This is a genomic window from Paraplanobispora takensis (assembly GCF_016863195.1).
Classification (GTDB): Bacteria; Actinomycetota; Actinomycetes; order Streptosporangiales; family Streptosporangiaceae; genus Planobispora; species Planobispora takensis.
The window spans coordinates 1-57484 of record NZ_BOOK01000032.1; the positions used below are offsets into that span (position 1 = coordinate 1).

A 57484-nucleotide genomic window follows, 5' to 3' on the forward strand; every position below is an offset into this window, starting at 1 on the left:
CCGCGGTGGCCAACGGCGACCTGAGCAAGAAGATCACCGTGGACGCGCGCGGCGAGATCCTCCAGCTCAAGTCGACGATCAACACGATGGTGGACCAGCTGTCGGCCTTCGCCGACGAGGTCACCCGGGTCTCGCGCGAGGTGGGCACCGAGGGGCGGCTGGGCGGCCAGGCCCAGGTGCGCGGGGTCAGCGGCGTCTGGAAGGACCTCACCGACAACGTCAACTTCATGGCCTCCAATCTGACCAGCCAGGTGCGCAACATCGCCCAGGTGGCCACCGCGGTGGCCAACGGCGACCTGAGCACGAAGATCGACGTCGACGCCCGCGGCGAGATCCTGGAGCTGAAGACCACGATCAACACCATGGTCGACACGCTCTCCTCCTTCTCCTCGGAGGTGACCCGCGTGGCCCGCGAGGTCGGCAGCGAGGGACGGCTGGGCGGCCAGGCCGAGGTCGAGGGCGTGTACGGCACGTGGGAGCGGCTGACCAAGAACGTCAACGAGCTGGCGGGCAACCTGACCACCCAGGTCCGCGCGATCGCCGAGGTGGCCAGCGCGGTGGCCCAGGGCGACATGAGCCGGTCGATCTCGCTGGAGGCCAAGGGGGAGGTCGCCGAGCTCAAGAACAACGTCAACCTGATGGTGGCCAACCTGCGCGAGACCACCCGGGCCAAGGACTGGCTGGAGAGCAACCTCGCCCGCATCGCGGGCCTCATGCAGGGGCACCGCGACCTGATGGAGGTCGCCGACCTGCTGCTCAACGAGATCACCCCGCTGGTGTCGGCGCAGTACGGCACCTTCTTCCTGGCCGAGCAGGGAGGCCGGGGCGAGGCGGTGCTCCGCATGATCGCCGGGTACGGCTCCACCCACGCGGCGATGGCGACCGAGCCGCTGGTCTTCGGCGACGGGCTCGTCGGCCAGGCCGCGGTGGAGAAGAAGCGCATCCTGATCCACGAGGTCCCGCCCGACTACATCAAGATCGCCTCAGGGCTCGGCGAGGCCAGCCCGGCCAGCGTGGTGATCCTGCCGATCCTGTTCGAGGACCAGGTCCTCGGGGTCATCGAGCTGGCCTCCTTCAACCGGTTCAGCGACGTCCACCTGGCCTTCTTCGACCAGTTCGTGGTCACCATCGGGGTGGCGATCAACACGATCATCGCCAACTCCCGCACCGAGGCCCTGCTGTCGGAGTCGCAGCGACTGACCCAGCAGCTCCAGGAGCGCTCGAACGAGTTGCAGCGCCAGCAGGCGGAGCTGCGGCGCTCCAACGCCTCCCTGGAGGAGAAGGCGCACCTGCTGGCCACCTCCTCGCGCTACAAGTCCGAGTTCCTGGCCAACATGTCCCACGAGCTGCGCACCCCGCTCAACAGCCTGCTCATCCTGGCGCGGCTGCTGGCCGACAACCCCGAGGGCAGGCTCGGCTCGCAGGAGGTCGAGTTCGCCACCACCATCTACCAGTCCGGCAGCGACCTGCTCCAGCTGATCAACGACATCCTCGACCTGTCCAAGATCGAGGCGGGCCGGATGGACGTGCGCCCGCAGACGCTGCCGCTGACCAAGCTGCTGGAGTACGTCGAGGCGACGTTCCGGCCGCTGACGGTCGACCGGGGGCTGATCTTCCAGGTCCACGTGGGCCCGGGCGTCCCCACGACCCTGTACGCCGACGAGCGCAGGATCCAGCAGATCCTGCGCAACCTGCTGTCCAACGCGGTCAAGTTCACCTCGGCCGGCGAGGTGCGCCTGTGCGTCGAGCGGGCCGAGGGCGTGGAGTTCGAGGAGGAGTCGCTGCGGGGGGCCGACGACGTGATCGCCTTCTCGGTGAGCGACACCGGCATCGGGATCGCGGCGGACAAGCTCCCGCTGATCTTCGGCGCCTTCCAGCAGGCCGACGGGACCACCAGCCGCAAGTACGGCGGGACCGGCCTGGGCCTGTCGATCAGCAGGGAGATCGCCCGGATCCTCGGCGGGGAGATCCACGCGCAGAGCACGCTCGGCATCGGCAGCACGTTCACGTTCTACGTCGCCCCCCGGTACGCCGGTCCGCTCTCCGGCGGGGACGAGCAGGAACAGGGGGCCGGCGGGGCGGAGGTTCTCCCGGCCAAGAACGGCGAGCAGCCCCAGGGGCCGGTGGCGCGCCTCGGCCCGGCCGAGACGGAGGCCGCCTGGGTGACGGGGCACGTCGAGAACGGCGACGACCCGTGGCGCTCGCTGACCCGGCTGAGCGACCTGCAGCGGGGGAGCGCGGGAACGGTCCTCAAGGGCAGGCGGGTGCTCATCGTCGACGACGACGTGCGCAACGTCTACGCCCTGGCCCACATGCTCGGGCGGCTCGGCATGGACGTGATCTACGCCGAGAACGGCCGGGAGGGCGTCGACAGGCTGGAGAGTGAGGGTGAGGTCGATCTGGTGCTCATGGACGTGATGATGCCGGAGATGGACGGCTACGAGACGATCGAGGCGATCCGCGCGATGCCCCGCTTCGACCGGCTGCCCATCGTCGCCCTGACCGCCAAGGCGATGCCCGGCGACCGGGAGAAGACGATCGCCTGCGGGGCCTCGGCCTACGTGCCCAAACCCGTCGACGTGGACCACCTGCTCGGCGTGATGTGCGAGTGCCTGGACGAGGCGGCCGAGGGGGTCCGGTGATGATGGGCAGGGAGCGGATCCTCCTGGTCGACGACCACGAGGCCAACCTGGTTGCCCTGGAGGCGATCCTGAACCCGTTGCGCAAGACGCTCGTGCGCGCCCGGTCCGGCGCGGAGGCGATGAAGGCCCTGCTGCGCGACGACTTCGCGCTGGTGCTGCTCGATGTGGTGATGCCGGGAATGGACGGCTTCGAGACGGCCTCCCACATCAAGCGCCTCGACCAGACCAAGGATGTGGCCATCATCTTCCTGACCGGGGCCGACGGCGATCCCAGCCACACCTTCCGCGGATACGTCGCCGGGGCGGTCGACTTCCTCACCAAGCCGTTCGACCCGTGGGTGCTGCGCGCCAAGGTCCAGGTGTTCCTCGACCTGCACCGCAAGAGCCGGCAGCTGAAGGAGCAGGCGAACCTGCTGCAGCGCATGGCGGGGCGGGGCGAGGACGAGGTCAGGGGAGCGGAACTGGCCGCCGAGCTGGCGCAGCGGCTCGTGACGATGGAGGAGCGCCTGTGCGCACCGGAGCCGGGGGAGAGCGGTCTGGGCGTCGAGGCGGTCAAGGAGCTGTCGGGACAGATGGCGACGGCCCGCCAGACCTGTGACAGGCTCGTCGAGCATCTCAGGGTCGCCGAGTGAGGCGCCCCCGTCCGGAGGTGACGGGGCGGGGCGACGGGGCGGAATGACAGGGCGGAATGACAGGGCGGAATGACAGGGCGGAATGACAGGGCGGGAATGAGACGCGGTCGCCCGGTGCTGGGATGAGGCAGGTCGGTCCGGGCGGGAGTGAGCTCCGTCCGGCATGTCCGCACTTTGGAAGTAACGGCCGCCCACCTGGCGTGTTCGCATTCTGGGAGTGGCACTTACCCGCCCGAGGTGTTGACCAAGCGCTCGCTTGGTCCATATGCTAAGACCGGTTCCGTCCGGTTTGCCGGGCGTGGCACACTGATATACGGGAGCGAGCCCTGTGCGGCGCGCGACCGACGAAACAGAGCTGCGTGCTCCGGGGTCGGTGAAATTCCGAACCGGCGGTTAAAGTCCGCGACCCGGTCGAAGCCATCGACCGGTTGACCCGGTGAAATTCCGGGACCGACGGTTAAAGTCCGGATGGGAGGAAGCGCGCGAGCGGAGAGTGCCGTCCAGGCACCCTCCGCTGACGGGATCTGTGCACCCGTCATCCCCGGGGCCCGCCGTGGCAGAAAGCTACTGGCGAGTAGGAGACCCGGGTTGAGCCAGCCGATCCCCCGCGACGACGAGCCGCCGCCCGCCGGGCGCGCGGCCGACCCGGCCCACATGCGCAGGGCCGTCGAGCTGGCCGCGCGCGGACGCGGCACCACCAGCCCGAACCCCGTCGTCGGCTGCGTCGTCCTGGACGCCTCCGGACGCGTCGCCGGAGAGGGATTCCACGCCTACGCCGGAGGACCGCACGCCGAGGTGGTCGCGCTGCGCGCCGCCGGGGAGCGGGCCCGCGGCGGCACCGCCTACGTCACCCTCGAACCGTGCGACCACACCGGCCGGACCGGGCCCTGCTCGGCCGCCCTGCTGGAGGCCGGCGTCGCCCGCGTCGTCGTGGCGGTCGGCGACCCCAACCCGGTGGCCGCCGGCGGGGCCGGCCGGCTGCGCGCGCACGGCGTCGTCGTCGAGTCCGGCGTGCTCACCGAGGAGGCCGAGCGGGGCAACGCCGAGTGGCTGACCTCGGTGCGGCTGGGCCGCCCCCACGTCACCTGGAAGTACGCCGCCACGCTGGACGGCCGCTCCGCCGCCGCCGACGGCACCAGCCAGTGGATCACCTCGCCCGAGTCCCGCGCCGACGTGCACCGCCTCCGGGCCGGAACGGACGCGATCATCGCGGGCGTGGGCACCGTCCTGGCCGACGACCCCCGGCTCACCGCCCGCCCGTCCGGCGAAGCCGATCCCGGCGCGGGGCGGCGCCTGCTGCGCGTGATCGTCGACAGCGACGGCCGGACCCCCGTCTCGGCCCGGGTCCTGGACGGCGGCGCCCCCACGCTGGTGGCGGTCGCCCACGACGCCTCCGCGACGGAGCTGGAGGCCAGGGCCAAGGAGCTGGGCCGGCTCGGAGCCGGCGGGGCGGCCGAGGTGGTACGGCTGCCGCGGCGGGAGCCGTACGGGATCGACCTGCACGCGCTCCTGGCCGAGCTGCACCGCCGCCAGGTCGTCGGCGTGCTGCTGGAGGGAGGGCCCACCCTGGCCGGTTCCTTCGTGCGCGAGGGCCTGGTCGACAGGGTCGTCGGCTATCTCGCCCCGGCGCTCCTGGGCGAGGGCGCCGCCGCGCTCGGCCCGGCGGGCGTCACGACGATCGCCGGGACCCACCGCCTGGAACTCGAGGATGTCACCCCCATCGGGCCGGACCTGCGTCTGACCGCCCGGCCGGTACCACTGAAGGAGAAGTGAGCATGTTCACCGGAATCATCGAAGAGCTGGGGGAGATATCCTCCGTCGAGCCGTTGCGGGACGCCGCCAGGCTGGCCGTGCGCGGCAAGGTGGTCACCGCCGACGCCGGGCACGGCGACTCGATCGCCGTCAACGGCGTCTGCCTGACCGTGGTGGACGTCGACGGCGAGGTGTTCACCGCCGACGTGATGAAGGAGACCCTGGACCGCAGCAGCCTGGGGGCGCTGCGACCCGGCTCGCGGGTCAACCTCGAACGCGCCGTCCGCGCCGACCAGCGCCTCGGCGGGCACATCGTGCAGGGCCACGTGGACGGCACCGGTGAGCTGCTGTCTCGGGAGCCGGCCGAGCACTGGGAGGTCGTGCGGATCTCGCTGCCGGCCGGGCTGAACCGCTACGTGGTCGAGAAGGGCTCCATCGCGGTGGACGGCGTCAGCCTCACCGTGGCCGGGGTGGACGACGAATCGTTCTCGGTCAGCCTGATCCCGACCACCCTGGAGCTGACCACCCTCGGCGCCAAGAAGCCCGGCGACCCGGTCAACCTCGAGGTCGACGTGATCGCCAAGCACGTGGAGAGGCTGATCGGCGCCTACGCTCCGGGAGGCCGGGCATGAACTGGGCAGAGGCGGGATTCGAGGTGTTCGGGGTCCACGTCCTGTGGACCGACCTGGTCGGCAACATCGCCGCGCTGGCCACCGTGCTGCTGGCCATCCGCAAGTCGATCTGGACCTGGCCGGTGCAGCTGACCGGTTCGGTGCTGCTGCTGATCGCCTCGATCAGCGCGCACATCACCGGCAACGCGCTCAAGCAGGTCATGTTCGGCGTGCTGGCCGTCTACGGCTGGTGGAAGTGGGCGCGCGGCACCCAGGGCGGCCAGGAGCTGGCCGTACGGCCCGCCACCGGGCGCGAGCGCCTCGGGCTGATCGCGGTCATGCTGGCGGGCACCGCCGTGGTGGGCGTGCTGTTCTTCGTGTTCAAGCTGTCGTGGGGCGTCTACAAGCCGCTGCCCGAGGGCTACTTCCTCGTCGCCGCCGACGCCTACATCTTCGTCGGCAGCGCCGTGGCCACCTGGGCGCAGGGCCGGGCCCTGGTCGACTTCTGGATCATCTGGGTCGCGGTCGACCTGGTCGGCGTGCCGCTGGCGTTCAGCTCCGGGCTGGTGGTCTCCGGGGCCGTCTACGGCATCTTCTTCGTGCTCGTTCTCATCGGATTCGCCAACTGGCTCAAGGAGTATCGCTCCCGGGCCGTGCTCGCCCCCAAGGAGGCAGTGTGACGACCATGCTGGACCCGATCGAGCGGGCCATCGCCGACATCCGCGACGGCAGGCCCGTGGTGGTCGTCGACGACGAGAACCGCGAGAACGAGGGCGACATCATCTTCGCCGCGGCCAAGGCCACGCCGGAGCTGCTGGCCTTCACCATCCGGCACACCAGCGGCGTCATCTGCGTCTCGATGCCCGGGGAGAGCCTGGACCGGCTCGGCCTGCCGCTGATGGTGCACGACAACCGCGAGCGCATGCGCACCGCCTACACCATCAGCGTGGACGCCCGCGACGGCGTGACCACCGGCATCTCGGCCTCCGACCGGGCCAGGACCATCCGCACCCTGTGCGACTCGGCGACCGAGCCCTACGAGCTGGTCCGTCCCGGCCACGTCTTCCCGCTGCGCTACCGCGAGGGCGGCGTGCTGGCCCGGCGCGGCCACACCGAGGCGGCCGTGGACCTGGCCCGGCTGGCCGGGCTGAGCCCGGCGGGCGCGCTGGCCGAGGTCGTCAACGACGACGGCACCATGAAGCGCCTGCCGGAGCTGCGCGTGTTCTGCGACGAGCACGACCTGGCGCTGGTCTCCATCGAGCAGCTGGTGGAGTTCCGGCGCAGGACCGAGCGGATGGTGACCCGGGTCGCCGAGACCACGATCCCCAACCGCCACGGGATGTGGCGCGCGTACGGCTACTCCAGCTCCCTGGACGGCGGCGAGCACATGGCCCTGGTCTACGGCGAGCTCGGTGACGGGGAGGACGTCCTGGTCCGGGCCCACTCCGAGTGCCTGACCGGGGACGTGCTCGGCTCGCTGCGGTGCGACTGCGGGGTGCAGCTGGAGCACGCGATGGCGCGGATCTCCGAGGAGGGCCGCGGGGTGGTGGTCTACCTGCGCGGGCACGAGGGACGCGGGATCGGGCTGCTGGCCAAGCTGCGGGCCTACGGCCTGCAGGACGGCGGCAGCGACACCGTCGACGCGAACCTGGAGCTGGGCCTGCCGGTGGACGCCCGCGAGTTCTCCAACGCCGGGCAGATGCTCGCCGACCTGGGCGTGAAGTCGGTCCGGCTGCTGACCAACAACCCGGCCAAGACGCGCGGCATGGACGGCTACGGGGTCAAGGTGCTGGGCCGCGAGCCGATGCCGGTGGCGATGAACCCGTACAACGAGAAGTACCTGCTGGCCAAGCGCGACCGCCTCGGCCACGACATCGACGAGAGGGCAGGGGCATGAGCGGGCAGGGACGTCCGGGGGCGGAGGCCGTCGAGGCCGGGGGGCTGACGGTCGGGATCGTCGCCGCCCGCTGGCACGAGAAGATCACCGACCAGCTCGTGGCGCGGGCCGTACAGGCCAGTCAGGACAGCGGCGCGAGCGCGACCGTGATCCGGGTGGCCGGATCGCTGGAGATCCCGGTCGTGGCCCAGGCCCTGGCCCGCCGGTGCGACGCGGTGGTGGCCCTGGGGGCCGTGATCCGCGGGGAGACCGCCCACTTCGACTACGTCTGCGACTCGGTGACCTCGGGGCTGACCCGCATCTCCCTGGACGAGGAGACCCCGGTCGGCAACGGCGTGCTCACCTGCGACACCATGGACCAGGCCCTCGACCGGTCGGGGCTGCCCGGCAGCCACGAGGACAAGGGGTACGAGGCCACCGTCGCCGCGCTGGAGACGGCCCTGCTCCTGCGCGACCTGCGCCGGGGCCTCACCCCCGCGTGACCCGTGCCGGCGGCCCGGCTCCCGTGTGACCTGCGGAGCCGGGCGCCGCGGGGGGAGCGGTGGCGGCGCGGAGGGCGGCCAGGGGGTGCGGTAGGTTTTTCGTCCGGTGGCCGACCGGCCGCAGTCCCGGAGGAAAGTGATCACCGTGAGTTCCGACAGGGTCCCCGCGCCCGCCCTGCCCGTCGTGTGGCGGCCGAAGGTGGGCCCGATCGTGGCGTACGGCCTGGCCGTGCTGCTCATGCTGGGGGCCGTGGCGATGGCGGTCTTCCTTCCGCCGCCGTTCACGATCGTCGACAAGATCGCGGTGGTGGCGCTGGCCGGGCTGGTCTGCTGGGTGCTGCACCTGCTGGGCCGCTGCCGGGTGGAGGCCGACGAGCGCGGCATCACCCTGTTCAACGTTCTGAAGGTGCACCGCTACGAGTGGCCCGAGGTGATCGCGGTCACCCTGACCGAGAGCGAGCCCTGGGCGAAGATCGACTTCTCCGACGGGATGACCATCGGTGCCATGGGCCTGCAGGGCTCGGAGAAGGAGCGGACCGCGCGCCAGGTGCGGGAGCTGGCCGCGCTCATCCGCGAGCGCGGCGAGGCCCAGGGCTCCCGCTGACCCCGCCGCGCTCCCGGTGAGCGCAGGCCGGGCGGGGTGGCGTGAGCGCGCGCCGGTGCGGCGGGCCGGGTCCCCGGCGTTTTCCGGCCCGGGAGCTCCCGGCTCAGGTCTCCTCGGAGAAGCGTTCGGTCTTCTCGGTGTCGCCCGCCACGAGCAGGGTGTCGCCGCTCTGGACGAGGGTGTCGGAGGTGGCGTAGGTGAACCCGGAGCCGGACTTCTTGATCCCGACGATGGTCACGCCGTACGTCGAGCGGATGCCGAGCTCGCCGAGCGTCCTGCCGTCGGCCCAGGCCGGGGCCTTGGTCTTGACCAGGGCGTAGTCCTCGTCGATCTCGACGAAGTCGAGCATCCGGCCGGTGACCAGGTGGGCGACCCGCTCGCCCATGTCCGCCTCGGGCTGCACCACGTGGTGGGCGCCGACCCGCCGCAGGATCTGGCCGTGCTGGCGGCTGATCGCCTTGGCCCAGATGTCGGTCACGCCGAGATCGACCAGGATCGAGGTGGTCAGGACACTGGACTCGATGTTGGTGCCGATGCCCACCACGGCCCGGCCGAACTCGGCGATGCCCAGCTGCTCCATCGCGTCGGGGTCGGTGGAGTCGGCCTGGACGACGTGGGTGAGCTGCCCGGAGAACTCCTGCACGTTGCGGGAGTCGCTGTCCACGCCGAGCACCTCGACGTCCCGCGCGGCCAGCTCGGCGGCGAGTGCCCCGCCGAACCGTCCCAGACCGATGACCACCACCGCATCGCCGCGGTTGTTCTTGTCAGCCAACGAGGGGTCGCTCCTCCGGATAGCGGAACCTGCGGGTCTGGACGTGCAGCGCGAGCGCGGCACCGAGGGTCACCGGGCCCAGGCGCCCGACGAACATCAGGGCGGTCAGGACCAGGTGCCCGGCGGGGCCGAGTTGGGCGGTGATGCCCGTGGACAGGCCCACCGTGCCGAACGCCGACACCACCTCGAACAGTACGCGGTCGAGGGTGAAGGGTGTGAGCATCATCAGGACCAGCGTGCCCGAGACCACGGCGGCGACACTCGCCAGGGCGATGGTCAGCGCCTGCCGCTGCAGCTGCTCGGCGATGCGCCGCCGGCCCGCCGTGACGTCGGGCTCGCCGCGCAGCTCGGCCAGGATGACGTAGCCCAGCAGGGCGAACGTGGTCACCTTGATGCCGCCGCCGGTGCTGGCGCTGCCCGCGCCGATGAACATCAGCACGTCGCTGACCAGCCAGGTGTTCTCGTTCATCTGGGAGGTGTCGACGGAGTTCAGGCCGCCGCTGCGGGTCATCGCGCTGTGGAAGAACCCGGCCAGGATGCGCAGGCCCGGGGTGAGCGGGCCGAACGTCTTGGGGTTGTTCCACTCCAGGATCGTGATGACCAGGGCGCCGCCGAACAGCAGGATCGCCGACATCCCCAGCGTGATCTTGGCGTGCAGCGACCACCGGGAGGGCCGCCGCCAGCTCTTGCGCAGCACCGCGTAGACGGGGAAGCCGAGGCCCCCGGCGACCACGGCCAGCGCCAGCGGCAGGCAGATCCACACGTCCCCGACGAAGCGCATGATGCTGTCGGGCCACAGGGCGAACCCGGCGTTGGTGAACGCCGAGACCGCGTGGAAGACGCCCAGGTACACGGCCCTGCCGAACGGCTCGCCGTACCCGGTCATGAAGCGGACGGTGAGGATCGCCGCCGTCAGCGCCTCCACCACCAGGGTGACCTTGGCGACGCCCGCGATCACCTGGCGGACGTCGCCCGGACCCAGCGTCCTGGTCTCGGCCTGGGTGTTGAGCCGCGCGCGCAGCCCCAGCTTCCCCGAGACGATCAGCGCCAGGATCGAGGCGAGCGACATGATCCCGAATCCGCCGATCTGGATCAGCACCAGGATCACGACCTCGCCGAAGGTCGACCAGTGCCCGGCGGTGTCGAGCACGGCCAGGCCGGTGACGCAGACCGCGGAGGCCGAGGTGAACAGGGCGGAGGTCCACGAGGTCCGCTCGCCGCCCTCCACGGCGATGGGCAGCGAGAGCAGCGCCGTGCCCAGGAGGATCACCGCGCTGAACGCGAAGACGACGACCCGCGACGGGGTGTTGATCTGTAGTGACCGGTACTTCACCGGGAGAGGATACGCCCTGCTCTGACCCGATCTCGATCATTCCGATGATGGCCGCGCCGACCGGCCGTCAGATCCCGGCGGACGCGCCCTGGCTCTGCGGGATCGCCGGGACGTAGCCTGAGGTCGTGCTGAGGCGGACAATCACGGCATCGGACCTCGAGTCGCCCGGACAGCTCGCGGAGCTGCTCGACCGGGAGGCCTACCTGGCCGGTGAGGGGCTCGCCACGGCGGCCTTCCTCGCCCTGCGGATGGGCAGGCCCCTGTTCCTGGAGGGGGAGGCCGGGGTCGGCAAGACCGAGCTGGCCCGCACGCTGGCCGTCGTGCTGGACGCGCCGCTGATCCGGCTGCAGTGCTACGAGGGGCTCGACGGCCCGCAGGTCCTCTACGACTGGGACTTCGCCCGCCAGCTCCTGCACCTCAAGGCCGCCGAGGCCGGCGGCGTCACCGACGCCGCCCGGCTGGAGGGCGAGGTCTACGACCGGCGCTTCCTGATCGCCCGGCCGTTGCTGAGGGCGCTGGAGACCCGTCCCTGCGTGCTGCTGATCGACGAGATCGACCGGGCCGACGTGGAGTTCGAGGCGATCCTGCTGGAGGTCCTGTCCGACTTCGCGATCTCCATCCCCGAGCTCGGCACGATCCGCGCGCAGGAACCGCCGGTGGTCGTGCTCACCTCCAACCGCACCCGCGAGGTCCACGACGCGCTGAAACGGCGCTGCCTCTACCACTGGCTGGAGCACCCGTCCTTCGAGCAGGAGGTGGCGATCCTGCTCAGGAGACTCCCCGGATGCTCGGAGACCCTGGCCGAGCAGGTCGCCAAGGCGGCCGGACGGCTCCGCGAGGCGGGCCTGGTCAAGCCGCCCGGGATCGCCGAGAGCCTGGACTGGACCGAGGCCCTGCTGACGCTCGGCGCGCGGGAGCTGGACCCCGGCCTGGCCGCGGCCACGCTGGGCGCGCTGCTCAAGCACCGCGAGGACCACGAGACCGTGCTGGCGAACGGGTTCCTCGGTGAGCCGCGCGGCTGACGGCCGGAAGGCGGGTCCCGCGGGCGGCGGCGGGGAGGCCGGTCCGGCGGGGGGCGGCCGGGAGGCCGGTTCCGTGAAGGACGGCCGGGACGCCGGTTCCGCGGGGGGCGGCCGGGAGGCCGGTTCCGCGGGGATGACGGCCGGGGAACTGGTCACGGTCATGACGGGCTTCGCCAGGACGCTCCGGGCCGCGGGGGTGCCCGCCGACCACGAGCGCACCCAGAACATGATGCGCGCGCTGTCGCACCTGGACGCCGCCCGGCCCGGCGACGTCTACTGGGCCGGCCGGCTCACCCTGTGCGCCTCGGCCGACGACCTGCCCCGCTACGACCGGGTCTTCCACGCCTACTTCGGCGGCCTGCGGGCCGGCCGGGCCCGGCCGGCCGCGGTGGTCGTCACCCGGCACACCGCCCTGCTCTCGCGCGAGAGCGGGGGAGTGCGGCAGGAGCGGCCGGCCCTGAGCGCCGGGGCGAGCGCCACGGAGGTGCTGCGCCACCGTGACGTGGCCCGGATGACCGCGGCGGAGCTGGCCGAGGCGCACCGATTGCTCGCCCTGCTGCGCGCCCCGCGGGAGCGGCGCGAGTCACGTCTGTTCCGGTCCTCGCGCCGGGGACGCCTCGACGCCCGCCGGACGATCCGCGAGGCCCTGCGGCGCGGCGGGGAGACCGCCAGGCTCCGCTACCGCACGCACCGCACCCGGCCGCGCCGCGTCGTGCTGCTGGTGGACGTGAGCGGGTCCATGACGCCCTACGCCGACACCCTGCTGCGCCTGGCCCACGCGCTGGTCAGGTCCGAGCCCCGGGCCACCGAGGCGTTCAGCGCGGGCACCCGCCTGACCCGGCTGACCGCCGAGCTGCGCCACCGCGACCCCGGCACGGCGATGGACGCCGTCTCGCGCGCCGTGCCGGACTGGAGCGGCGGGACCCGGCTGGGCGAGGAGCTGCGCAGGCTCCTGGCCCTGGGCGACGCCCGGGGCGCGACGGTGGTGATCGCCTCCGACGGCTGGGAACGCGGTGACGTCTCGCTGCTCGCGGCGGAGATGGCCCGGCTGTCCCGTACGGCGCACCGGGTGGTCTGGGTGAATCCGCACAAGGGGCAGCCCGGCTACCAGCCGCTCACCGCGGGCATGCGCGCCGCGCTGCCGTACGTCGACGACTTCGTGGCCGGGCACAGCCTGGCCGCCTTCGAGGAGCTGGCCGGGCTGCTGGCGGGGCCGTACGCCCGGCGGCCACGGGACGGGAGGCCCGGATGAGGCAGGGGATCGCGGGACTGCTGCTGGCGGCCGGGTCGGGGTCGCGGCTCGGCACCCCCAAGGCGCTGGTGGAGTTCCGGGGGGAGCGGCTGGTGGACCGGGGGGTCCGGCTGCTGCACGACGGCGGCTGCCACCCGGTGGTGGTGGTGCTCGGCGCCGCGACCGTGCAGGTGCGCGGGGCGGTGGCCGTGCGCAATCCGGACTGGGAGTCCGGGATGGGCTCCTCGCTGCGGGTCGGGCTGGCCGCGCTGCCGCCGGACGCCGGGCACGTGGTGATCGCGCTGGTGGACCAGCCGCTCATCGGGGTGCCCGTGGTCGAACGGCTCGTGCGGGCGGCGCGGGAGGGCGCCGAGGTCGCCGTCGCCACCTACGGCGGGGCGCCGCGCAACCCCGTGCTGATCGCCCGGGAGCGTTTCGCGGAGGTGGCCGAGCTGGCGGTGGGCGACGTCGGGGCCCGGCCGTTCCTGCGCGCCCACCCCGAGCTGGTGGTCAAGGTCCCCTGCGACGACGTCGGCGACCCCGCCGACATCGACACCCCCGCGGACCTGGCGGGCCTGTGAAGGGCCCCGTGGGGGGCGGGGTCGTCACAGGCGCAGCGAGGCGACCGCGGCGCGGTGGTCGCTGCCGACGGCCGGCTCGACGCCCGCGCTGGTCGCCGTCAGCCCGCGGTAGAGGATGTGATCGGGCCGGGTGACCGGGAAGGAGGACGGCCAGGTGAAGCCGAACCCGGATCCGGCCTCCTGGTGGGCGTCGGTGAGCGGCGGCACCAGCCTGGAGCGCTCGCGGTCGGTGGTGGCGGTGTTCAGGTCGCCCAGGAGCAGCAGGTTCTCGCTGTCGTCCTTCTCGATGAGCTGCCGGGCGCGGGCCAGGGTCAGGTCCCGCTGGGCCGTCATGCCGGGGCGCGCCGAGGCGAGGTGCATGACGTAGACGGTCACCTTCCCCTTGGGCGTCCCGACGACGGCGCGCAGCGCCCGGGTCCAGTCCAGGCCGACGTCGACGGCGCGGTGGTCGAGGATGGGGAAGCGGCTCCACAGCCCGATCGTGCTGATCTGCACCTTGTGCGAGAAGTGGCGGTCGAGCTCCTTGGCGGCCGGGCCGCCGGGGGTCAGCTCCTGGGCGGCGAACAGGTCCCGTCCCTGCGCCACGGCCCGTACGGCCTGGCCGGAGTCGCCGTTGGTCACGCCCACGTTGAGCGTGGCGACCGACACGTCGCTCGGCCCGCCGGGCACCGTGCGCAGTACGGCGGGGCCGAACATGACGCCCCACACCGCCGCCGGGACCAGCGCCGCGGCGACGGTCTTCCACGACCTGGTGAACAGCGCGCCGACCAGCAGCAGGGGTACGGCGGCGCCCAGCCAGGGCAGCAGACTCTCCAGTACCGGGGTGAATCCCCCCAGCTCGGGCAGGAGGTGATGCCCACCGAGAATCAGGGCCAGCGCTCCCGCCACCACCATGATCACCGGTTTCAGAGGTGCCTCCTTCTCGCCTTTCGTCCAGGGCTCGGGGATATATCCCCTTCCCCAAAATTCGTAGGCTATCGGCCCCCGGCGCGCCCCGCGGGCACGGTGACGAACATGGGGAGGAGACCGCGGGCTTGGTGCTCGGCCGCCGACTCGATAGCCTCTCTGTTGCGGAGACAACGGAACATCATTCGGTTCTGTGGGCGCGAGCGGAAGGACGAACCACGATGCGCATCGGCATGGCACTGAACTACTCGGGGGGCTTCAAGGAGACGGTGGCCGAGCTGGCCGACTACGAGAGGGCCGGCCTCGACATCGTCTTCGTGGCCGAGGCCTACAGCTTCGACGCCGTCAGCCAGATGGGTTACATCGCGGCCAAGACCGAGCGGCTGCAGATCGCCTCGGGCATCCTGCCGGTCTACTCCCGCACCCCGACGCTGCTGGCCATGACCGCCGCGGGCATGGACTACGTCTCCGACGGCCGCTTCACCCTGGGCCTGGGCGCCTCCGGCCCGCAGGTCATCGAGGGCTTCCACGGCGTGCCGTACACCGCGCCGCTGGGCCGTACCCGCGAGGTCATCGAGATCTGCCGCCAGGTCTGGAAGCGCGAGCGCGTCAACTACGAGGGCAAGCACTACACGATCCCGCTCCCCGCCGACCGGGGCACCGGCCTGGGCAAGCCCCTCAAGCTCATCAACCACCCGGTCCGCGACCGCATCCCCGTCGTGATCGCCGCCATCGGCCCCAAGAACGTCGAACTCGCCGCCGAGATCGCCGAGGGCTGGGAGCCGATCTTCTACATGCCGGAGAAGGCCGCCGACGTCTGGGGCCCCTCCATCGCCGCCGGCAAGGCCAAGCGCGACCCCTCCCTCGGCGAACTGGACGTCATCGCCCAGGCCAGCCTGGCCATCGGCGAGGACGTCTCCGGCTGGCTGGAGCTGGGCCGTCCGATGGCCGCCCTCTACATCGGGGGCATGGGCGCCAAGGGCAAGAACTTCTACAACGACCTGGCCCGGCGCTACGGCTACGAGAAGGAGGCCGAGCAGATCCAGGAGCTGTACCTGTCCGGCAAGAAGGACGAGGCCGCCGCGCTCGTCCCGCAGGAGCTGCTGGAGTCGATGTCGCTGATCGGCTCGGAGGGCTTCGTCCGCGACCGCATCCAGGCGATGCGGGAGTCGGGCGTGACGACCATCAACGTCGCCCCGCTGGCCCGCACGCACGAGGAGCGCATCCGGCTCATCGAGAAGATCAAGGAAATCGCCTCCTGATCCCCGCCGGGTCCTGAGGGGCCCGAGAAGAGGGCCTCCGTGAAGCGGGGTCCCGGCCACCCGGCCGGGACCCCGCTTCCGTCATTTTCCGTGTGCCTGCGAGCACGCAGTGCTACCGTCCCCTTGAACCTGCTAACTAGTTCAAATATCGTGGTGGACATGAGCGAACACGTCACAGTCCCGTGGTCCAAGCTTCTGCAGCAGCCCAACCAGGTGGTCTCCCTCCTGGAAGAGGCGGTTTCCGTACGGCTCGCGCGCCGTGACGCCGAGGACCTCGTCATCACGAAGACGTCCCGGATGGACGTCATGTTCCACGGGATCGAAGGAGTGGGCCGCTTCGTGGCGGCCCTGACGAGAACGGAGGAAGGACGGAAGATGCTGGAGACCTCGATCTCCGAGGCGTTCGCCTGGGCGAGAGTGATGCCCGACGACGCCGTGGCGGCGTTCGGCAAGGAGTTCGTGGAGATGCTCCACGGCTGCGCCGAACTCGGCCAGTTCGCCCCCCTGGGTGCCCTGATCGGAGGCTGGAAGGCCACCGCGGAGGTCTACGCCGACCCCGAGGCGTACGCGGTCCTCGGCCGCGCCCACCCCGAGGGCTTCCCTGAGGATGCCGCCGAGGCCCTCCCTCCGGAGGCTCCGTGAGTCCGAAGCGAAGCGACGATGTGGCTCCACCGCCGATCGACGATGAATGGCGCATCAGGTTCTTCAACAACCAGGCGGCCGAAGGATGGCAAGAGCTCTGCCGTCACGTACCGGCCAACACGAGAGTCTGCTACGAGCGGCTGCGAAACGACCCCCTCCCCGTGGTCGCCACATCGCGGCACCAGTTGCTCCAGCACGACCTGCGGAAAATACAGATCAAGGGCGGGATCTACGACCAGTGGCAGTACGAGGTGACCGAATGACGAGTGCCCCGGGTGATGAGTGACTCGGGGGGCAGGCGAATCAGTCGATGAGTGAACCGCACGCCTCTCGCGTGCCGACGGTCTGCAGGGCGCGCAGACCGTCCCGGGGGCGGAGAAGCTCCCCGGCGTCTCGTCTTGAGACGTCTCATATGAAGGTCTTTCACGCCGGGATCTCCCGTCTCAGGGGTTATCCCGTGCCAATGTGAAAACGAGTGTGACACAGGCCATAGGGCCGTGTGGAATCCCGTGCTCAGGTGGGATGTTCCAACTCTCCGTGAGGTTCTCCCTGGTGCTCGTGCGGCTGGTCGGGCGACTGCATGTCGACCTGTGCCGGCTCAATGGCGATCTCTGTCGCTGACCGCGCTTTCGACCTCCCTTTCTCATCCGCATGACCGTGTGCGATCCGGCATGCCCTTTTTCGAAAGTCACGCTCGTGAAGAGATTCTCCTTTTCCCTGCAGTTGCTGCTGGGCCTCGTCGTCGGCGTCGCCCTCGGGTTCGTCGCCCGTGCCGGTGAGGTCGCCTGGCTCGCCGACACGCTGACCGAGGTCGGCAAGATCTTCGTCCAGCTCCTCAAGCTCGCCGTCCCGCCGCTGGTCTTCACCGCCGTCGTGGTGAGCGTGGCCAACCTGCGCAACGTCAGCGGGGCCGCCAGGCTCGCCGGCAAGACGCTGATGTGGTTCATGATCACGTCGCTGGCCTCGGTGGCCGCGGCCATCGGCCTGGGTCTGCTGATCAACCCGGGCCAGGGCGTCACGATCTCCACCGAGGGCGCCAAGGCCGTGGACCTGGAGGGCGCCGGGACCTGGATCGACTTCCTGACCGGCATCGTCCCGACCAACATCGTCACCGCTTTCACCGAGCTCAACGTCCTCCAGATCGTCTTCCTGGGAGTCGTCCTCGGTGCCGCCGCGATGGCGGTCGGGGAGAAGGCCGAGCCGTTCCTCGACCTGAGCCGCTCGGTGCTGGAGCTGGTCCAGAAGGCCCTGTGGTGGGTCATCCGCCTGGCCCCGATCGGCACCGCGGGCCTGATCGGCAAGTCCGTGGCCACCTACGGCTGGGACCTGCTCGCCCCGCTGGCCAAGCTCAGCGCCGGGGTCTACATCGGCTGCGCCGTCGTGCTGCTGGTGATCTACCCGGTGGTGCTGTCCCTCGTCGGCAAGGTCAGTCCGCTCACCTTCTACCGCAACGCCTGGCCCGCCATCGAGCTGGCCTTCGTCTCGCGCTCCTCGGTCGGCACCATGCCGCTGACCCAGCGGGTCACCACCGAGCGTCTCGGCGTCGACCGCGACTACGCCTCCTTCGCGGTGCCGTTCGGCGCGACCACCAAGATGGACGGCTGCGCCGCGGTCTACCCCGCCCTCGCCGCCATCTTCGTGGCCCAGGTCTTCGGTCTCTCGCTCAACCTCGGCGACTACCTGCTGATCGCGTTCGTCTCCGTGGTGGGCTCCGCCGCCACCGCGGGCCTGACCGGCGCGATCGTGATGCTGACCCTCACCCTCAGCACGCTCGGCCTGCCGCTGGAGGGCGTCGGCCTGCTGCTGGCCATCGACCCGATCCTCGACATGATCCGTACCGCCACCAACGTCACGGGCCAGATGGTGGTCCCGGTCCTGGTCGGCCGGTCGGAGGGCCGCCTGGACGAGGCGGTCTTCAACGCCCCGCCGCAGTCCCTCGACGAGACCCCCGCGGAGCGTGCGGAGACCGCCGAGCCCGGCACCGGTGAGACCGGCAGGGAGCGCGAGCTCGTCTCCGCCTGAGCCGCCCCGATCCGCCTGAACCGTCCCTGAAACGAGCGGGCGGGAGCCTCTCCGGCTCCCGCCCGCTGCCGTTTTCCACGGAGGGAGCCCGCGCCGGACTGCGCTTCAAGGAGCGAGCGGGAGATCGTAAGGTGTCCCGTGCCGGAGCGTATCCCGGGAAAGAGGCGCTGGATGCGGGTTGTGACGGTGGTGCCGATCGTGGTGCTGGCGGCGGCGTGCAGTTCGGCCGAGGTGCCCCGAACCCCGTCGCCGGTGGCGGATCCGCCCTCGGCGACATCCTCGCCCTGGATCGCGGGGGTGAACGATCCGACGCCCGCTCCGTCCCCGGGCGTTTGGACGCAGGAGAACATCTCCGGCGGGGGAGGTTCGATGCGGATCCGGCTGGAGGACATCGCGGTGGTCTCCGCCGACGACGCGTGGGCGGTGGGCGAGATCACCGGGAAGGAGACCAGTGCGGCGATCACGGCCCGCTGGGACGGTCGGCGATGGGACGTGGTGGACGGCCCGTCCAGGTTCGTGCACCTGTCCGCGGTGACCCCTGACGGGCGCGGCGGGATATGGGTCGGCGCGGATTACTGGAGCCATGAGGACAAGCGCGTGGTTCTCCACTATGACGGGCGGAGCTGGACGTACGAACCCACGCCCCGGACATGCAACGACCCCGCCGTGTTCGATCTCGCCTCGGTACCGGGGAGCGATCAGGTGCTCGCGGTCGGCGGTGAACCCTCCTTCGACGAGGACGGCGTGGCATGGGTCTGGACACGCCGCCGAGAATCGACCGTTCTTCCGGCACTCCTTTTACGGCCGGTGCCGATCGGAGAATACGTGCCGGTGTCCGCGCGGGGAATTCCGAGGCGGGGCGGGTGATTTCCTTCCGCCGCCCGCGGTATGGGTGACCGTTTTCCCGGGGCTCTCGTAAGGGAAACCGACCGCTGGTAAGTTTACGTGGTTGCACCGATTGCGACTGGGGCGCTCAAAAAGCTCGCGATCTCGGACATGCCACGCGACGGCGCGTGGGTCATGGAAGGAGCGACGATGCCGGACGTCACGAAGACGATCGAGCGCTGGGAGGCGATCCTCTCCAAGGGGCTGGGGCTCAACGCGCTGAACATCGGCAAGCCCGTGGCCAACTACGGGAAAGGCGATGGCACCTGGCTCTATCTCGAGGGCTTCACCCTCAAGGAGGGTCGTGAGGAATACGACGCCCACATCACCATCACGAAGAGCCCGGTGAAGAAAGCGGACAGCCTGGAATGGACCTACTGTCATTTCACGGCCAACAGGGCGAAGCGGGGGCACATTTTCTACCAGGTCGACGACAACGGTGACTACCGGACCACGACGACGTTGCTGAACATCGAGGGCAAGGTCAGCAACGGCAAGACCCACTACAAGGACGACCAGATCAACGACGCCTCCCTGCAGGAGGCCATCGACCACGACATACGGCTGATCCTCCGGTATCTGGCCCGGGGCTGACGGGCGACCGGCTCGCGGGCGGGAGCCTTCTCCGGGCTCCCGCCCGCTTCGTCGTCCCTCCGGCGAGGCGGGCCTGCGGCCGGTCACTGCACGGTGTAGTTCACGACCAATACGCCGGTGCCGGTCGTCGTCACGTCCTGGAGCCGGAGCGGGATCGGCTTGTCGAACGCGTGGAAGAGCCGTTCGCCGCCGCCGAGGAGCAGCGGGTGGACGAAGAGCGTGTAGGCGTCGACGAGTCCTTCGGCGATCAGCTGCCGGGTCAGCTCGCCGCTGCCGAGCACCGTGACGGTGCCGTCACCGGACTCCTTCAGTGCCCGTACGGCGGGCCCCAGCTCACCCTCGAGACGGGAGGAGTTCGGCCACTCCAGCGAGGCGAGCGTGCGGGTGGCGACGTACTTGGGGGTGGCGTTGAGGTGGGCCGCCATGGCGTTCTCCGGGGGCTGGTGGGGCCAGAAGGCGGCCAGCCGCTGGTAGGTCCTCCTGCCGAACAGGTATGCCGTGGTGGCGCTCTGGCCCTCGGTCCCGCTCTGCTGGGCGACCGGGTCGGCGTACGGCAGGCCCCAGCCGCCGTGCCGGAAGCCGGGATCGTCCTGGTCGGGCCCGTCGAAGCCCTGCATGACCCCGTCCAGGGTCACGAATTCCACGATCGTCAGTGTCCGCATGGCCCGGACACTACACTCCTCTTTTAGGAGTAACAACTACTGAAAGAGGAGTTCCGTGGGAACCTACGACGACCCCTGCGGCATCGCGCGAGCCCTCGACGTGGTCGGGCAGCGCTGGACGCTGCTGGTCGTCCGCGAGCTGCTGCTGGGCCCCAAACGCTTCCGGGACCTGGTGCGCGGACTGCACGGCGTGAGCCAGAACGTGCTGTCCCAGCGGCTCAAGGAACTCGAACAGGCGGGCATCGTCCGGCACGCCACGGCGGGACCGCCGCTGAGCGGCCCGGTCTACGAGCTCACCGAGGACGGCGTCGCCCTCGAACCGATTCTCCTCGCGCTCGGCCGGTGGGGCCGCCGCCGGCCGCAGACCGCCACGGGCCCGATGAGCGCCGACGCGCTGCTGGTGGCGTTTCGCACGACCTTCGATCCGCAGGTGGCGGGCGACCTGGCGGTCGAGGTCGAACTGCGCGTCGGCGACGACCGCGCGACCCTGACCGTCGAAGCCGGGCGGCTGACGGTGCGGCGCGCTCCGGCGCCGCGCCCGGACGCGATCATCACCGGCGACGTCGCCGGCATCCGCACCCTGGTGTACCGCGGAACCGAGGCGAGCGGCGTCACCGTCGACGGCGACCGGGAGGCCGTACAGGCCTTGACCGCCGCCCTGCGCTGAGCGCCGCCCGTGAGCGTCCGGCCCGTCGTCCCCTCCCGGGAAGGGGGCGGCGTACTGGCGGCCCGGCCGCGCCGCGGTCATGATGAGGCCCGCGGGCCTCGCCGAGGCCGTCGGCCGGGAGGGCGTCTCGCATCCCGTCGGGACCGTGCGCACCGGGGGCGACCATGAGCGACGCCGTGTGGATCGTGGACATCGACGGCACGCTCGCCCTGCGCGAGAACCGCGGCCCCTACGACTGGGACCGGGTGGGGGAGGACCTGCCGAACCCTCCCGTCGTCGCGATCGTCCGGGCGCTCATCCTCGCCGGCCACCCGATCGCGTACGTGTCGGGGCGTCCGGAGAGGACCCGCCGGGTCACCGAACGCTGGCTGCGGGCCAACGTCGGGCACCTCGACGCCGCCGAAGGACTGTGGCTGCGGCCCAACGGCGACCGCCGGCCCGACACGGTCTGGAAGGCCGAGGTCCACCGCGAGCACTTCGCCCACCGGGAGGTCGCCGCGGTCATCGAGGACCGGGCGCGGGTCGTGGCGATGTGGCGTTCGCTGGGGCTCACCGTGGTCCAGGTCGCCGAGGGGAACTACTGACCCCTCCGCCGGGGGCGGGGGAGCGGCCCCGGGGAAAGCCGGGACGGTCGCGGGCGGAGCCGGGAACCGATCGTGCGGAAAGCCGGGACGGCCGGAGAGACCCCGGAGCTGTTGCGGGCGGGACCTGGAAGCGGTTGCGAGGAAAGCCTCAGATCGTCCTTTGCCGGCCGATGAAGGGGGTTACCACCGCTTGACGCGTGCGTCGTGCCCAGGAGGGGCCGCGCGCCGAGCATTCAACGGCTCACGGAGGAGCTCCCTTGAACGCCACACCCCAGTCCTCGCCGTCCGGCGTGCCCGGCCGCCGTACCGCCCCGCAGACCGGCCGCCGCCGTGCCGCCTCGCTGCTCACCGCGGTCGCCCTGACCTCCGGCGCGCTGGTCGTCGCCGCCGCCCCCGCCCAGGCCGTCGTGCCCGTCACCTGCGTGACGCCCGGCTTCGCCACCGCGGTCGCCCACCCGGTCGGCGCCAACCCGCGGGGCCTGGTCACGGCCGATCTCAACGGCGACGGCGAAGGCGACCTCGTCACGGCCGACTCGGGCGCCGGCGCTCTGTCGGTGCTGCTCGGCACCGGGACCGGCTCCTTCCAGCCGGCCACGACCGTCCCCTCCGGAGTGAGGCCGGTCCAGATCGCCAAGGGTGACTTCAACGGGGACGGCGACACCGACCTGGCGGTGGCCAACGACTCCGTCGACGACATCTCGGTGCTGCTCGGAAACGGCGACGGCACCTTCCAGCCGGCCGTCACCCGCGTCGTGACGGGCAACCCCTCCGGTGTCGTGGCGGGCGACTTCGACGGGGACGGTGACACCGACCTGGTGGTCACCGGCAGCGAGATCAGCAACAACCTCATCGTGACCACCACGACCGCGTACGTCACGGTGCTGGAGGGTGCCGGTGACGGCACCTTCACCCCGGGCCCCGCCCTCTCCCTGGGGTCGGGAACGATCTCCTCTCCCGCGCTGGGCGACTTCGACGAGGACGGCCGCACCGACCTGGCGGCCGTCCGCGGCGGTTCCATGATCGGCATGCCGTCGGGGTCCGCCTTCATCCTTCCGGGCGCCGGGGGCGGAGCCTTCCGGGCGCCGGTCACCCTCTCCTCCGCGCCGGGCGTCATGAGGGTCGCCGTGGGCGACCTCGACGGGGACGGCCACGACGACCTGGTCGCGACGGAGTTCATGGGCATCGGCCTGTCGGTGCTTCCCGGCAACGGCGACGGCACGTTCGACACGCCCACGATCTACCCGGCGGGCACGCCGCGCAGCGACCTCGCGGTGGGAGACGTCACCGCCGACGGCAGGACCGACGTGGTGGTGGCGACCGGGAACACCCCGGGCACGCTGTCGGTGTTCGCGGGCGCCGGCGGCGGCACGCTCCGGCCGGCCATCGGCTACGGCACCGGCAACACCCCCACGCAGCCCGTGCTGAGCGACTTCAACGGCGACGGCAAGGCCGACATGGCGACGGCGGACTATCTCTCCGGCACCGTCTCGGTGCTGCTGAACACCTGCACCGGCCCCGTCCTCACGCCGGTGAACCCTCCCGCCGCCCCCGCGCCGAAGCCGGTCCCCACGGCCAAGCCGAAGCCGGTCCCCGCGGCCAAGCCGAAGCCCGCTCCCAAGGTCAAGCTCACGCCGAAGGCCAAGGCGAAGGTCACGGTCAAGAAGCTGAAGAAGGTGCGGGGCGGCGGAATCGCGTGATCGTCCGGCCGCGGACGCGTGTGAGATCCGTTCGGGTTTGGCCGGGTGGCCACTCCGTGTCACAGTGAACGGGCGGGGCCTCGACGGCTCCGCCCGTTCACTGTCTTCCCGGGGTGCCCGCCGCTCCCGCCGGGCCGCGCCGGCTCCGGCGGACGTGTTTCCCGACTCGCCCGTCCCCACGGGCGTGAAATGGATACCTTGATCGGGGTACGGTGCCGGCCCCGTAGTGTGCCACCCGGGCGAGGAGGAGTCCGTGAACAGAGAGCTGTCGGTTCACGTCACCCGTTACGCCGGGCCCCGGTGCGCCGTGGTCACCGTCAGCGGCGACCTGGACAAGATGTCCGTCCCGCTGCTGAAGAACGCCGTCAACGAGCTCGTCGTCATGGGCAACCCGCGCATCGTCCTGGACGTGGAGGGCCTGACCTTCTGCGACTCGACCGGCCTGGGGGCGTTCGTCGCCGCGATGCGCGCCACCTCGCAGGCCAGCGGGTGGCTGCGCCTGGCCGGCGTCCCCGGCCACCTGGAGAACATCCTGTGCGTGACCGACCTCTACCGGCGCTTCCTCATCGACCCGGACGTGATCCGGTCCCTGGAGCACGCCTTCGAGGAGTAGGTCCGGCCCGGCCCGACGCGGCCGGAGCCTCCGCAGGGGGCTGATCGCTCTGACAGGGGCCCCTCGGTGCAGGACAATGACGAAGAGGCCCGGGACCGGGCCGGTGGCGGCCGTGTTCCCAGGCCGGGCCGCGGCGCGCACGCCCCAACCCGCGCGCGTGCTGCCGGGCCTGCCGCGGCCGGAGGGAGGAGCGTGCATGGACGCGGTCTCGATCGGTACGGCCGTGCAGGACACGCTGGACGTGGTACTGCGCGGGGAGATCGATTTCACCAACGCGGCCTGGATCGGGCAGACCGTCCGCACCGCCGTGGCCGACCGGCGGCCGGCGTCGGTGCGGGTGGAGATGGCCGAGGTCGCGTTCCTGGACTCCGCCGGCGTCGGCGTGCTCGTGGAGATCATGAAAGCGGCGGAGGCGGCCGGCGCGGCCTTCAGGGTGGAGCATCCCAGCTCCAGGGTGCTCGACCAGTTGCGCACGGCGGGGCTGCTGGCGGCCTTCGGGCTCGCCTGAGTCCGAGCCTGAGCCGCAGCCGGGGTTCCCCGGTCCCGGTCCCGGCACCGGATCATGGACATCGGCAGAGGTCGCCGGACAGGTGACGGAGAGGTCTGGGCGGGTTGATGGAGTCGAGACGGGATTACCTGAACCGCCTGGCCGACATCGACGCCAGGATCGAGCAGGCGCGGGTCGGTCCCGACGTCGTGCTCGCCAGGGCGGCCGGGCTGCTCGCCGGGCGGGCCGGGTGCCGGGTGGACGAGGCGCACGCCCACCTGCTGGAGATGGCGGCCGAGCAGGGGCGCGCCGCGCAGGAGGTGGCCGCGGAGCTCCTGGCGGCGGCCGAGAGCCGTACGCGGGTGGGCCCCGACCGGCTCCGCGCCGTGGTCGAGGGGACCTTCGGGGAAGCGCCCCGTGCCGACCGCGGCCTCGGCCGGCCGGTGTCCGGCCTGCGGCCCGCCCCGGCCGACTGGGCGGCCGTCGTGCAGCAGGTCCTCGACGTGACGCCGGGAAGACATGTCGTGCTGGTGCCGGTGCGCCGCGGGACCGGCGGCCTCGCGGGCACCGGTGCCGAGGGCGGGGGCGTCGCGGACCCGGAGATCGAAGGCGCGGGTACCGCGGGCGCGGACACCGGGAACCCGTGCGTCGGCGTCGGGGACGGCGGGGGCGGCGCGACCGCTGCGGACAGCGAGGACGTCGAGGACAGCGAGGACGTCGAGGACTACGTGTTCGTGGCGGTGAGTCCGTCGGTGGTGGACATGTCCGGGCGGCGGGGTGCTCAGATCGTGGGCCGCCGGGTGAGCGAGATCTACCCCGCCATCGTGGGCGGGGTCGTATGGGAGGCGTGGCGTGACGCGATCGCCGACGGCACGCCACGGGAGGTCGGCCCCATCTCCTACGTCAGCCCGGCCGACCACGCGCCGGTGGATGTGAGCCTCACCGTCCGGGTGCACCCGATCGGCGACGGGCTGCTCAACAGCTGGGTGCGCCACGACGAGGAGATGCGTCTGTCCGAGCGCATGGCCTACACCGAACGCCTGGGCAACCTCGGCTGGGGCGAGTGGGACCTGGTCACCGGGAAGATCATCTGGTCGGAGGGGCTGTACCGCATCTATGAGCGCGACCCCGCCGACGGCCCGATGCCCAGCGAGGAGAGCGAGGCCCTCACCCTGCCCGAGGACGTCCCGTTGCGGCTGCAGGCCGTCGAGCGGTTCGGGCGCGGAGAAGCGGTCGACATGGTCTACCGGATCCGGATCGGCGGCGGGATCAAGCACATCCGCGCCATCGCCGACGCGGACCGTGACTCCGACGGGCGGCCGGTCAAGGTCTACGGCATCATCCAGGACGTCACCGCCCGCGAGACCAGCCGCGTCCGGCTCACCGAGGTCGAGCGGCAGCTGCGTGAGCACCGGCGGAGCCTGGCCGCCGAGCACCGGCTCACCGTACAGCTGCAGCAGATCGTGCTGCCCGTCCCCGACGCCCCGGTCGACCTGCCCGGCCTGCGGTTCGCCGTACGCTATATGCCCGCCGAGCAGGCCAGCCGGGTCGGAGGCGACTGGTACCACGCCGCGGTCGCCGGGGACGGCAGCGTGATCCTCGCCGTCGGCGACATCGCCGGGCACGGCCTGCACGCCGCCGCCTCCATGGCCCGGCTGCGCCACGCCCTGGACGCCCTGACCGTCACCACCACCAGCCGGCCCGCCGAACTGCTCTCCTTCCTCAACCGGCTGCTGTACTCCGGCAGCCCGGCGGCCGACGCCATGCCGGTCACCGCGACCGCGGCGGTGGCCCGCTACGACCCGTCCACGGGGGAGCTGGTGTGGGCACAGGCCGGTCATCCGGCGCCGCTGCGCACCCGGGGCGGCGTCACCGCCGAGCTGAACCGGCCGCGGGGTCCCCTGCTGGGGGCGTTCCCCGACGCGCGGTACACCACCGCCACCACCACCCTCAGGCCCGGCGACCTGCTGCTGTTCTACACCGACGGGCTCATCGAGCAGCGCGACCGCTCCATGGAGGAGGGGCTGGCCCCGGTCGTGGCCACCCTCGACCGCATCTCGGCAGAGGGCGGGGAGCACCCCCTGGCGGACCTGCTCGCGCAGCTGCACCATGCCAATCCCGACGACGACGCCTGCATCCTCGTCGCCCGCCCGCTGGCCCCACCCGGCGGGGGAGCGGAGCAGGGAGGAGACGGTCATGGGTGAGCCCACCGGCGGGGGAGCGGACGACCTCGTCGGCGGGAGGCCGGACGGGCCCGCGGGAGAGGGGGAGCGGACCGGTCGCCCCCGCCCTCCGCGGACCTGCCGGGCCGGGCGCGGTGGAGGCGGGGCGGGCGCACCCGGCGGCGGCGCGCTCATTAGCATGCGGGCATGACCGCCATCCACGCCCGGCGCCGCGAGCGCGTCGCCGCTCTGCTCCCCGCCCACGAGGCCGGCGCGATCCTGGTCTCCCGCGCCGTCAACGTGCGCTATCTGACCGGCCTGGCCAGCTCGAACGCGGCGGTGCTCGTCCGGGCGGACGCCACGGCCGTGCTGGCCACCGACTCGCGTTACGCCGAGACCGCGCGGGCGGTCTGCCAGGGCTGTGCGGACATCGAGGTGCTGGAGGAGCGCGACGTCGCCGCGGCGCTGGTCTCCCGCGCCTCCCGGATCGCGGTCGAGGCCCACCACATGCCCGTCGCCGACTACTTCCGGCTCGGGGAGGGGCTGCTGCGGACCACCGGGCTGGTGGAGTCGGTGCGCACGGTCAAGGACGAGACCGAGATCGACCTGCTGCGCACCGCGTGCGCGATCACCGACCAGGCCTTCGCCGACGTGCTGCCCACGCTGCGCCCCGGCCTGACCGAACGGGAGGTCGCCAGGGCGCTGGAGGCCCGGATGGCGGAGCTGGGCGCCGACAAGCCCGCCTTCGACACGATCGTGGCCGGCGGGCCCAACGGCTCCGTGCCGCACCACTCGCCCACCGACCGGCCGCTGGAGCGCGGGGACCTGGTCACGATGGACTTCGGCGCCATGCACGCGGGCTACCACGCGGACATGACGCGGACCGTGGCGATCGGCGAGCCCGCCGCCTGGCAGCGCGAGCTGTACGAGCTGGTCCGCGCCGCCCAGCGGGCCGGCCGCCATGCCGTACGGCCCGGCGCCGCCACGCACGAGGTGGACGCGGCGGCCCGCGACGTGATCACCGAGGCGGGGTACGGCGAGCACTTCGGCCACGGCCTCGGCCACGGCGTCGGCCTGGAGATCCACGAGGAGCCGTTCCTGTTCCCGGCGACGCCGGAGCCCCGGCGCGAGCACGGTAGACTAGACGATCGAGTTCCGGTCACCGTTGAGCCTGGGGTTTACCTGCGGGGCAGGGGCGGCGTCCGCATCGAGGACACGCTCGTGACGCGTGAGGACGGACCGGAGCTCCTCACACGGACGACCAAAGAGCTGCTTGTCCTTTAAAGAGCGGCCGTACGCAGGAGAAACCAGTGGCGACGACGAACGACCTCAAAAACGGCCTCGTGCTCAAGCTCGAGGGCGGTGAGCTCTGGACGGTGGTGGAGTTCCAGCACGTCAAGCCCGGCAAGGGTGGCGCGTTCGTGCGCACCAAGCTGAAGAACGTGCGGTCGGGCAAGGTCGTCGACAAGACCTTCAACGCCGGCGTCAAGGTCGAGGTGGCCAACGTCGACAAGCGTGAGATGCAGTTCTCCTACATGGACGGCGACGAGTTCGTCTTCATGGACACCGAGACCTACGACATGCTCCACGTCTCCCGGACCGCGGTCGGCGGCGCCGCCGACTACCTCCTGGAGAACATGCTCGCCACCGTGGCGATCAACGAGGGCAACGTGCTCTACATCGACCTGCCCGCGGCCGTCGAGCTGACCATCGCCGAGACCGAGCCCGGCCTGCAGGGCGACCGCTCCACCGGTGGCACCAAGCCGGCCAAGCTGGAGACCGGCGCGGAGATCAAGGTCCCGCTGTTCATCACGACGGGCGAGAAGGTCAAGGTCGACACCCGCACCGGCGATTACCTCGGCCGCGCCTGATGTCGGCACGGGGTAAGGCGCGCAGGCGCGCGCTGGACATCCTGTTCGAGGCAGAGGCCCGCGGCGAGGACCCCCTCAAGGTCCTCGCCGAGCGCCTGGAGCGGAAAGAACCGCCCGTCAACGAATACACCGCCGCCCTCGTCGAAGGAGTGTGCCGGCACCGGGCGCGCATCGACGAGCTGATCACCACCTACGCCGAGGGCTGGACGCTCGACCGCATGCCCGCGGTCGACCGCAACCTGCTGCGGGGCGGCACCTACGAGCTGCTGTGGATGCCGGACGTCCCCGAGGGCGTCGTCATCAGCGAGTGGGTCGGCCTGGCGGCCGAACTGTCGACGGACGAGTCGCCGCAGTTCGTCAACGGCCTGATGGCCCGGTTCAAGCAGCTCAAGCCCTCCCTGGCGCTGTAGGCCCGCGGGGGGCGCGGCCCCCCGCGGCCCTTGCGCGGAGCGCATCCTCCCGAGGCGTGCCCCGTCCCGGCTCTCCCGCCCCGCCGCCCCGGCCCCTCCTCCCATGCGGCGATCGCCCGGCGGGAAAGACTCGCCCAACGGCGAGTACGGATCGTCTGGACGGTTCCCGCGGCGGCGCGGCGTAAGCTGGGCTGGTCACCGAAAGAGGAGGCGAACCGAAGTTGCACGCCGTAGGCCTCTCGCGGCACTCGGGCACCCCGGCCGTCCGCACCGCCGTCGTCTGGGACGTCCTGAGGGAGACGCTGGCCGCCCGGGTGGCGGCCGCCGGCCGTGACCGGCTCGACATCGTCGACGCGGGTGGCGGCACCGGAGGGTTCGCCGTGCCCCTGGCCGAGCTCGGGCACGCCGTCACCGTCGTCGATCCCAGCCCCGACTCGCTGGCCGCGCTGGAACGCCGCGCGGCCGAGGCGGGGGTGGGCGTGCGGGCGCTGCAGGGCGACGCCGCGGACCTGGGCGAGCTCCTGCCGCCCGACACCGCCGACCTGGTCCTGTGCCACAGCGTGCTGGAGTACGTCGAAGAACCCGCCGGCGCCCTGGCCGCCATGGCGGGCCTGGTGCGCGAGGGCGGCGTGATCAGCGTCCTGGCCGCCAACCCGCTCGCCGCCGCGCTGCACCGCTCGGTCTCCGGGCGGTTCGAGGAGGCCCGCCGGGTCCTTGAGGACCCCGAGGGCCGCTGGGGCGACCGCGACCCCACGCCCCGGCGCTTCACGCGCGAGTCGCTGCTCGTGCTCCTGGCCGGAGCCGGGTTGCGCCCCGGAGAGGTGCACGGCGTGCGGATCTTCGCCGACCTGGTGCCGAGCAGGCTGCTGGACGGCGAGCCCGGCGCCGCGGCCGCCCTGGTCGCCCTGGAGCAGGCGGCGGCCGCCCATCCGGTCCTGCGGGACATCGCCACCCAGCTGCACGTCCTCGGCCACCGGTGAGGCTTGGATCGAACAGGCGTTCACATAGGATGACGTCGTGTCGAGCAAACAGCAGGTGCCGCGTCCGGACGCCCGCCTGGGCGACGATGACACCGGTTGCCCGATCCTCCATGTGGACATGGACGCCTTCTTCGCCAGCGTCGAGCTGCGCGAGCGCCCCGAACTGCGGGGCATGCCGGTCATCGTCGGCCGGCCCGGCGGACGCGGCGTGGTCCTCAGCGCGACCTACGAGGCCAGGAGGTTCGGGGTGCACTCGGCGATGCCCATGACCCGCGCCCGCCGCCTCTGCCCGCGGGCGGTGATCATCCCGCCGAGCCACGGGAAGTACTCCCGGGTCTCCCGGAGCGTCATGGAGATCTTCCGGAGCATCACCCCCGAGGTGGAGCCGATCGCCTCCGACGAGGCGTTCCTCGACGTCTCCGGGGCCCGCAGGCGGCTCGGCCCCCCGGCCGCGATCGCCGCCGTGATCCGCGAGCGGGTCGTCGCCGAGCACGGGATCACCTGCTCGGTGGGAGTGGCGAGCACCAAGTTCGTGGCCAAGCTGGCCTCGCGGCACTGCAAGCCCGACGGCCTGTTCGTCGTCCCGGCCGACCAGGTGGTCGACTTCCTCCACCCGCTGCCCGTGGCGGCCCTGTGGGGCGTCGGGGAGCGCACGGAGCAGACCCTGGTGCGCCTGGGCATCAAGACGGTCGGCGATCTCGCCGGGACCCCCGTGGAGACCCTCTCGGCGGCGCTCGGCCATGCGGCCGGCACCCACCTGGCGGCGCTCGCCTGGGGCCGCGACGAGCGGCCCGTCACCCCGCACACCCCTGACAAGAGCATCGGCGCCGAAGAGACATTCGCCACAGATATCGGCGACCCGGTCGAGATCCGCAGGGAGTTGCTGAGGCTGTCCGAGCGCGTCGCGGCCCGGCTGCGGGAGGGCGGTCACGTCGGCCGCACGGTCAGCGTCAAGCTCCGCCGGGCCGATTTCACGACCCTGTCCCGGTCCCGGACCCTGCGGGAATCGACCGACGTCGCCCAGGAGATCTACGCGACCGCCTGCGAGCTGTACACCGCCTCAGGCCTGGAGAACACGGCACTCCGGCTGGTCGGCGTGCGGGTGGAGAACCTGCTCGCCGCCGACGGAGCGGCCCGGCAGCTCAGCCTCGGAGAGCCCGAGAAGGGCTGGCGGGAGGCCGAGCGGGCGATGGACAGAGCGGCCCGCAGGTTCGGTCGTGACGCGGTACTTCCGGCCTCCCTCGTCCGCCCTCCGTTTGATGGAATGGATCTATGACGTCACCTCCGGTTTGGACTACGTTGGACGTTTTCTTTCGTCTACGTCTACAGCCTCGTATTCTGGGGATAACCGACCGCGAGGTTCGGACACCCCGTGTCGTCCGTCACCGTCTTCCCCGTCCTGGGGCCGTCCTTGGGAGGCGCCGTGCCGCTCTCTGAGCACGAGCAGCGCCTGCTCGACCAGATCGAGCAGGCCCTCTACGCCGAGGACCCGAAGTGGGCCAATACCGTAAGGATCAGTGATCCGCGCAGCCACTACAAGCGCCGCCTGGTGAAGGCCTCCCTCGGCTTCATCCTTGGTGTCGTCCTGTTGATGGTCGGCGTCGTGATTCAACTCATCCCGCTCGGCGTCGGCGGTTTCGTGGTCATGCTCGCCGCGTGTCTGTGGGGTCTGTCCAGCTGGAAGCGGATGAACGGTTTCGGTGAGAACACCGCGACCGCATCCCCCGGCCAGCCGGAAGGAAGGATGAAGCGCCGCGGCGGCCCCCGCCAGGGCTTCATGGAGCGGATGGAAGAGCGCTGGCGCCGTCGTCACGACGAGCGCTGACCTCTCCGACATCCGCGACCGCGTGTGAGCCGCCCCCCGTCAGGGGGACGGCTCACATGATGAGCCAGGCGTTCACTTCGCCGACCTCCCAGGTCCTCACCCGTCCGGCAGCCGCGCGTGCCCCGGCATCCCGCGTACCGGGCGGGTTCCCTGCGAGGGGGATGACGCGCCAGGGCCCGCCGTGCCGGCACCGGCACGGCGGGCCCTGACCTGTCGGCCTTTCCCGCGGGTTCCGCCGTCAGGCGTTCCTGCGTGCCGCGCGTCCCAGCCGGATGTTCTCCAGGCGGTCGAACCCGTCCAGGACCCGGCCGCCCATCGCCCGCATCCGCAGCAGCGTGGACGGCGGCAGCAGCACCGCCCGGATCCTCCTGCCGCGGGACACGGTGGCCGCCAGCGCCCGCCGTACCCGCCGGACGTCCTCGCGGAGCGATCCCGTCGGGGCCGGGGTCCTGGCGAAGAGCATCCGCTCCACCGCCTCGGCGATCTTCGCCATGGAGGCGGTGGCCTCGGCGTCGAACTCGTACTGCTCGCTCAGCCGCCGGGCCAGCGCCCGCGGGCTCTCGCTCGGCCGGCGCGTCATGCCGTAGTCGCACAGGGCGTCGTCGAGCTCCGCCCAGGCCGCCGTCACGGTGGCCTGCCCGAGATTGCTCCTGACCGCGACGATGGGAGCCGACCCCTGCGCCGCCTCCACCTGCACCGTGTCCCTGGAGTAGGCGCGGCGGCGGCGCAGCCGCAGCTGCCAGCGGATCATCCCGGGGACGAGAGCGATCAGCAGCAGGGCCGCGACCCCGATGCCGATCTTCACGGCCAGCGGCATCTCCTCCTCGACCGGGAGGAACGCGCCGCCGAGCTCGCGGTCGAGCATCGGGTTGCGCGGGGTGTCCGCCGCCTGGCCGGGGGTGTCGGAGCTGGTCGGGGCCGAGCTGGGGCTCGTCGTCGGCTCGTCGTCCCCGCCGGTGGTGACCTCCGGCTGGCTGTAGATCGGACGCGTCGCGCTGCCCTGCCCGGTGGGACCGTTCGGGGTGGGCTCGAAGCGCAGCCAGCCCGCGCCCTCGAAGTACAGCTCCGGCCAGGCGTGGGAGTCGCGGGTGCCCACGTTCCACTGCCCGGAGTAGTTGACGCCGCCGGTGTAGCCGACGGCCACCCGCGAGGGGATGCCCAGGACCCGGGCCAGCACCGCCATCGAGGCGGCGAACTGCTCGCAGTACCCGGCCCGGCTGCGGATCAGGAAGTCCGTCAGCGCGGTGCCGCCGTGGCCCTGCGTGGCCAGGTTGTAGGTGAACCCGCCCGTGGTGGTGAAGAACTCCTGGAGCTGGATCGCCTTCTCGTAGGGGGTGGCGTTCGCGTCGGTCTGGTCCTCGGCCAGCTGCCGGATCTCCGGAGGCAGGTTCTCGGGCAGCCGCAGGTACCGCTCGTTGATCGGCTGCGGGGCGTTCCCGACGGTCTTGAGCAGGTCCGCGGTGGGCTTGGGCTCGGTGCTGGTGACCCGGTAGGTCAGCCCGCGGGCGTCGTCCCGGGTGGAGAACACCATGAGCGTGTCGCGGTCGGGCCGCCAGTCGCCCTCGATCCGGACCTGGCTGGCCGGGTACGGCAGAGGCAGGAACTTCATGTTCTCCACCTCGTCGCTGACCGAGACGTCGGTGGTCACCGAGGCCGCGGGCATGGACGGGCTCTGGCCGGGGGCCGGGGGCATCGGGCCCTCGAAGGTCCGGTCCTCCGGGCGGCCCTGGGTGGGCGACATCGTCCACTGCTCGCCGTCGAAGATGTCCAGTGAGTACAGCCGCAGATAACGGGGCGCCCCGTCGCTGGTGTTGTAGGTCAGGACGGTGGAGTTGGCCGGCAGCGAGAGCTCTCCCCGCAGGTTGACCATGGGGTTGGGGATGCTGATCGAGTTGCCGCCCCTGCCGTTGCCGCTGCCCACGCCGAACCCGAACAGCGGGTCGGGCTCCAGGGTGGGCACCAGCGAGGGCAGCAGGATCGCCAGGATGATCGCGGTGAAGCCGACCCGCTTGCCCGACAGGCGCAGGGTCGTGGTCTCCGCGGCCGGGCGTGGGGCGACGAAGGACGGGGCCCGGCGCACCAGCACGGCCCGGCCCCAGTGGGTGACCCGCTCCTGGCCGTCGGCGGCCAGCAGGCCCAGGAAGCCCAGGGCGGCGACGACGACCGTCGGCCAGCTCAGCGGGTCGTCCATGAACGAGGCGGGCACCACGAACAGCGACAGCAGCGGCAGCCCGGCCAGCGCGCTGCGCCGCAGCCGGACCGCGAACAGGTCGACCAGGATGGCGATCAGGCCGACGCCGGCGCAGGTCAGCAGGACGATCCCGGCGTTGTCCGGGACCGGGACGGCGAAGCGCTGGATGTCGGCGAACCCGGTGAGCACCAGCCCGGCCAGCTCGATGAGCGACTCCTTGGTCGGCACCACCCCGGCCCACGCGGCGTCACCGGTGAACACCGCGGTCAGATAGATCCAGACCGCGACCAGCTGGGCCGCCGGGACCAGCCCGTTCGGCACCGTGTAGCGGCTGGCCAGCATGCCGACCCCGGTGACCACGAGGATGATCCCGAGGCTCGCCCAGAACCAGGTGCCCTCCTGGAACAGGGGATAGAGCGAGAGCGCGACCGCTCCGGTGGCCGCGCCCGCCGCGATGGGAAGTCTCATGAGCCGCCCCCGCTGAGTGCGAATCGTCCCCGCTGGGCGGCGTCCGGCCACGCGTCCGCGATCGAGGCGCCCGCGGGCAGCCGTACGATCCGCCAGCCCGCACCGGCGAGCACCGCCTGCGCCGCCCGGTAATCCTGGTTGTCGGCGAGGTCGGGCCGCTCCCAGCCCGCCACGTCCAGCATGACGGCCACGCCGGTCACGTTGCCGTGCCTGAGCCTGGCCAGGGCTTGGGCCTCCTCGACGGTCACGCCGCCGAGCACGGCCACGATCAGGCCGTCGCCGCCGCCCTGCCGCAGCGCGCTGATGCCGTACTCCAGCGACCGCGCCGAACTGGTCCGCACCACCGCGAGGGTGTCCAGCAGCGACCAGCTCAGCCCGCTGTCGGTCAGGTGCTCGGCGCCCTGGTCGGTGACCAGCCGCAGCCCGAGACCCTCGTGGGCCAGGTGCACCCCGATGGAGGCCGCGGCCGAGACCGCCACCTCGAAGGAGGAGCGGGGGCCCTCACCCCGGTGCGCGTACCTGCGGGTGTCCAGCAGCAGAGCGCCCCGGCTCTGCCACTGCTGCTCCTCGCGCCGGACCATCAGCTCGCCGTACCTGGCGGTCGAGCGCCAGTGCACCCGCCGCAGGTCGTCGCCCTGGCGGTACTCGCGCGGCGCGACGTCGTCGTCGCCCGCGGCCGCCACGCTCCTGGTACGGCTGTCGCCCCCGCCCGTCCACTCGCCGGACAGGCGCACGTGGGGCAGCGCCACCACCTGGGGTGTCACCACCAGGGTGTCGCTGACGGTGAACGACCGGGTCAGCTCGACCAGGCCGAAGGGGTCGCTGATCCGGATGGACAGGGGGCCGATGGTGAAGCGGCCCCGCAGGTCGGAGCGGACCCGGTAGTCGATCTCCCGCACGCCCCGCGGCTCCACCCGGTCCAGGACGAACCTGGGGCGGGCGCCGAGCGCGTACGGGACGGTGTCCTCGATCATGAGCAGGCCGGTCGGGAGCCGGGTGACGTTCTCCAGGCGCAGAGTTACGGTCGCCTCGTTGCCGACCTCGGCCCGGGGCGGGTCCAGCCGCCGCGCGCAGCTCAGCCGGTAACGGGTGCGGGCCACCACCATGGCGGCCAGCAGCGGCAGGGAGACGATCAGCACCCCGACCCTGAGCAGGTCGTGCTCGCCCAGGAAGAAGGCGCACAGCAGCGCCGCGGCGCCCGAGGCGAGGAAGGACCTGCCGCGGGCGGTGAGCGCCTTCAAACCCGTCATCGCGTCACCGCCCCGTCCGGCGTGGTGCGGACCCGTGCCCGCGGAGCGCCGGATCGGCCGCTCATCTGGCCTGCGTCTCGGGGACGGGCACCCGGCGGACCAGGTCGGCGATCACCTGCTCCGGCAGGCGGCGCTGGCCCTGCGCCTCGACGCTGGGCAGCAGGCGGTGGGCGAGGACCGGCACGCACAGGGCCTGCAGGTCGTCGGGGATGACGTAGTCGCGCCCGGCGAGCGCGGCGTTGGCCCGGGCGGCGCGGACGAGCTGCAGGGTCGAGCGGGGCGAGGCGCCCAGGCGCAGGTCCGGGGAGTGCCGGGTGGCCGTCACCAGGTCGATCGCGTACTTCTTGATCGGCTGGGAGACGTAGACCGCGCGCACCGCCTCGATCAGCGCCTTGACCTCGGTGGTGGTGGCGACCGGTTGCAGCTTGTCGATCGGGGAGGTGGCGCCGTGCACGTCGAGCATCTCCAGCTCGGCGGCGGGCTCGGGGTACCCCATCGCGATCCGCGCGGTGAAGCGGTCGCGCTGCGCCTCGGGCAGGGGATAGGTGCCCTCCATCTCGATCGGGTTCTGGGTGGCGATGACCATGAACGGCGAGTCGAGCCGGTAGGTCGTGCCGTCGACGGTGACCTGGTGCTCCTCCATGCACTCCAGCAGGGCCGACTGCGTCTTGGGCGAAGCACGGTTGATCTCGTCGCCGACCACGATGTTGGCGAACACCGGGCCGGGCTTGAACTCGAACTCCCGGGTCTGCTGGTTGTAGGCGCTCACGCCGGTGATGTCGCTCGGCAGCAGGTCAGGGGTGAACTGCACGCGGCGTACCGGACAGTCGATGGATCGTGCCAGCGCCTTGGCGAGCATGGTCTTGCCCACGCCCGGCACGTCCTCGATGAGCAGATGACCCTCCGCGAGCAGAACGGTCAGGGTCAGGCGCACGACGTCGCTCTTGCCCTCGATGACCGACTCGATCGCCTCGCGGATCCGGTGCGCGGTGGCAACCAGATCGTCGAGGTGAGGTGGGACGTCATGGGTTACTGCCACCAGGCCTCCATGAGGGTGCGGCGGTTTCGCGCCGGGGGTACGTAGTACAACGGGGCCTTTGGGGCCCTTTTTCTATTGTGAGTACCGACACTACGACTCTGCGGGTTCCAGGGCGACTTTATGCGGTCATCGAATCCGTTTTCGGGTGAACGGCTGACGCTGGGGCGGACATCCCTTATGACCTCCTGCGGCGGACGTACGGCCCCGCGATGCGAGCCGGCGCTCCGGCCGTTCTCCACCCCCCTCCACCACCGTTCACCACCGTCCGGCGGACGTGTGATCGTCCGGCCGTCCGGGGCCGTTCCGACACGCCCGTCACGTGTGGGGGGTCCCTATACCCACCCCACTCAGCTCCACCCCTCCTGACCTGGGGGAATATCGGCCAATTCGGACGTGGACACAGGTGGAATCAGTTGACGGTGGAGAGAAGTGGAGTATGGTGGTGCGCAGTGGAGGGCAGGGGCTGTGGAGGAGCAGTGCAGCGCTGAGCACTCCGCTAGGCACGGGAGGTGGGTCCGGTGTTCCTCGGCACCCATCATCCGCGCCTCGACGACAAGGGACGGCTGTTCCTGCCGGCGAAGTACCGTGAGGAGCTGGCGGAGGGTCTGGTGATCACCAAAGGCCAGGAGCGCTGCCTCTACGTCTTTCCCGTAGAGGAGTTCAGGCGCATCACTGAGGCTTTGCGCACCGCGCCGGTGACCGCCAAGGCGGTCCGCGACTACAGCCGTGTCTTCTTCGCCAGCGCGTCTGACGAGGTCGCCGACAAGCAAGGACGTATCACCATCCCGCAGGCACTGCGCGAATACGCCAGCCTGCGACGCGACTGCGTGGTCATCGGAGCCAACACCCGGTTGGAGATCTGGGACGCGCAGGCCTGGGACACCTATCTGGCCGACCAGGAGCAGGCTTTCTCCGATCTCTCGGAGGAGGTGCTGCCAGGGATTCTGTGATTTCACGGCCGACTTATCGGTGAACACGTCGTTCGGCGAGGTCTCCACCCGCAACCAGCCGCACGTCAGCTGATGCACCTTCCCCGGTGTCAGGTGGCGAGCGGATACGCGGGTGCGGATGGGGACCTGGCCGGGCGGCCCGCAGTGGGGGCCGATAAGAGCCTTTTCCGACAACCCCATGCTCTGCCGCGCGGCGTCTCCGAGGCGCCGCGCCGCTTTGTCACCGTGGTCGGGAAGAGGCCGCACCGCACCGATGAGGATCCGCCGCATATTCGTGAGTGAGGCGGTGGAAGAGGGGGTAGCGCTTCATGCGCGCCGAGAACGACAGGTCCGACCAGGCTCCGGGTGTGGGGGGCGGGCCCGGCGGGGCTCCCGCCGACGGGGCCGAGCGGTCGCCGGGCGGGCACGTGCCCGTGATGCTGGAGCGGGTCCTGGAACTGCTGGCTCCCGCACTGGAGCGGCCCGAGCCCGTCGTCGTCGACGCCAACCTCGGTCTCGGCGGTCACGCGGAGGCGCTGCTGGCCGCGCACCCCTCGCTGCACCTCGTCGGGATCGACCGCGACCCGACCGCGATCGAGCGCTCCACGGCCCGGCTGGCGCCGTACGCCGACCGGATCACGCTGGTGCGCGCGGTCTCGGACGAGCTCCCCGAGGTCCTGGCCCGGCTGCGCCGTCCCCGCATCGACGGCGCCCTGTTCGACCTGGGCGTCTCCTCGCCCCAGCTCGACGAGGCCGGACGCGGCTTCGCCTACTCCTACGACGCCCCCCTGGACATGCGGATGGACCGGGACCAGGAGCTGACGGCCGAGACGGTCGTCAACACCTATCCGGTCCCCGAGCTGATCCGGATCCTGCGCGATTACGGCGAGGAAAGATTCGCCCCGCGTGTCGCGAACCTAATCGCAAAGGAAAGGGGCAGGGAAGCCATAACGTCGACCAAGCGGCTTGCGGAAATCGTCCGTACGGCGATCCCCGCCGCTACCCGGCGGACCGGGGGAAACCCCGCGAAGCGAACTTTTCAGGCGTTGAGGATCGAGGTGAACGCGGAGTTGACGGCCCTGGAACGTGCGCTGCCCGCGGCGCTCGACGCCCTGACGCTCGGCGGGCGCGTCGTCGTGCTCGCCTACCACTCCCTCGAGGATCGGCTCACCAAGCAGGTCCTCACCGCGCGGACCAGGGACACCGGCCCGGTGGGCCTGCCCGTCCCGTTGCCGGAACACCAACCGCGGTTCGCGCTCGTGACGAGGGGAGCCGAGCTCCCGAGCGAAGAGGAGGTGGCCCGCAACCCGCGGGCGGCCTCCGCCCGATGCAGGGCGGCAGAAAGGATCCGTGAGGCAGTTGACGAGGAGTGAGCCAGACGTCCGCCGCGCCGCACCAGGCCGTGGCGGGAGACCCGTGCGCCTCCCCCGCGCGAACCCGCGGAGCCGCAGGCCCGGGCCGGTCCAGACCGCGCCCGAGACCCGGCCCGCGTCCCAGGGTCCCGTCGAGGCTCAGGTCCCGGTCGCGGCCCCGGCCCCGGTCCGGAGCGGGGCGCCCCGGCGCGCACGCGCGCCGCGGGCTCCCTTCGTCCTGCTCCTGGTCGGCCTGCTCTGCGGCGGGCTGGTCACGCTGCTGCTGCTGAACACGGTCCTGGCCCAGGGCTCCTTCCAGGAGAGCCAGCTGCGCAACGAGATCAAGAAGCTCAGCCAGGCCGAGGAGGAGCGCAGGAACGTCATCCTGCAGCTGGAGATGCCCGATCGGCTCTCGAAGAGCGCCGAGGGCCAGGGGCAGCAGCCCGGCTGGGAGAACTCCGACGTGATCACCCTCGACGGCTCCACCGGCACCGGCCAGACGCCCGCGGGGCAGGAGCCGGTGGGCGCGGGCCGATGAAGGACAGCGGCGGCCGCGGCCCGGGCCCGGGCCGCGGAGGATCCGGCCGCCGCGGCCCCGGCCGTCCCGAAGGGCAGGGCCGGCCCGGCGGCGAGGGGCAGGGGCGGCCCGAGGGTCCCCCCGGCAGACCGGCCAGACCCGCCTCCTCAGGCTCCGGCGGCCAGGGCGGCCCCGCCCGGCCGAGGCGCCCCGGGCCCGCCGAGGGCAGGGGCACGCCGGGCCGTCCTCCGCGCCCGGAGTCGTCCGGCAGGCCGGGACGCCCCGAGGGCCCGGGCGGATCGTCACGCTCCGACGGCCCCGGTCGTCCTTCGCGTCCCGAGTCGTCCGGCAGGTCTCCGCGTCCGGACGGTTCCGGCCGTCCCTCACGCTCGGAGTCGTCCGGTAAGCCCGGGCGCCCCGACGGTCCGGGTGGGCCTTCGCGCTCGGAGTCGTCCGGCAGGTCTCCGCGTCCGGACGGTTCCGGCCGTCCACCGCGCTCCGAGTCGTCCGGCAGGCCGGGGCGTTCCGAGGGCCCCGGCCGGTCGCGTTCCGACGGCCCGGGTGGGCCTTCGCGCTCCGACGCCGCAGGCAGGTCCCCGCGTTCCGAGGCGCCGGGCAGGGCGTCGCGTCCCGAGCCGTCCGGCAGGGCGCGCCCCGACGGGTCCGAGGTCCGGCCCGGGCGTGCTCCGCGGACCCAGCGGCCGGGCGACGGGCAGCACACCGATCCCGGGCGGCCGCAGGGGCTGCGGACCGGGGCGCCGCGCGTTCCCGGGCGACGGCCGCCGGGGGGCGGGCCGCCGAGGCCGCCGGCGCGCACGCCGGCCGTACTGCGCCTGGGCAACCCGAACAGGCGGATCAACATCGGCCTGATCGTCATGACCTTCGTGCTGTCGATCTTCGCCGGGCGCCTGGTCCAGCTCCAGGGCCTCGACTCCAAGGTGTACGCCGCGGAGGCGGCCGAGCAGCGCATCCGGGGAGAGAAGATCACCGCCAGGCGCGGCTCGATCACCGACGTCAACGGCCACGAGCTCGCGCTGACGGTCGAGGCGCGCGAGCTGTTCGTCGACCCCTCGGTCATCCCGGCCGCGCAGCGGGACCGGGTGGCGACGGTGCTGGCCGCCGACCTGGGCCGGCCGAAGGAGGAGATCGCGGCCAAGCTCGCCGACCCGAAGAAGCGCTACGTGCCCGTCGCGACCGTCACCCCGGCCGTGGCCGACAAGGTGCTGGGCCGTGAGTTCAAGGGCGTCGGCAGCAAGCACGAGTACCGCAGGGACTACCCCGGCGGCGACCTCGCCGGCACCCTGCTCGGCTTCGTCGGCGACGACGGCAACGGGCTGACCGGCCTGGAGCTCCTGCACGACAAGCTGCTGGCCGGGCAGGACGGCGAGCAGGTCATCGAGACCGGGGCCAAGGGGCAGCGGATCCCCATGACCCACACCACCATCCGGACCCCGGTGGAGGGCCGCGACGTGCGGCTGACCATCGACCGGGACATCCAGTGGGCCGCGCAGAAGGCGATCTCCGAGCAGGTCGCCGCCACCGGCGCGCGCACCGGCAGCGCCATCGTGATGGACGTGCAGACCGGTCAGGTGCTGGCCGTGGCCAACGCCCCCGAGCTGGACCTGAAGAACTGGGAGAAGACCTCCGCCGACGACTGGGTCAACCGGGCGGCGTCCGACGTCTTCGAGCCCGGCAGCACCAACAAGGTGATCACCGCCGCCGCCGCGCTGGAGTCGGGCGCCGTCCGCCCCGACACCGTGTTCACGGTGGACGACGAGATCAGGTGCGCCGACCGCACGCTGCGCGACTCCCACCCGCACCCCGTCGAGCGGCTGACCTTCTCCGGCGTGGTCGCCACCTCCAGCAACGTGGGCACGATCCTGGCCGCGCAGAAGGTGGGCGACCAGAAACTCCACGAGATGATGCGGCGCTTCGGGTTCGGCGCCAAGCCCGGCGCGGGGTTCTACGGCGAGGAGGCCGGGCTGCTGCCGTCGTGGGAGAAGTGGTCGGGCAGCCAGCGCTGCACGGTCGCCTACGGACAGGGCGTCTCGGTCACCGCGCTCCAGACGGCCAGCGTCTACCAGACCATCGCCAACGGCGGGGTGCGGGTGACGCCCTCGATCGTGGCCGGCACCACCGACGAGAACGACGCGCTCGTGCCGGCGGCACCGGGCAAGCGGACCCGGGTGGTCAGCGAGCGCACGGCCAGGCAGGTCACCGGGATGCTGGAGGCCGCCGTCGGCGCGGACGGCACCGGTACGATGGCCGCGATCGACGACTACCGGGTGGCCGGCAAGACCGGCACCGCGATGCGGTACGACGCCGCCTGCCAGGGCTACTGCGGCTACACCGCCACCTTCGTCGGCTTCGCCCCGGCGGACAAGCCCCGCCTGGTGGTCCTGGCGGTGATCCAGGACCCCCACAAGGGCTACTACGGTGGGGAGATCGCCGCCCCCGTGTTCAAGAAAGTGATGACGTTCGCGTTGAAGAGCAAGAAGATCCCGCCGACCGGAACCACCCCGCCGACGGTGCGGATACGCGCCGGGGAGTGAGCGGGAACGATACGCTCTCGCCGTGCGTCCCCCGTCGTCCATGCGACCCTCAACCAGCCCGCCCCGGCCGCTGTCCGGGCTAGCGAGCCTGCTCGGCGCGCCTTCCGGCACGTCCCGGGCGCCGCTGGCCGCGGTCTCCGGAATCACCATCGACTCGCGCCAGGTGCGGCGCGGCGACCTCTACGTGGCCCTGCCCGGCGCCACGGCCCACGGCGCCGACTTCGCCGCCCAGGCCCTGGCCGCCGGCGCCGCGGCGATCCTGACCGACCCGGCGGGCCGCGGGGCCGCGGTCGCGACCGGACTGCCCGTGCTCGTCGTGCAGGACCCGCGGGCCCTGCTCGGCCAGGTCTCCGCCTGGGTGTACGGCGAGCCCGCCGAGGACGTCATGGTGATCGGGGTGACCGGCACCAGTGGCAAGTCCACCACGACCTTCCTGCTGGAGGCCGGGCTGCGGGCCGCGGGACACCGGGCCGGGCTGATCGGCGGGGTGGAGATCCACGCCGGGGAGCTGCACTTCGCGCCCAAGCTGACCACACCCGAGGCCAGTGACCTGCAGGGCCTGTTCGCCCTGATGCGCGAGCAGGGCGTCACCGCCGCCGCCATGGAGGTCTCCAGCCACGCGCTGGCCCTGGGCCGGGTCGACTCGGTCTTCTACGACGTGGCGCTGTTCACCAACCTCTCCCAGGACCACCTGGACTTCCACAAGGACATCGACGACTACTTCGCCACCAAGGCCCGGCTGTTCACCCCCGAGATGAGCAGGGTCGGCGTCGTCAACGTCGACGACGCCCACGGGCGGGAGCTCCTCGGCCTGGCCAAGATCCCGATGACCTCCTTCTCCGCCCAGGGAGCCCCCGAGGCCGAGTGGCGGGCCGTGGACGTGCGTCTGGGCAGCGACGGCAGCGCCTTCCGGGTGGTCGGCCCCGGAGGCGTCGAGGAGGGCGCCTCGGTCGCCCTGCCCGGCCCGTTCAACGTGGCCAACGCGCTCGGCGCGATCGTCTCCCTGGTCGAGGCCGGGGTGCCGCTGCACACCGCGGTGGCCGGGGTGGGCACCCTGAACGGGGTGCCCGGCCGGATGGAGCGCGTCCCGGGCGGCGAGGACTTCCAGGTCATCGTCGACTACTCGCACAAGCCGGGGGCGGTGGAGTCGGTGCTGCGCTCGCTGCGCCAGGTCACCGCGGGCCGGCTGACCGTGGTGCTGGGCTGCGGCGGCGACCGCGACAGGGGAAAACGCCCGATGATGGGGGAGGCCGCCGCGCGCCTGGCGGATGTGGCCATCCTCACCAGCGACAACCCCCGCTCCGAGGACCCGCTGCGGATTCTGGCCGAGATGATGGACGGAGTCCTCGGCGTGCCCGGGGAGGAGCGCGCACATGTGATCATTGAGCCGGACCGGGCCGCGGCCATCGATCTGGCCGTCGGCCGGGCGGGCTTCGGCGACGTCGTCGTCGTGGCGGGCAAGGGCCATGAGCAGGGTCAGTACGTCGGCGGCGAGGTTCTCCCGTTCGACGACCGGCAGGTGGTGGCCGACGCGATCGTCAGACGGCGCAGCCGGACCGGGCGCCGAAGCACATACGGAGAGTAGGGAAGCCGCATCATGATCCCGTTGCCACTGGCCAGGATCGCCGAGATAACCTCCGGCGCCCTGACGGGCATGGCCGACCCCCGCGCGGTGGTGCGAGGCCCGGTCGTCATCGACTCCAGGGCCGCCGTACCGGGGTCGCTGTTCGTCGCGTTCAAGGGCGAGCGGGCCGACGGGCACGACTTCGCCGCCCAGGCGGTGGAGGCCGGGGCCGTGGCCGTACTGGCCGAGAAGCCGGTGGAGGTCCCCGCGGTGATCGTCAGTGACACGCAGGCCGCGCTGGCGGCCCTGGCGACGGCCGTCTGCGCCGAGCTGCCGCAGTCCACGGTCATCGGCGTCACCGGTTCGGCCGGCAAGACCAGCACCAAGGACCTGCTGGCCCGGCTCACCGCCAGGATCGGCCCGACGATCGCCCCGGTCGGCTCGTTCAACAACGAGATCGGCCACCCGCTCACGGTGCTGAAGGCCGATGAGACCACCCGCTACCAGGTGCTGGAACTCAGCGCCAGGAACGTCGGGCACATCGCCGACCTGGCCCGCATCGCCCCGCCGAAGATCGGCGTGGTCCTCAACGTCGGGACCGCCCACCTGGGGGTCTTCGGCGGCAAGGAGGCGATCGCCAAGGCCAAGGGCGAGCTGGTGGAGGCGCTGCCGGCCGACGGCGTGGCCGTACTGAACGCCGACGACCCGCTGGTGGCCGCGATGGCCGAGCGCACCGCCGCCCGGGTCACCTGGTACGGCCGGGCCGAGTCCGCCGCCGTGCGGGCCGAGGAGGTGACCCTCGACGAGCGGGGCCGCGCCTCCTTCACGCTGCGGACCCCCTCCGGGGCGGCCCCCGTCACGCTGCGCCTGTACGGCGGGCACGCCGTCGAGAACGCCCTGGCCGCCGCGGCCGCCGCCTACGAGCTGGGCCTGCCGGTGGCCACCATCGCCGAGGAGCTCTCGCAGGCCGAGCCCCGCAGCCGCTGGCGGATGGAGGTCACCGACCGCGCCGACGGCGTCACCGTGATCAACGACGCCTACAACGCCAACCCCGACTCCATGCGCGCCGCCTTCGGCGCCCTGGACGCCCTGGCGGGCGCCCGCCGCCGCTTCGCCGTCGTCGCCTCCCTGCGCGAGCTGGGCCAGGAGAGCGACACCCTGAACGAGGGGGTGGGCCGCCTGGCCGGCGAGGCGGGCCTGACGGGCCTGATCGTCGTCGGCGGGAACGCCGGGCCGATCCTGACCGGCGCCCGCGCCGCCGCGGCCCGGCTGCCGGAGGGGGAGCGGCCCGTGGTGACCCACGCCCCCGACGTGGCGGCGGCCACCGCGGAGCTGCACGAGGTGCTCGCCTCCGGCGACGTGGTCCTGATCAAGGGACCGCGCGCCGCGGGGCTGGAACGCGTGGCCGAGGCGCTGCTCGGAGGTGACAGCCGGTGAGGGACATCCTCATCGCCTCGGCGGTCTCCCTGCTGCTGTCCATCTTCGGCACGCCGCTGGCGATCCGCCTGTTCTCCCGGCGCGGCTACGGCCAGAGCATCCGGGAGGAGGGGCCGTCCGGGCACCACGACAAGCGGGGCACCCCGACCATGGGCGGCACGGTGATCGTGATCGCCGCGCTGATCGGGTTCGCGTGCGCGCACCTGATGTCCTGGACCCCGCCCACGATCTCCGCGGTGCTGGTGCTGTTCCTGATGACGGGCCTGGGCGCGGTCGGCTTCCTCGACGACTTCATCAAGATCTACAAGCAGCGCAGCCTCGGCCTGCGCAGCGGCGCCAAGGCGCTCGGCCAGCTCATCGTCGGCGCGGTCTTCGCGGTCCTGGTGACCCGTTTCCCGGACGCCTACGACATCACCCCGGCCGAGACCCGGCTGTCGTTCCTACGGGACTTCGGGCCCTCGATCGGCCTCGTCGGGTTCACGATCTGGGTGCTCATCATGATCGTGGGCTTCTCCAACGCGGTGAACCTCACCGACGGCCTCGACGGCCTGGCCAGCGGCGCCACCGGCGCCGTGCTGGCCTCCTACATCCTGATCGGCAACTGGCAGCTCCGTAACAGCTGCACCGCCCAGCTCGGGCCGAACTGCTACTGGGTGCGCGACCCGCTGGACCTGGCGGTGGTCGCCGCGGCCGTGCTCGGCGCGCTCATCGGCTTCCTGTGGTGGAACGCCCCGCCCGCCAAGATCTTCATGGGCGACACCGGCTCGCTGGCCCTGGGCGGCGTCATCGCCGGTCTGGCCATCACCACCCGCACCCAGCTGCTGCTGATCATCCTGGCCGGCATGTGCGTGGTCATCACCACCTCGGTGATCGTCCAGGTCGGCTTCTTCAAGATGACCGGCAAACGGGTGTTCCGCATGGCCCCGCTCCAGCACCACTTCGAGCTGGCGGGCTGGGCGGAGACGACCATCGTGGTCCGGTTCTGGATCATCGCCGGTCTCTGCGCCGCCGCCGGGCTCGGCCTGTTCTACGTGGAGTGGGTGCCCAAGTAGCCCACAGCGGTCCACAGCGACCTGCGCCCGCCGGAACGCTCCTCCCAGTAAGGACCTGTCGTTCGAATGATCTGTGTTTTGGGTGCCGGTGTCTCCGGCGCCGCCGCCGCCCGGCTGCTGGCCCGGCGCGGCGAGCGGGTGGTCGTCCTGGAGGGAAGGGACGGGCCGCGGCAGCGAGCCGCCGCCGCGGAACTGGCCGAGGCCGGGGCCGAGGTGCGCTTCGGCGAGCCCGAGGAGGTCCCCGAGGGCACGTCCCTGATCGTCGCCACCGGCTGGCCGCCGCACCACCCGCTGCTGGTCCGCGCGGCCGAGGCGGGGATCGAGGTGATCGGCGAGGTCGAGCTGGCCTGGCGCCTGCGCCCCGCCGGCGCGGCGCCGTGGCTGGCGCTGACCGGCACCAACGGCAAGACCACCGCGGTGCGGATGCTCACCTCGATGCTGATCGCGGCCGGCCACAAGGCGCTGGCGGTCGGCAACGTGGGCGTCCCGGTGGTGGAGGCCGTGGCCGAGCCGTACGACGTGCTGGCGGTGGAGCTGTCCAGCTTCCAGCTGCACCGTTCGCCCGGGGTGGCGCCGCTGGCCGCCGCGGTGCTCAACCTCGCCCCCGACCACCTCGACTGGCACGGCTCCATGGAGGAGTACGCCAGGGCCAAGGGCGAGATCTTCGCCAGGGCCGGGACGGTCGTCTACAACGCCGACGACGAGTGGTCGGCCCGCCTGGCCGAGCCGTACCCCGGCGCGGTCGGCTTCACCCTCACCACGCCCCGGATCGGGCAGATCGGCGTGGTCGAGAACCTGCTGGTGGACCGGGCGTTCGTGGACGACCCCGTGCACGCCGCCGAGGAGCTGGCCACGCTGGAGGACGTGCGGCCCTTCGCGCCGCACAACGTCTCCAACGCGCTGGCCGCCGCCGCCCTGGCCAGGGCCTACGGGGTGCCCGCGGCGGCCGTACGGCAGGGGCTGAGCGACTTCGTCCCCGACCCGCACCGGATCGCGCACGTCGCCCGCGTGGGCGGGGTCGACTACGTCGACGACTCCAAGGCCACCAACCCGCACGCCGCCGCCGCGTCGCTGGCCGCCTACTCCTCGATCGTCTGGGTGGCCGGCGGGCAGCTCAAGGGCGCCGACGTCGAGGACCTGGTACGGCGGGCCGCCCCCCGGCTGCGCGGCGCGGTGCTCCTGGGCGCCGACCGCGAGCGGATCCGGCAGGCTCTGGCGCGACACGCCGAGAACGTCCCCGTGGTCGAGGTGGCCGGGCAAGACACTGGGGTCATGGACCGTGTCGTCGTCGAAGCCGCCAGGCTCGCCACCCCCGGAGACACCGTGCTGCTGGCCCCGGCCGGCGCCTCCCTGGACATGTTCACCGGATACCCGGCCCGCGGGGAGGCGTTCGCGCGGGCCGTGCGCCGTCTGGCGGACCCGGACCCGGACCCCGAGGCGGGCGGCGGACGGGGCGGAGAGTGACCGCCGGCGCCGAACAGGCGCAGGCCGCTCCCGCGGCGGAGCTCAGGAGCGGCCTGACCCGCCTGCGCGAGCTGCTCGGGCGCCCGCTGCTCTCCTACCACCTGCTGCTGGGCGTCAGCGCGCTGCTGATGGCGCTGGGGCTGATGATGGTGCTGTCGGCCTCCAGCGTCGAGGCGCTGCAGGAGGTCGGCGACCCGTTCTACTGGTTCTTCAAGCAGTCGATCTCGGCCTCGCTGGGGATCCCCATCATGTGGATCTGCTCCCGGCTGCCGGTGCGCTTCTTCCGGCTGGCCGGCTATCCGCTGATGGCGCTGTCCATCATCGGCCTGACGATCGTGCTGTTCGTCGGCACCTCCCAGCTCGGCGCCCAGCGCTGGATCGACCTCGGGCCGATCTACCTGCAGCCGTCCGAGCCCGCCAAGCTGGGCCTGCTGCTGTGGGGGGCCGACCTGCTGGCGCGCAAGGCGCGCAACGGCAGGATCGAGTGGCGCCACCTGTTCATCCCGCTGATGCCGGGCACCGCGCTCATGGCCCTGCTGGTCATGCTGGGAAGCGACCTCGGCACCACGATCATCCTGATGGCGATCTTCCTGGCGCTGCTGTGGGTGGTCGGGGCGCCGCTGAAGCTGTTCGGCGGGATCCTGGGGGTGGCGACGCTCGCCACCATCGTGATGATCAGCACCGAGGGCTACCGCTCCGACCGGATCGAGGGCTGGCTCCGGCCGTGGGCCAACGCCCAGGGCACCGGCTACCAGGCGGTGCAGGGGCAGATCGCGATGGGCAGCGGCGGCTGGTTCGGGCTCGGCCTGGGCTCCAGCCGGGCGAAGTGGAGCTGGATCCCGCACGCCGAGAGCGACTTCATCTTCGCCATCCTCGGCGAGGAGCTCGGCCTGATGGGCACGCTCGTCGTGGTCACCCTGTTCGGCCTGGTCGGCTACGCCGGGCTCCGGGTCGCCACCCGGGTCAAGGACCCGTTCGTCCGGCTCGCCTCGGCCGCCGCGGTGGCCTGGATCACCGGCCAGGCCATCGTCAACATCGGCGCGGTCATCGGCGTGCTGCCCATCACCGGCATCCCGCTGCCGCTGGTCTCCTACGGCGGGTCGTCGCTGCTGCCGACCCTGGCCACGCTCGGAATGCTGCTGTCGTTCGCCAAGCACGAACCCGGGGCGCGCGAGGCTCTCGCCGCCCGTGGCCCCGGACCGGCGGCTCGGGCTCTAAGCTGGCTTGGCCTGGGCGCCCGGGGATCGACGCGGCGGCCGGGTCCCCCAAGACGATGAGTTCGACGACATAAGCGAAAGGACCGACCTGATGAGAGTGGTCCTCGCCGGCGGCGGTACGGCCGGTCACATCGAACCGGCCCTGGCCCTGGCCGACGCGCTGCGGCAACTGGATCCGAACATCGGGATCACCTGTCTCGGCACCGAGCGGGGCCTGGAGACGCGGCTGGTCCCCGCTCGCGGATACGAGCTGCAGCTCGTGCCCGCCGTACCCCTGCCCCGCTCGATCACCCCCCAGCTGCTGACCGTGCCGGGGCGCCTGGCGGGCGCCATCAACACGGCCGCGCAGATCATGGACCGGGTGCGGGCCGACGTCCTGGTCGGCTTCGGAGGCTACGTGGCGACCCCCGCCTACCTGGCCGCCCGGCGGCGCGGCGTGCCGATCGTGGTGCACGAGGCCAACCCCCGGCCCGGCCTGGCCAACCGTCTCGGCGCCCGGCTGACCGACCACGTGTTCACCGGTCACCTGGAGACGCCCCTGCCCAAGGCCGAGCACATCGGCATCCCGCTGCGGCGCGAGATCGTCGGGCTGGACCGGCTGTCCATGGGCGACAAGGCCCGCTCCTGGTTCGGCCTGGAGGCCGACCTGCCCACGCTGCTGATCACCGGCGGCTCCCAGGGCGCGCGCTCGCTCAACCAGGCGGCCCTGGCCGCGGCCCCGGCGCTGCGCCAGGCCGGCATCCAGGTGCTGCACGTCATCGGGCCGAAGAACACCCTGGAGCAGGAGCCCCCGCCCGGCGACCCGCAGTACGTCGTGCTGCAGTACGTCGACCGGATGGACCTGGCCTACGCCGCCGCCGACTTCGCGCTGTGCCGCAGCGGCGCCATGACGTGCGCCGAGCTGACGGCGGTGGGCCTGCCGGCGGCCTACGTCCCCCTGCCGCACGGCAACGGCGAGCAGCGGCTCAACGCCGCGCCGATCGTGCAGGCGGGCGGCGGGATCATGGTCGACGACGCCGATCTGAGCCCCGACTGGATCATCCGGAACGTCCTGCCGATCCTGTCCGACCCCGAGCGCGTGGTCGCCATGTCGGAGGCCGCGGCCCGGATGGGACGCAAGGACGCCGACACGGCGCTCGCCAGGCGGGTGCTCCAGGTCGCGGCGCAGGGGAGGGGTTGAGGATGGACGGAGGACGAGGAGCGGTGAGCGGCCGATGAGTCTGGTCAAGTTGGTGGATCCTGTCGCGGCCGAGGAGCTCGGGCGGGTCCACTTCATCGGGATCGGCGGGGCCGGGATGTCCGGCATCGCCCGCATCCTGCTCAAGCGGGGGGTCCAGGTCTCCGGCAGCGACGCGCGCGGCTCCGACATGGTGATCGCCCTGCGCGAGCTGGGCGGCGTCGTCCACATCGGCCACGCGGCCTCGAACATCAAGAACGTGGACACCGTCGTGGTCTCGACCGCGATCCGCGACTCCAACCCGGAGCTGGGCGAGGCGCTGCGGCAGGGCCTGCGGGTGATCCCCCGGGCCGCGGCGCTGGCCTCGGTCATGTCCGGCCGGGTCGCGGTGGCGGTGGCGGGCACGCACGGCAAGACCACCACCACCTCGATGCTCACGGTGGCGCTGCAGAGCTGCGGCGCCGACCCCTCCTACTGCGTGGGCGGCCAGCTGGTCACCACCGGCCTGGGCGCCGACGAGGGCACGGGCGAGGTGTTCGTCGCCGAGGCCGACGAGAGCGACGGCTCCTTCCTCATGCTCGCCCCCGACATCGCGGTGGTGACCAACGTCGAGCCCGACCACCTGGACAACTACGGCGACCCGCGCGCGGTCTACGACAGCTTCGCCCGGTTCGTCGAGCGGATCGGCACGACGCTGGTGGTCTGCCTCGACGACCCCGGATCGGCCGAGCTCGTCCCGCAGGCCCGGGCGCGCGGTCTGAAGGTCATCACCTACGGCGAGACCGAGGAGGCCGACCTCCAGGTGACCGGCATCGCCCCCGACGGGATGGGGATCTCCTTCGAGATCCGCGGTCAGGGACGGGTCAGGCTGGCGGTCCCCGGCCGTCACAACGCCCTCAACGCCGCCGCGGTCATCGCCGTGGCCGCGGAGCTGGGCGTGCCCTTCGAGGCGATCCGCGAGGGGCTGGCCGCCTTCACCGGGGCCAAGCGGCGCTTCGAGGCCAAGGGCGAGGCCGGGGGAGTGGCGGTCTTCGACAGCTACGCCCACCACCCCACCGAGCTGGCCGCCGACCTGCGCGCCGCGCGGGACGTGGTGGCCTCCTTCTCCGGATCGGGCCGGGTCATCGCCGTCTTCCAGCCGCACCTGTACTCCCGCACCCGGTTCTTCGCCGAGGAGTTCGGCACGGCCCTGGGCCTGGCGGACGAGGCGATCGTGCTGGACGTCTACGGCGCCCGGGAGGATCCCGAGCCCGGCGTCTCCGGAGCCCTGGTGGCGGGCAAGGTGCCGCTCCCGGCCGAGCAGGTCGCCTACGCCCCGCTGCGCGAGGAGGTCCCGGCCCTGGTGGCCGGCCGGGCGCGGCCCGGCGACATCGTCCTGACCATGGGCGCCGGCGACGTGACCGAGCTGGGGCCCCGGATCGTCGCGGAGCTGTCCGACCGGTGACCGTGAGGGCCGGGCGCGTGAGGGGGATGCGATGACCTGGACCGAGGACGGCCCGGAGGCGGGGGAGGCCCGGCGGGGCGCGTCGACGCGGGACCGCGGTCTCCGGGCCCCCGGACGGGGGAAGGGCGGCCCGCGGTCCCCGGACCGGGAGGAGGACGGCTCCGGGCCTCTAAGGCGCGACGCCGCCGGAGCCCCGGGACGTGACACCTCCGGGGCCGTGGGGCGTGAGGCTTCCGGGTCTGCGGGGCGCGACGTTTCTGAGGCTGCAGGGCGTGAGGCTTCCGGGTCTGCGGGGCGCGACGCTTTTGAGACCGCGGGGCGCGATGCCGCCGGAGCCTCGGGGAGTGACACCTCCGGGTCTGCGGGGCGCGATGCCGGCCGGCGGTCCGCCGGGCGGGCCGCGCGGCGCGGTGGCGGGGTGTGGCGCACCGCCTTCCTGGCGCTGCTGACCGTGGGGGTCGTGGGCACCGCCGCCTGGCTGGTCTTCGTCTCCCCGGTGCTCGGTGTCCGGGAGATCCGGGTGGTGGGCAACGTGGACGTCCCCGCCCCGCAGATCCGGCAGGCGGCGGGCGTCGCCGACGGCACGCCCCTGGCCACCGTGGACGTCGCCGAGGTGCGCGACCGGGTCGCCGCGATCCGGCAGATCGAGTCGGTACGGGTCGGCCGCGGCTGGCCCGGCACGCTGGAGATCGCGGTCGTCGAGCGGGAGCCGATAGCGGTGATGCCGGTGGGCGGCAAGGTCGCGCTGGTCGACCGGTACGGCGTGGTGACCGAGATCAGGGCGGTCACGCCGCCGGCCCTGCCGGTGCTGCGACTGAGCCGGCCGGGCGATCCCGCCTCGACGGCGGCGCTGGCCGTGGTCGACGCGCTGCCGCCGGAACTGGCCGCCCGGGTCGCGGAGGTGATCGCGCCCACCGCCGAGACGGTCTCGCTGCGCCTGCGCGACGGCCGCTCGGTGCTGTGGGGCGGGCGCGACCGCCCCGCCGACAAGGCCAGAATCCTCACTACGCTGCTGAAACGCCCCGCGGACACCTATGATGTGAGCTCGCCGGACGTTGTGACGGTGCGGTGAGCGCGGCTTCCGCGGCGCCCTGCGGGCGCCCACGCGGGACCTCTGGCGAAAAGGACAGGCTGCGACACGCCGGGCGCACTTGCGGCGCGGTTAGTTGACCCGCCCGGAGCGTAGCTCCTACTGTCCGTATCAATCCTCAGGTTGACATAAATCTAAATCTCAACTTGAGGTTGAGGGTTGAGAAAACGACGGCACGACCCCGTGCCGCATGAAATTGCAAGTCAACGAGCGGAAAGGCCCCTCGTCGTGGCAGCACCGCAGAACTACCTCGCGGTCATCAAGGTTGTAGGAATCGGCGGAGGCGGAGTCAACGCCGTCAACCGGATGATCGAGGAGGGACTCAAGGGCGTCGAGTTCATCGCCATCAACACCGACGCCCAGGCGCTGCTCATGAGTGACGCCGACGTCAAGCTGGATGTCGGGCGCGAGCTCACCCGCGGTCTCGGCGCGGGGGCCAACCCCGAGGTCGGCCGCAAGGCGGCTGAGGATCACCGCGAGGAGATCGAAGAGGTCATCAAGGGCGCCGACATGGTGTTCGTGACGGCCGGGGAGGGCGGTGGCACGGGCACCGGCGGCGCCCCGGTGGTGGCGAACATCGCACGGTCCCTGGGCGCCCTGACCATCGGCGTGGTGACCCGGCCCTTCAGCTTCGAGGGCCGCCGCAGGGCGATGCAGGCCGAGGCCGGCATCGAGACGCTGCGCGCGGAGGTCGACACCCTCATCGTGATCCCGAACGACCGGCTGCTGTCGATCTCCGACCGCCAGGTGAGCGTGCTGGACGCCTTCAAGGCGGCCGACCAGGTGCTGCTCTCCGGTGTCCAGGGCATCACGGACCTCATCACCACCCCGGGTCTGATCAACCTCGACTTCGCCGACGTGAAGTCGGTCATGTCCGACGCGGGCTCGGCGCTGATGGGCATCGGTCACGCCCGCGGCGACGACCGCTCGGTCGCGGCGGCGGAGATGGCGGTCTCCAGCCCGCTGCTGGAGGCCAGCATCGACGGCGCCCACGGCGTGCTGCTGTCGATCGCCGGCGGTTCCGACCTCGGCCTGTTCGAGATCAACGAGGCGGCCCAGCTCGTCTCCAACGCGGCGGCGCCGGACGCCAACATCATCTTCGGTACGGTCATCGACGACGCCCTCGGCGACGAGGTGCGGGTCACGGTGATCGCGGCCGGGTTCGACGACCCGCCCGCGGGCAGCAAGGCCGCCGCCCCGCAGGCGGCCGCCCGCCCGCAGACCGCCCGCCCGGCGACCCCGCCCCCGGTGGCGGCCCGCCCGTCGACCCCGACGGTGAAGAGCGAGGTCCGGCCCGAGCCGAGGACCGCGCAGGCCGCCGCGCCCCCGCCGGTGCGCACGGTCGCGCCGCCGCCCCCTCCGGTCACCCCGCCGCCTCCTCCGGTCACTCCGATGACGTCCGCGCCCGCTCCGCAGGCCGAGCCCCAGCCCGTCCCGCAGCCGCAGCCGGCCCCGCCGGTGGAGCAGCAGCCGGAGCCGCAGCGTGCCGAGGAGCCCGCGGCCCCGCCGGTGTCTATCCCGCGGCCCACGCCCGAGCCGCCGCAGCCGACCCCGATCCCCGCACGGCTCCCCGACCCCGGCCGCAGGACCCGGGTGATCTTCGAGGAGCAGGAGGAAGAGCTGGACGTACCGGACTTCCTGAAGTGATATTGCTCACGGCGGGGCGGGTGCCGACCCGGTCTGTCGTGGGCGTCACAATGGTTTCCGCCTGTTTGTCTGCATTCGAGCGGCGGAGACGTGACGGAAGAGAAGCGACGGGACCAGATCGCGGCCGCTCTGGCCGAAGTCGAGGCGAGCATCGCCGAGGCGTGCCGGGCGGCCGGCCGTGCCCGCGAGGAGGTGACCCTCGTCGCGGTGACCAAGACCTATCCGGCCTCCGACGTGCGGATCCTGGCCGATCTCGGGATCCGGCACGTGGGCGAGAACCGCGACCAGGAGGCCGCGGTCAAGGCGCACGAGTGCGCGGATCTCGGCCTCACCTGGCACTTCGTCGGGCAGTTGCAGACCAACAAGGCCCGTTCCGTGGTCGGCTACGCCGATGTCGTGCACTCGGTGGACCGCCCGCGCCTGGTCGAGGCGCTCAGCCGGGAGGCGGTCAGGGCGGGGCGCGAGGTCACCTGCCTGGTGCAGGTCGCGCTGGACGACGACCCCGGGCGGGGCGGCGCCCGGCAGGCGGATACGGCGGCCGTGGCCGACGTCGTGGCCGGCGCCCCCGGGCTCCGGCTGGGCGGGGTGATGGCCGTGGCGCCGCTGGGCGAGGATCCCGCCAGGGCGTTCGCACGCCTGCGGGACATCGCCGAGTCGGTGCGCGCCGCCCACCCCGGCGCCGGGATCATCTCGGCGGGGATGAGCGGCGACATGGCCGAGGCGGTGGCCAACGGCGCGACACACCTGCGGGTCGGTACGGCGTTGCTCGGTCGTCGCAAGCCCTTAGTCAGGTAATGTCCCTTCAAGTGGGCCTTGGCGTTCACGTGTCCCGGACAGTGGTCGATCGGCGGTGGGCTGCAAGGGGGGAAGGCTGCCACCCCGAGCCAATCGGAGTAAGGCGGAGGAAGAAGTAGCGATGGCCGGCGCGATGCGCAAGATGGCGGTCTACCTCGGTCTTGTCGAGGACGACCGCTACGAGAGATACGACGCCTACTCCGACGACGAGTACGACGAGTTCGACGACTCGCGGCGTGGGAACGACGAGCGGCCTGGCACGGTCCACGACCGCGAGGAGGACACCGACGCCGGGGTCCCGGCGCCCAGGCCCGCGACGGCCGTCCTGGAGCGCCGTACGACCGATCTGGCGCGCATCACCACCCTCCACCCGCGCACCTACAACGAGGCGCGGACGATCGGCGAGCACTTCCGGGACGGCACTCCGGTCATCATGAATCTGACCGAGATGGTCGACAGCGACGCCAAGAGACTTGTCGATTTCGCGGCAGGTCTGGTCTTTGGCCTACACGGGAGCATCGAACGTGTTACCAACAAGGTGTTCCTGTTGTCCCCTGCCAATGTCGAGGTGACCGCCGAGGACAAGGCCAGAATCGCGGAACGCGGGTTCTTCAACCAGAGTTAGAGTGCCACTATGCACATCGAGTCGAAGCTCACCCCGTCCTTCCGGGGAAGGCGGACCGGGACGGAGGCAGGGCGACAGCGTGGAGATCGTTAGCGGGATCCTGGTCTTTGTCCTGTCCCTGTACCTCGTTCTGCTGATCGGCAGGATGATCTTTGAGACGGTTCAGGCGTTCGCACGCCAGTGGCGCCCCACGGGGGTCGTCCTGGTCCTGGCGGAGGCCATATACACGGTCACCGACCCACCTCTCAAGTTCCTCCGCCGTTTCATTCCGCCACTCCGGTTGGGTACGGTTGCCTTTGACCTAAGCTTCACAGTGCTCTTCATTGTGGTCTTGGTCTTGATCCAACTCGTGTCCGCGCTTCAACCTAGTTGATCGGGTACCGTCCCTCCGGACAGACTCCAAGCGCGCCAAGGAGACCGAAATGCCGCTGACACCCGCTGACGTGCGGAACAAGCAGTTCAGTACGACCAGGCTCAGGCCGGGCTACGACGAAGAGGAGGTCGACGCCTTCCTCGACGAGGTCGAGTCCGAGCTGGACCGTCTCATTCAGGAGAATGAGGAGCTCCGCGCCAAACTGGCGGAGTGCATGCGGGGCAAGGTGCCCGGCGGGATGGGCATGGCCATGGCGCCGGCGCCCGTCACCGAGCCCAAGCCCGAGATGATGATGCCCCCGCAGCCGGAGCCGATGCGGGCCCCGGAGCCGGTGCAGCAGCAGCCCGTCCCCGTCGGCATGGGCATGCCCCCGGCCGAGGACAACATGGACACCGCGGCCCGCGTGCTCGCCCTGGCCCAGCAGACGGCCGACCAGGCGATCGCCGACGCCCGCCGGGAGGCGGACGAGACGGTGACCCGCGCCCGCCGCGAGGCCGACGACATCCTCGGCAAGGCCCGCCGCCAGGCCGAGCAGGTCATCGGCGACGCCCGCGCCCGCGCCGAGACGCTGGAGCGCGACGCGCAGGAGCGCCACCGCCAGGCCATGGGCTCGCTGGTGCAGAACCGCGACGAGCTCGAGCGCAAGGTCGAGGAGCTGCGCTCCTTCGAGCGGGAGTACCGCAGCCGCCTCAAGCTCTACCTGGAGAACCAGCTGGCCGAGCTCAACGTGGCCGCCGAGGGCAGCGGAGGCTTCCCGATCGTGGGCGGCCCGGTGGGCGGGCCTCCGGCCATGTCCCACGCCGCCGCGCCCGGAGCGCAGCAGCCCCTGCAGGGCGGTCCCGCCAACCCGTTCGGCGGAGAGCCGCAGCACCCCGGAGCCTTCCAGGGTGCCGACGGTCCGCACAACGACCGCCGCTAAGGTCCGGGTCATTCCTGTTTGACCCGTACCCAGGAGTTCCTCTGTGATCCTCATCAGCGCTGGTTTGGTCCTGACGGCCGTCGTCCTGCTCATCGCGGGGGTCGTGCTGGCCAAGCCCTTTCTGGTCATGTGGTCGATCGCGGTCAGTGTCCTGTCCGCGGTCTTCCTGGTGATCGGGGCGTTGTTGCGACGCCATGAGCTGTTCCCCGGCAAAAGCAGCGCCGGGACGGCTCCGCCGCTCCCCTACGGGGGACCGGCGACGGCCGGGCCGATGCCCGCGCCGCACATGGCGGCCTCCCACCAGCACCGCGCACCGGGGGGTCCGCCCGTGCCGGCTCCGCCCGGCATGGGGCAGACGGTCCCCGCCGTGGGACGCACGCCGTCCGCGGCGACCGGACCACGTCCCGTCCCGGCGGCCGGACCGGCCTCCGCCACGCGGCAGGGCGTCCTGGACGCCGACGCGATCGTGCTGGTGATCCCCGGCCGCAGGCGTTACCACGTCGCCGGGTGCCGACAGCTGGCCGGCAGGGAGCACGAGGAGCTCACCCACGAGG

The 57484-nt window shown here is 72.1% G+C and carries 54 protein-coding genes and 1 riboswitch (1 of these 55 cut by a window edge); of the genes, 47 read left to right on the top strand and 7 right to left on the bottom strand.

Annotated elements, in window-relative coordinates:
- The 8 genes from Pta02_RS21700 to Pta02_RS21735 all read left to right on the top strand — a co-directional run.
- On the top strand, positions 1-2642 hold a 2642-nt coding region (locus tag Pta02_RS21700), incomplete at its 5' end, for an ATP-binding protein (RefSeq protein WP_203876729.1).
- Complete coding sequence (locus Pta02_RS21705) at positions 2642-3274, top strand: response regulator (protein WP_203876882.1); 633 nt, start codon at positions 2642-2644, stop codon at positions 3272-3274. The genes Pta02_RS21700 and Pta02_RS21705, both read left to right, overlap by 1 nt.
- Positions 3275-3629: 355 nt before the next feature.
- Positions 3630-3760, top strand: a riboswitch (FMN riboswitch).
- A 102-nt stretch (positions 3761-3862) separates the two neighbouring features.
- Entirely contained in the window at positions 3863-5047 is a 1185-nt protein-coding gene (ribD, locus tag Pta02_RS21710) for a bifunctional diaminohydroxyphosphoribosylaminopyrimidine deaminase/5-amino-6-(5-phosphoribosylamino)uracil reductase RibD (RefSeq protein WP_239131132.1), read from the top strand.
- A gap of 2 nt (positions 5048-5049) precedes the next feature.
- Positions 5050-5658: a riboflavin synthase gene (locus Pta02_RS21715; protein WP_203876730.1), complete on the top strand. Its 609-nt coding sequence runs from the start codon at positions 5050-5052 to the stop codon at positions 5656-5658.
- On the top strand, positions 5655-6317 hold the full coding sequence (locus Pta02_RS21720) for a nicotinamide mononucleotide transporter family protein (RefSeq protein WP_203876731.1): 663 nt from the start codon (positions 5655-5657) through the stop codon (positions 6315-6317). Before Pta02_RS21715 ends, Pta02_RS21720 begins: the two co-directional genes overlap by 4 nt.
- Positions 6318-6322: 5 nt before the next feature.
- A complete protein-coding gene (locus Pta02_RS21725; RefSeq protein ID WP_203876884.1) occupies positions 6323-7534 on the top strand; it encodes a bifunctional 3,4-dihydroxy-2-butanone-4-phosphate synthase/GTP cyclohydrolase II in 1212 nt (403 codons plus the stop codon).
- Positions 7531-8016, top strand: coding sequence for a 6,7-dimethyl-8-ribityllumazine synthase (gene ribH / locus Pta02_RS21730; RefSeq protein WP_203876732.1), 486 nt, complete (start codon positions 7531-7533; stop codon positions 8014-8016). The genes Pta02_RS21725 and ribH overlap by 4 nt, the downstream gene beginning before the upstream one ends.
- Positions 8017-8161: 145 nt before the next feature.
- Complete coding sequence (locus tag Pta02_RS21735) at positions 8162-8620, top strand: PH domain-containing protein (RefSeq protein ID WP_203876733.1); 459 nt, start codon at positions 8162-8164, stop codon at positions 8618-8620.
- Between the two features lie 103 nt (positions 8621-8723).
- Here the strand turns inward: Pta02_RS21735 and Pta02_RS21740 are convergent, their stop codons facing one another.
- The gene (locus Pta02_RS21740; RefSeq protein WP_203876734.1) at positions 8724-9392 is read right to left on the bottom strand and encodes a potassium channel family protein; all 669 of its coding nucleotides are present in this window, start codon (positions 9390-9392) and stop codon (positions 8724-8726) included.
- Entirely contained in the window at positions 9385-10725 is a 1341-nt protein-coding gene (locus Pta02_RS21745; RefSeq protein WP_203876735.1) for a TrkH family potassium uptake protein, read from the bottom strand. The genes Pta02_RS21740 and Pta02_RS21745 overlap by 8 nt, the downstream gene beginning before the upstream one ends.
- A 125-nt stretch (positions 10726-10850) precedes the next feature.
- Here Pta02_RS21745 and Pta02_RS21750 point away from each other — a divergent pair, with 125 nt between their 5' ends.
- The 3 genes from Pta02_RS21750 to Pta02_RS21760 all read left to right on the top strand — a co-directional run bounded on the left by Pta02_RS21750 (position 10851) and on the right by Pta02_RS21760 (position 13559).
- On the top strand, positions 10851-11747 hold the full coding sequence (locus Pta02_RS21750; RefSeq protein WP_239131133.1) for an AAA family ATPase: 897 nt from the start codon (positions 10851-10853) through the stop codon (positions 11745-11747).
- Positions 11748-11820: 73 nt separating this feature from the next.
- Positions 11821-12999 (top strand): vWA domain-containing protein, encoded by a 1179-nt coding sequence (locus Pta02_RS21755; protein ID WP_307837487.1) that lies wholly within the window; start codon positions 11821-11823, stop codon positions 12997-12999.
- Positions 12996-13559: a nucleotidyltransferase family protein gene (locus Pta02_RS21760; protein ID WP_203876736.1), complete on the top strand. Its 564-nt coding sequence runs from the start codon at positions 12996-12998 to the stop codon at positions 13557-13559. The genes Pta02_RS21755 and Pta02_RS21760 overlap by 4 nt, the downstream gene beginning before the upstream one ends.
- Positions 13560-13583: 24 nt before the next feature.
- Here the strand turns inward: Pta02_RS21760 and Pta02_RS21765 are convergent, their stop codons facing one another.
- Positions 13584-14453, bottom strand: coding sequence for an endonuclease/exonuclease/phosphatase family protein (locus Pta02_RS21765; RefSeq protein ID WP_203876737.1), 870 nt, complete (start codon positions 14451-14453; stop codon positions 13584-13586).
- Positions 14454-14686: 233 nt separating this feature from the next.
- On the opposite strand from Pta02_RS21765, the gene Pta02_RS21770 reads away from it, so the two are divergent.
- From Pta02_RS21770 to Pta02_RS21795, 6 genes are all read left to right on the top strand, one after another.
- Positions 14687-15727: an LLM class F420-dependent oxidoreductase gene (locus tag Pta02_RS21770; RefSeq protein WP_203876738.1), complete on the top strand. Its 1041-nt coding sequence runs from the start codon at positions 14687-14689 to the stop codon at positions 15725-15727.
- Positions 15728-15886: 159 nt separating this feature from the next.
- Positions 15887-16369, top strand: coding sequence for a hypothetical protein (locus tag Pta02_RS21775; protein ID WP_203876739.1), 483 nt, complete (start codon positions 15887-15889; stop codon positions 16367-16369).
- Positions 16366-16632, top strand: a complete 267-nt coding sequence (locus Pta02_RS21780) for a hypothetical protein (protein ID WP_203876740.1) — start codon at positions 16366-16368, stop codon at positions 16630-16632. The genes Pta02_RS21775 and Pta02_RS21780 overlap by 4 nt, the downstream gene beginning before the upstream one ends.
- A 433-nt stretch (positions 16633-17065) precedes the next feature.
- The gene (locus Pta02_RS21785) at positions 17066-18391 is read left to right on the top strand and encodes a dicarboxylate/amino acid:cation symporter (protein WP_239131134.1); all 1326 of its coding nucleotides are present in this window, start codon (positions 17066-17068) and stop codon (positions 18389-18391) included.
- 369 nt (positions 18392-18760) lie between these two features.
- Positions 18761-19258, top strand: a complete 498-nt coding sequence (locus Pta02_RS21790; protein WP_203876742.1) for a hypothetical protein — start codon at positions 18761-18763, stop codon at positions 19256-19258.
- A 153-nt stretch (positions 19259-19411) separates the two neighbouring features.
- Positions 19412-19870 (top strand): hypothetical protein, encoded by a 459-nt coding sequence (locus tag Pta02_RS21795; protein ID WP_203876743.1) that lies wholly within the window; start codon positions 19412-19414, stop codon positions 19868-19870.
- An 83-nt stretch (positions 19871-19953) separates the two neighbouring features.
- On the opposite strand, the gene Pta02_RS21800 is transcribed toward Pta02_RS21795, so the two are convergent.
- Positions 19954-20532: a dihydrofolate reductase family protein gene (locus tag Pta02_RS21800; protein WP_203876744.1), complete on the bottom strand. Its 579-nt coding sequence runs from the start codon at positions 20530-20532 to the stop codon at positions 19954-19956.
- Between the two features lie 55 nt (positions 20533-20587).
- Between Pta02_RS21800 and Pta02_RS21805 the strand changes: the two genes are divergently transcribed.
- The 12 genes from Pta02_RS21805 (at position 20588) to Pta02_RS21860 (ending at position 31828) form a co-directional block, all read left to right on the top strand.
- Entirely contained in the window at positions 20588-21199 is a 612-nt protein-coding gene (locus tag Pta02_RS21805; RefSeq protein WP_203876745.1) for a winged helix-turn-helix transcriptional regulator, read from the top strand.
- Positions 21200-21363: 164 nt separating this feature from the next.
- Entirely contained in the window at positions 21364-21783 is a 420-nt protein-coding gene (locus Pta02_RS21810) for a phosphatase domain-containing protein (protein ID WP_203876746.1), read from the top strand.
- A 257-nt stretch (positions 21784-22040) separates the two neighbouring features.
- Positions 22041-23480, top strand: a complete 1440-nt coding sequence (locus Pta02_RS21815; protein WP_203876747.1) for an FG-GAP repeat domain-containing protein — start codon at positions 22041-22043, stop codon at positions 23478-23480.
- A 253-nt stretch (positions 23481-23733) separates the two neighbouring features.
- Positions 23734-24093, top strand: a complete 360-nt coding sequence (locus Pta02_RS21820) for an STAS domain-containing protein (RefSeq protein WP_203876748.1) — start codon at positions 23734-23736, stop codon at positions 24091-24093.
- 196 nt (positions 24094-24289) lie between these two features.
- Positions 24290-24601, top strand: coding sequence for an STAS domain-containing protein (locus Pta02_RS21825; protein ID WP_203876749.1), 312 nt, complete (start codon positions 24290-24292; stop codon positions 24599-24601).
- A gap of 107 nt (positions 24602-24708) precedes the next feature.
- Positions 24709-26784: a PP2C family protein-serine/threonine phosphatase gene (locus tag Pta02_RS21830; RefSeq protein WP_239131135.1), complete on the top strand. Its 2076-nt coding sequence runs from the start codon at positions 24709-24711 to the stop codon at positions 26782-26784.
- A 165-nt stretch (positions 26785-26949) separates the two neighbouring features.
- Positions 26950-28026 carry a M24 family metallopeptidase gene (locus Pta02_RS21835; protein WP_203876750.1) on the top strand — a complete coding sequence of 359 codons (1077 nt, stop codon included), beginning with the start codon at positions 26950-26952 and terminating at the stop codon, positions 28024-28026.
- A gap of 26 nt (positions 28027-28052) precedes the next feature.
- On the top strand, positions 28053-28613 hold the full coding sequence (gene efp, locus Pta02_RS21840; protein WP_203876751.1) for an elongation factor P: 561 nt from the start codon (positions 28053-28055) through the stop codon (positions 28611-28613).
- Positions 28613-29023 carry a transcription antitermination factor NusB gene (nusB, locus tag Pta02_RS21845; protein WP_203876752.1) on the top strand — a complete coding sequence of 137 codons (411 nt, stop codon included), beginning with the start codon at positions 28613-28615 and terminating at the stop codon, positions 29021-29023. The genes efp and nusB overlap by 1 nt, the downstream gene beginning before the upstream one ends.
- A 221-nt stretch (positions 29024-29244) precedes the next feature.
- A complete protein-coding gene (locus Pta02_RS21850; RefSeq protein ID WP_203876753.1) occupies positions 29245-30003 on the top strand; it encodes a class I SAM-dependent methyltransferase in 759 nt (252 codons plus the stop codon).
- A 37-nt stretch (positions 30004-30040) separates the two neighbouring features.
- Complete coding sequence (gene dinB, locus Pta02_RS21855) at positions 30041-31279, top strand: DNA polymerase IV (RefSeq protein ID WP_203876754.1); 1239 nt, start codon at positions 30041-30043, stop codon at positions 31277-31279.
- A gap of 147 nt (positions 31280-31426) precedes the next feature.
- Positions 31427-31828 carry an SCO2097 family morphological protein gene (locus tag Pta02_RS21860; RefSeq protein ID WP_203876755.1) on the top strand — a complete coding sequence of 134 codons (402 nt, stop codon included), beginning with the start codon at positions 31427-31429 and terminating at the stop codon, positions 31826-31828.
- A 238-nt stretch (positions 31829-32066) separates the two neighbouring features.
- Here Pta02_RS21860 and Pta02_RS21865 read toward each other — a convergent pair whose 3' ends face one another.
- The 3 genes from Pta02_RS21865 to Pta02_RS21875 all read right to left on the bottom strand — a co-directional run bounded on the left by Pta02_RS21865 (position 32067) and on the right by Pta02_RS21875 (position 36776).
- Positions 32067-34487: a transglutaminase TgpA family protein gene (locus Pta02_RS21865; RefSeq protein WP_203876756.1), complete on the bottom strand. Its 2421-nt coding sequence runs from the start codon at positions 34485-34487 to the stop codon at positions 32067-32069.
- Positions 34484-35737 carry a DUF58 domain-containing protein gene (locus tag Pta02_RS21870; RefSeq protein ID WP_203876757.1) on the bottom strand — a complete coding sequence of 418 codons (1254 nt, stop codon included), beginning with the start codon at positions 35735-35737 and terminating at the stop codon, positions 34484-34486. Before Pta02_RS21870 ends, Pta02_RS21865 begins: the two co-directional genes overlap by 4 nt.
- A gap of 61 nt (positions 35738-35798) precedes the next feature.
- Positions 35799-36776: an AAA family ATPase gene (locus tag Pta02_RS21875; protein WP_203876758.1), complete on the bottom strand. Its 978-nt coding sequence runs from the start codon at positions 36774-36776 to the stop codon at positions 35799-35801.
- Positions 36777-37294: 518 nt separating this feature from the next.
- Between Pta02_RS21875 and mraZ the strand changes: the two genes are divergently transcribed.
- The 18 genes from mraZ to Pta02_RS21965 all read left to right on the top strand — a co-directional run.
- On the top strand, positions 37295-37726 hold the full coding sequence (mraZ, locus tag Pta02_RS21880; RefSeq protein WP_203876759.1) for a division/cell wall cluster transcriptional repressor MraZ: 432 nt from the start codon (positions 37295-37297) through the stop codon (positions 37724-37726).
- Positions 37727-38034: 308 nt separating this feature from the next.
- Complete coding sequence (rsmH, locus tag Pta02_RS21885; RefSeq protein ID WP_373872408.1) at positions 38035-39078, top strand: 16S rRNA (cytosine(1402)-N(4))-methyltransferase RsmH; 1044 nt, start codon at positions 38035-38037, stop codon at positions 39076-39078.
- Positions 39079-39121: 43 nt separating this feature from the next.
- Positions 39122-39595: a cell division protein FtsL gene (ftsL, locus tag Pta02_RS21890; protein WP_203876760.1), complete on the top strand. Its 474-nt coding sequence runs from the start codon at positions 39122-39124 to the stop codon at positions 39593-39595.
- A gap of 854 nt (positions 39596-40449) precedes the next feature.
- Entirely contained in the window at positions 40450-42126 is a 1677-nt protein-coding gene (locus tag Pta02_RS21895; protein ID WP_203876761.1) for a peptidoglycan D,D-transpeptidase FtsI family protein, read from the top strand.
- A 40-nt stretch (positions 42127-42166) separates the two neighbouring features.
- The gene (locus Pta02_RS21900; RefSeq protein WP_203876762.1) at positions 42167-43711 is read left to right on the top strand and encodes a UDP-N-acetylmuramoyl-L-alanyl-D-glutamate--2,6-diaminopimelate ligase; all 1545 of its coding nucleotides are present in this window, start codon (positions 42167-42169) and stop codon (positions 43709-43711) included.
- Between the two features lie 12 nt (positions 43712-43723).
- Positions 43724-45127, top strand: coding sequence for a UDP-N-acetylmuramoyl-tripeptide--D-alanyl-D-alanine ligase (locus Pta02_RS21905; RefSeq protein ID WP_203876763.1), 1404 nt, complete (start codon positions 43724-43726; stop codon positions 45125-45127).
- Positions 45124-46179 carry a phospho-N-acetylmuramoyl-pentapeptide-transferase gene (mraY, locus tag Pta02_RS21910; RefSeq protein WP_203876764.1) on the top strand — a complete coding sequence of 352 codons (1056 nt, stop codon included), beginning with the start codon at positions 45124-45126 and terminating at the stop codon, positions 46177-46179. The genes Pta02_RS21905 and mraY overlap by 4 nt, the downstream gene beginning before the upstream one ends.
- Before the next feature lie 66 nt (positions 46180-46245).
- Positions 46246-47643 (top strand): UDP-N-acetylmuramoyl-L-alanine--D-glutamate ligase, encoded by a 1398-nt coding sequence (murD, locus tag Pta02_RS21915; protein ID WP_203876765.1) that lies wholly within the window; start codon positions 46246-46248, stop codon positions 47641-47643.
- Positions 47640-48920, top strand: coding sequence for a putative lipid II flippase FtsW (gene ftsW, locus Pta02_RS21920; protein ID WP_203876766.1), 1281 nt, complete (start codon positions 47640-47642; stop codon positions 48918-48920). Before murD ends, ftsW begins: the two co-directional genes overlap by 4 nt.
- Before the next feature lie 31 nt (positions 48921-48951).
- Positions 48952-50040 (top strand): undecaprenyldiphospho-muramoylpentapeptide beta-N-acetylglucosaminyltransferase, encoded by a 1089-nt coding sequence (gene murG, locus Pta02_RS21925; RefSeq protein ID WP_203876767.1) that lies wholly within the window; start codon positions 48952-48954, stop codon positions 50038-50040.
- 34 nt (positions 50041-50074) lie between these two features.
- The gene (gene murC / locus Pta02_RS21930; RefSeq protein ID WP_203876768.1) at positions 50075-51481 is read left to right on the top strand and encodes a UDP-N-acetylmuramate--L-alanine ligase; all 1407 of its coding nucleotides are present in this window, start codon (positions 50075-50077) and stop codon (positions 51479-51481) included.
- Positions 51482-51899: 418 nt separating this feature from the next.
- Positions 51900-52553, top strand: coding sequence for a cell division protein FtsQ/DivIB (locus Pta02_RS41340; protein WP_239131136.1), 654 nt, complete (start codon positions 51900-51902; stop codon positions 52551-52553).
- 246 nt (positions 52554-52799) lie between these two features.
- Entirely contained in the window at positions 52800-54218 is a 1419-nt protein-coding gene (ftsZ, locus tag Pta02_RS21940; RefSeq protein WP_203876770.1) for a cell division protein FtsZ, read from the top strand.
- 90 nt (positions 54219-54308) lie between these two features.
- Positions 54309-55013: a YggS family pyridoxal phosphate-dependent enzyme gene (locus tag Pta02_RS21945; protein WP_203876771.1), complete on the top strand. Its 705-nt coding sequence runs from the start codon at positions 54309-54311 to the stop codon at positions 55011-55013.
- A gap of 121 nt (positions 55014-55134) precedes the next feature.
- Complete coding sequence (locus Pta02_RS21950; protein ID WP_203876772.1) at positions 55135-55638, top strand: cell division protein SepF; 504 nt, start codon at positions 55135-55137, stop codon at positions 55636-55638.
- A gap of 79 nt (positions 55639-55717) precedes the next feature.
- The gene (locus tag Pta02_RS21955; RefSeq protein ID WP_203876773.1) at positions 55718-56011 is read left to right on the top strand and encodes a YggT family protein; all 294 of its coding nucleotides are present in this window, start codon (positions 55718-55720) and stop codon (positions 56009-56011) included.
- A gap of 49 nt (positions 56012-56060) precedes the next feature.
- On the top strand, positions 56061-56930 hold the full coding sequence (locus Pta02_RS21960) for a DivIVA domain-containing protein (RefSeq protein WP_203876774.1): 870 nt from the start codon (positions 56061-56063) through the stop codon (positions 56928-56930).
- Between the two features lie 43 nt (positions 56931-56973).
- Positions 56974-57484: the 5' end (the start) of a hypothetical protein gene (locus Pta02_RS21965; protein ID WP_203876775.1), read on the top strand. The gene runs 1385 nt beyond the window's last position; only the first 511 of its 1896 coding nucleotides appear in the window; the start codon lies at positions 56974-56976; the stop codon falls past the right edge of the window.

What these genes read in the sequence shown, in the direction of transcription:
- Pta02_RS21895 (WP_203876761.1), top strand. Translation starts at nt 40,450, where the DNA reads ATGACCTTCGTGCTGTCGATCTTCGCCGGGCGCCTGGTCCAGCTCCAG.
- Pta02_RS21960 (WP_203876774.1), top strand. Translation starts at nt 56,061, where the DNA reads ATGCCGCTGACACCCGCTGACGTGCGGAACAAGCAGTTCAGTACGACC.
- Pta02_RS21870 (WP_203876757.1), bottom strand. Translation starts at nt 35,737, where the DNA reads ATGACGGGTTTGAAGGCGCTCACCGCCCGCGGCAGGTCCTTCCTCGCC.
- Pta02_RS21905 (WP_203876763.1), top strand. Translation starts at nt 43,724, where the DNA reads ATGATCCCGTTGCCACTGGCCAGGATCGCCGAGATAACCTCCGGCGCC.
- Pta02_RS21775 (WP_203876739.1), top strand. Translation starts at nt 15,887, where the DNA reads ATGAGCGAACACGTCACAGTCCCGTGGTCCAAGCTTCTGCAGCAGCCC.
- nusB (WP_203876752.1), top strand. Translation starts at nt 28,613, where the DNA reads ATGTCGGCACGGGGTAAGGCGCGCAGGCGCGCGCTGGACATCCTGTTC.
- Pta02_RS21790 (WP_203876742.1), top strand. Translation starts at nt 18,761, where the DNA reads ATGCGGATCCGGCTGGAGGACATCGCGGTGGTCTCCGCCGACGACGCG.
- Pta02_RS21900 (WP_203876762.1), top strand. Translation starts at nt 42,167, where the DNA reads ATGCGACCCTCAACCAGCCCGCCCCGGCCGCTGTCCGGGCTAGCGAGC.
- Pta02_RS21705 (WP_203876882.1), top strand. Translation starts at nt 2,642, where the DNA reads ATGATGGGCAGGGAGCGGATCCTCCTGGTCGACGACCACGAGGCCAAC.
- Pta02_RS21810 (WP_203876746.1), top strand. Translation starts at nt 21,364, where the DNA reads ATGAGCGACGCCGTGTGGATCGTGGACATCGACGGCACGCTCGCCCTG.
- Pta02_RS21725 (WP_203876884.1), top strand. Translation starts at nt 6,323, where the DNA reads ATGCTGGACCCGATCGAGCGGGCCATCGCCGACATCCGCGACGGCAGG.
- Pta02_RS21835 (WP_203876750.1), top strand. Translation starts at nt 26,950, where the DNA reads ATGACCGCCATCCACGCCCGGCGCCGCGAGCGCGTCGCCGCTCTGCTC.
- murD (WP_203876765.1), top strand. Translation starts at nt 46,246, where the DNA reads ATGATCTGTGTTTTGGGTGCCGGTGTCTCCGGCGCCGCCGCCGCCCGG.
- Pta02_RS21865 (WP_203876756.1), bottom strand. Translation starts at nt 34,487, where the DNA reads ATGAGACTTCCCATCGCGGCGGGCGCGGCCACCGGAGCGGTCGCGCTC.
- Pta02_RS21950 (WP_203876772.1), top strand. Translation starts at nt 55,135, where the DNA reads ATGGCCGGCGCGATGCGCAAGATGGCGGTCTACCTCGGTCTTGTCGAG.
- murG (WP_203876767.1), top strand. Translation starts at nt 48,952, where the DNA reads ATGAGAGTGGTCCTCGCCGGCGGCGGTACGGCCGGTCACATCGAACCG.
- rsmH (WP_373872408.1), top strand. Translation starts at nt 38,035, where the DNA reads ATGCGCGCCGAGAACGACAGGTCCGACCAGGCTCCGGGTGTGGGGGGC.
- Pta02_RS21720 (WP_203876731.1), top strand. Translation starts at nt 5,655, where the DNA reads ATGAACTGGGCAGAGGCGGGATTCGAGGTGTTCGGGGTCCACGTCCTG.
- Pta02_RS21715 (WP_203876730.1), top strand. Translation starts at nt 5,050, where the DNA reads ATGTTCACCGGAATCATCGAAGAGCTGGGGGAGATATCCTCCGTCGAG.
- ribH (WP_203876732.1), top strand. Translation starts at nt 7,531, where the DNA reads ATGAGCGGGCAGGGACGTCCGGGGGCGGAGGCCGTCGAGGCCGGGGGG.
- Pta02_RS21830 (WP_239131135.1), top strand. Translation starts at nt 24,709, where the DNA reads ATGGAGTCGAGACGGGATTACCTGAACCGCCTGGCCGACATCGACGCC.
- Pta02_RS21760 (WP_203876736.1), top strand. Translation starts at nt 12,996, where the DNA reads ATGAGGCAGGGGATCGCGGGACTGCTGCTGGCGGCCGGGTCGGGGTCG.
- murC (WP_203876768.1), top strand. Translation starts at nt 50,075, where the DNA reads ATGAGTCTGGTCAAGTTGGTGGATCCTGTCGCGGCCGAGGAGCTCGGG.
- Pta02_RS21795 (WP_203876743.1), top strand. Translation starts at nt 19,412, where the DNA reads ATGGAAGGAGCGACGATGCCGGACGTCACGAAGACGATCGAGCGCTGG.
- Pta02_RS21770 (WP_203876738.1), top strand. Translation starts at nt 14,687, where the DNA reads ATGCGCATCGGCATGGCACTGAACTACTCGGGGGGCTTCAAGGAGACG.
- Pta02_RS21800 (WP_203876744.1), bottom strand. Translation starts at nt 20,532, where the DNA reads ATGCGGACACTGACGATCGTGGAATTCGTGACCCTGGACGGGGTCATG.
- Pta02_RS21825 (WP_203876749.1), top strand. Translation starts at nt 24,290, where the DNA reads ATGGACGCGGTCTCGATCGGTACGGCCGTGCAGGACACGCTGGACGTG.
- Pta02_RS21765 (WP_203876737.1), bottom strand. Translation starts at nt 14,453, where the DNA reads ATGGTGGTGGCGGGAGCGCTGGCCCTGATTCTCGGTGGGCATCACCTC.